This window comes from Roseomonas sp. CAU 1739, assembly GCF_039839775.1.
In the GTDB taxonomy this organism is placed as follows: Bacteria; Pseudomonadota; Alphaproteobacteria; order Acetobacterales; family Acetobacteraceae; genus Neoroseomonas.
The window spans coordinates 113,121-169,383 of sequence record NZ_JBDOQQ010000002.1; the positions used below are offsets into that span (position 1 = coordinate 113,121).

Sequence of the window (56,263 nt, forward strand, 5' to 3'; positions counted from 1 at the left end):
ATCGAGGTCGAGTTGTCCCTCGGCGATCATCTCTGCCACCGCGAGCATGTCGGCCGGGCGCCACTCGGCGGCGACGCGCAGCCGCGCCTCCCGCATGAAGGCCGGCGGGAACGAGAAGGACAGACGGTCGGCATAGAAGCCCGCGAGCACGATCTCGCCGCCCGGCGCGAGGCGCGCGATCAACCCGTCGAGCCCGGTGGCGTCGCCACTCGCGTCGTATATCGCGCGGTAGTCGCGGCGCTCGTCATCTTCCGGTCGCAGCACGGCATAGCCGGCGCCCCCGCACTGCCGCGCAGCCTGCGTCTCCCAGACCACGGGCGGCGCGGCGCCGCTCAACAGCGTCAGCCGCGCCAGCAGCCGCCCGAGCACGCCATGCCCGACGATAAGATCCGGCGGCATAGCGCCCCGGGCCGAGATGGCGTGCCAGGCCGTCGCCGCCAGCGCTATCAGCGTTCCACGTTCACCCAGCGAAGGCTCGATCCGGGTGGTGCGGGCGCCGGGCACGACAAGCCGCTTCGCGGCACCGCCGAAAAGTCCTCGCACCTCCACGCCATCCAGCGTGCCGAAGCAGCGCGCGCCGGGCACGAACACGGCTTCGCCGTCGCGCCGACCCGATTCCTTGCCAGCGGCAACGACGCGGCCCACCGCCTCGTAGCCCGGCACCAACGGATACCCCATGCCCGGAAAGGGCGGCATGCGGCCCGACCAGAGCAACCGCTCGGTACCGGTGCTGATGCTGCTCCAATCCACCTCGACGACGACGTCGGCTTCGCCGGGTGGCGTCAGGTCGAGGCGCCGAAGCGCCATCTCCTGCGGTGCCGTCATCACGATAGCGACGGTGTCCATTGCCGGACTCCCACCCTTGCGGTGATTGTCAGTTTAGAAAGACATCAGAGAGTGTCAATACAAATGGACGATCGGGACGGCATGATTGTCAATTCATCCGGTCAGCGATGAGCACGCTCGCGATCAACGGCACCTGCGCGTGCAGGGTTCGTGGGCGCACGAAGCCTGCCTGGCGCAGCAGCGCGGCGACTTCCTCCGGTCGGCGTGGCCGGCCCTGGCCCATCGCCAGCAGGTAGACGCCGAAATATGCGGCCCCCATGCGCTCCGCGCCGCGCGTCGCCGCCATCGGCTCGGCAATGAGGATGCGGCCGCCCGGCGCCAGCGCTGCGTGCACGTGCCGCAGCAGCGCCGCGACGACCGCATCGTCATGGTCGTGCAGCACGCGCACCAGCGTCACCAGGTCGACGCCGCCAGGCAGCGCGTCAGTGCGGAAATCTCCGCCTATGGCCTCAGCACGATGCGCGAGGCCCGCCGCCGCGAAGCGGGCACGCGCAAGATCCGCGACTGCTGGAGTGTCGAACAGGATGAGCGCGGCCTCGGCTGCGTGCGCGGCCATGGCGGCGAGGAACGAACCGTCCCCGCCACCGATATCGAGGATGCGGCGATGGCGATCGAAGCGATACGCGGCCGCGACCTCCTCGGCGACCATGGGCTGGGATGCGCTCATCAACCTGCTGTAGGCCGCGGCGGGCGCAGCCTCGCCGGCCGCACCCGGCGCGCTGCCAGCGTAGCTCCAGAAGTCGTTCAACCCAGCACCGCGGCCGTCACGCAGCAGGGCCACGGGATCGCGCAGGTCGTCGTAGAGCACCGAATGATGCTCGACCATCGCCGCGACCCCAGGATTGTCGAGCAGGGCCGCACCGAGCGGCCCAAGCGCATGGCGCCCATCGGCCGTTGGCGCGATGAGCCGCAGGGCCGCCGCCGCGTCGAGCAACCGCGTGGCGACATCCGGTGCCAGTCCGGTGCGCCGCGCGATCGTCGCGGCCGGCAGCGCGCCGCCGCGCAGCATCTCGAACAGGTCGAGCCTGAGACAGGCGGCGAGGATCTGCGAATAGACGAAGCCGGCGCACAGATCGAACAGCGCGGCGGCCCGTCGGCGCGCGATCGGTCGGGTCAGCGGGAATCGCGCGGCCCAGGTGCGGAAGCGTGCATCCCCCGCCAGCCGCGCCTGCCAGGCAGCGATGCGATCGCGCAGCGCCATGGCGACCGTCACACCGGGCCATGCGGTCCCGGCGCGCGCCGCCATCACGCCGCCTTCTGGGTCAGCTTCGCCGGCAGCAGGCGATGCATCTCCGCCTGAATGAGCGCGCCAAGCCCCGGCGCCCCGGGACCCGGCGGGATCGCCGCGATGGCCGCATCGGCCAGGCCGCGCAGGCGTGCGAGCGCCCCTTCGACACCGCAGGCCAGCGCAGCGTTGGGGCGCCCCAGCGCCGCGTCGCGACCGACCGGCTTGCCCAGTTCCGCGGCATCGCCCACCGCATCGCGCAGATCGTCGGCAACCTGGTACGCCTCACCAAGCCGCTCACCAAGCAGGCGCCAGGGCTCCGGCTCCAGGCCGGCCGCGGCGGCGCCGGCCATGGTCGCGGCGGCGAACAGCGCCCCGGTCTTCTGCCGCTGGTATTCTGAAAGGTCGGCGCGCGGCTCGCACTCCCAGGCCTGGCCGGCCACGATGCCGAAGGGAACGCCGACGCCGTCGCCGATCACCGTCATCACCGCCGCCAGGCGTTCGGGCGCAGTTGCAGCGGCGCGCGCCAGTGCCTGGAAGGCCAGAACTATCAGCGCGTCGCCGGCAAGCAGCGCGAGCGGCGCGCCGAACGCCCGGTGGACGCTGGGCTTGCCACGCCGCGTGTCGGCATCGTCGAAGCAGGGCATGTCGTCATGCACGAGCGAGGCGCAGTGCAGCAATTCGACCGCGGCGGCGGCGGCGGCGGCCAGCGCCGGCCGGTCATCGCCGCAGGCACCCGCAACGGCGAGGACCAGGCGGGGTCGGACCCGTGCACCGCGCGGGAACACCGCATGGCGCATCGCGGCCGCGAGACGCGGCGGCGCGCCGGCCGCTTCCGCCAGCAGGACGGAATCGGCAAGGGCACTTTCGATCCGGGACACCGTATCCATGGCCGACCTCCTGAGCGCGTGTGGGCGGACACCACACTGTCTATTGGAACTGTCAGTCAAAACTGTCAGTCTTGGTTGACGTTCATGTCAATCACTTTCAACGGACGCAGGCGGACGATGCACGGCGAGCGGGTGGCCATCATCGGCGGCGGCATGGGCGGCCTGGTGGCTGCGCTGCTGCTCGCCGCGCGCGGCCTCGACGTCACCGTGCTCGAACGCGCGGCAACGGTCGGCGGCAAGATGCGCGAGACCGTGATCGCGGGCAGGGCGATCGATGCGGGCCCCACCGTCTTCACCATGCGCTGGGTACTCGATGAGATCCTCGCCCAGGCCGGTGCATTGCTGGAGGACCATCTGACGCTGGTGCCCGCAGGCATCCTGGCGCGGCATGCCTGGGGAGAGACCGCCAGGCTGGACCTGCATGCCGATATCGACGCTTCGGCCGATGCGATCGGCGCCTTCGCCGGTGCCGACGCAGCGCGTGGCTATCGCGCCTTCTGCGAGCGTGCGCGGCGCGCCTATGCGGTGCTGGAACCGGCCTTCATCCGCGCCGCGCGGCCGACGCCGCTGTCCGTCGCCTTCGCCGGCGGGCTTGGCGCCTTCCGCAACGTCTCGCCCTTCACCACGCTCTGGCGGGCCTTGGGGGACCACTTCAAGGACCCGCGCCTGCGCCAACTATTCGGGCGCTACGCCACCTATTGCGGCTGTTCGCCCTTCCACGCGCCGGCCACGCTGATGCTGATCGCGCATGTCGAGCAATCCGGCGTGTGGTTCGTCGAGGGCGGCATCCAACGCATCGCGCGCATGCTGCGGCTGCTGGCGGAAGCGCGCGGCGCCACCATCCGCACCGGCACGCCGGTGGCCGAGATTCTGGCCAGCGGCGGCCGCGCCACCGGCGTGCGCCTTGCAGATGGGGAGGTCATCGCCAGCGACGCCGTCATCGCGAATGCCGATGTCGCGGCGCTGGCGGCCGGCTGCTTCGGCGCGGCGGCGCAGCGTGCCGTGCCGCTGGCCGGTGCGGCCCAACGGTCGCTGTCCGCGGTGACCTGGGCCATGCTGGCGGAGGTCGAGGGCTTTCCGCTCGAACGCCACAACGTGTTCTTCGGCGACGATTCCGCCTCCGAGTTCGCGGACCTGTTCGACCGCGCCCGGCTTCCGGACTCCCCCACCGTCTATGTCTGCGCGCAGGACCGTGGTGCGGACGGGGACCCGGCCGGACAGCCGGAACGCCTGCTCTGCCTCGTCAATGCACCGCCGCGTGGCGACCGCTTCAAACCCGATGCGACGGAGGTCGCCCGATGCGAAACGAAGGCCTTCGCTCGTCTGGCACGGGCCGGTTTGCGCCTGAAGACCTCGCCGGACCACATGGTGGTGACGACGCCATCGGGCTTCGAGCAATTGTTTCCCGCGACGGGCGGGGCGCTGTACGGCCGGACGGTCCATGGCTGGCAGGCGAGTTTCCAACGCCCGGGGGCGCGGACGCGCCTGCCGGGCCTGTACCTGGCGGGGGGCAGCGTGCATCCGGGGGCGGGCGTGCCGATGGCGGCGATGTCCGGACGGATGGCGGCCGAGCGCCTGATGGCGGACCTCGCTTCAACGCGCCGGTTCCATCGCGTGGCTATGCCTGGTGGTACGCCGATGGGCTGAGCGACGATGGCCAGCATGGGCTGACCGTCATCGCCTTCATCGGCAGCGTGTTCTCGCCCTGGTACGCCTGGGCGCGCCGGCGCGGGCCAGCCGATCCACTACAGCATTGCGCGTTCAATATCTCGCTGTACGGCGGGCGCCAGCGACGCTGGACGATGACGGAGCGCGGCGCTGGTGCCGTTCGACGCGACGCGCAGACGCTGTCGATCGGTCCCAGCGCGGCCGAATGGAACGGCACGTCGCTGACGCTGCACCTGGCCGAACGTGGTGCGCCTCTGCCGTATCGCGTGCGCGGGGTCGTCCGGATCCATCCCCTGGCGCTCGGCGATCGCGGCTTCATCCTTGATTCGGCGGGGCGCCATCGCTGGCGGCCGATCGCGCCACGGGCCCGCATCGAGGTGGCGCTTGATTCACCGACGCTGCGGTGGTCCGGCACCGGATACCTCGACACCAACGATGGCGACGCACCACTCGAAAGCGATTTCGTCGACTGGGACTGGTGCCGCGCAGCGGCGGGCGATGCGACGGCGATCCTCTACAACGCGCGCCGCCGCGATGGCACGCAGCAATCCCTGGCGTTGCGCGCCGACCGCCACGGGCGGCTGGAGGACATCGCCGTGCCGCCGCCGGCGCGCCTCCCGCGCACGCTGTGGCGGCTCGAGAGGCCGACGCGCGCCGATGCCGGCACCACGCCGCGCGTGACGGAAACACTGCTGGATGCGCCGTTCTATGCACGGTCGGTCGTCGCGACAGGGTTGCTCGGGCAGAAGGTGGTTGCCGTGCATGAGAGCCTGGACCTCGATCGCTTCGCCGCCCTGCCGATCCAGTTGATGCTGCCATTCCGCGCACCGCGCTCATTCCGCTGAAGGGTCTCGCTTGTCCTTCCGCGCTTCGCGCCGCAGCATGATCAGTTCGCGGATACCCCAGCCCAGAGCAAGTCCGAAGGCCAGCACCAGGTCGAGCATGCCGAAGACGGAATCGGGCATGATGCCTCCGGTCCCTGCCTCATGCGCGGTCGGCGGCCGTCGCGCGGCGACGTTCGCGTTGGTCGAGCCGCGCGAACAGCTCCGCCGCCCAGACGATGCGATCACCGAAAGCCCACCACGGGACCACCGGATGCGGGCGCTGAACCGCTGCCGCCGCATCCACCAGGAACCGATTGGCCGCCAGCGGTGCGGCCGGCTGTGCCGGGCTGGCGGCACGCCAGGCCAGCAGCGGCGCGTGGGCCAGCAACGCGACCTTCCGCGCTCCACCGACCACCGCACGCGCCGAGACCGAATCATGACCTTGACGTTCCAGCACACGGCCGATCTCAGCATAGATCAGCCGGGCCGCCGCAATGCCCGGGCGGCAATCGACCGGCAGCAGCGCGATGCCGGCCTCGGCGCGCCGGTAATATGCATCCGCGGTTCGCAGCAGGCGCGCGACGACCGTCCCGAGCGCGGGCGTGAACCGTGGCGCGGCGAGCCAGGCGTCCGGCGCGATGCCGGCCTCGCGCAGCCAGTCGCGAGGCAAATAGAGGCGACCGGCGCGCGCATCCTCCCCCACATCGCGCGCGATATTGGTGAGTTGCATGGCGACGCCGAGATCGGCCGCACGGGCGACGGCCGCCGGCGATGTCGCACCCATCAGCAGCGCCATCATGGCGCCGACACTGCCGGCCACGCGCGCGGCATAGGCCTCCAACGCATCAAGCGTGGCGTATTCACGCCCCTCGACATCCCAGACCAGCCCTTCGAGCAAGGCAGCCGGCAAGGCACGCGGGATGCCATGACGCGCGACGACCGCCGCGAAGGCGCGGTCGGCCGGCCACGGGCCGGGATGCCCGGCGCAGATGGCATCGAGCCGGCGTTCCAGCGCGCGGACGGCGTTCGTCCCGCCGCCATCCCGGTCGATCAGGTCATCGGCGACGCGGCAGAAGGCATAGAGCGCAGCCGCCGGTCGCGCGATGCGCGCCGGCAGCACCAGCGACGCGACGCGGAAGCTGCGCGACCCGCCGGCGAGCATCGCGCGGCAGGCGACGAGATCGGCAGGCGCGATGTCAGACGAAGGCGTCGGCATGGGGGACCACCTTGTCCAGCACACGGGCGGAGGACAGCACGCCGGGCAGGCCCGCACCCGGATGGGTGCCGGCGCCGACGAGGTAGAGGCCATCCACCTCCTCGCTGCGGTTGTGCGGCCGGAACCAGGCGCTTTGCGTCAGCACCGGCTCCAGGCCAAAGCCGGACCCGCGCCAGGCGAGCAAGTCGTCGCGGAAGTCCAGCGGGGTGAGGATCCTGGAGGTGACGATCTCCGTCTCCAGCCCCGGCAGCAGCGTCTCCGAAAGGCGACGCTGGATGGCCTGTCGATAGGGCTCCGCCTCGCGGCGCCAATCGATGCCGGCCTGGAGGTTCGGCACCGGGGAGAGCACATAGAACGCATCATGCCCCGGCGGCGCGAGGGCCGGGTCGCTGGCCGTCGGCCGATGCAGATAGAGGCTGAAATCCTTGGCCAGGACCTTGCGTCGGAAGATGTCACGCAGCAATTCGCGATAGCGCGGGCCGAGCAGGATCGTGTGGTGGCCAACCTCGGCGTACTGGCGGCGCGTGCCGAAATACCACACGAACAGCCCCATCGAGGAGCTCGCCCGGTCGAGCCGGCGGTCGGTCCAGCGACGCCGCGGCGCGTTCCCCAGGAGATGTCGGTAGGTCCAGGCGGAATCGGCGTTGGAGACGACGATGGCGGCGCGGATCTCCTCGCCGTTCGCGAGCCGGACGCCACAGGCGCGGCCGCCCTCGACCAGGATCGCCGCGACCTCCGCACCTAGACGCAGCGTGCCGCCCTGGCCGCGCAGCAGATCGACCAGCCCGGCAACGAGCCTGCCGGTCCCGCCCATCGCCCAGTGCACGCCCCATTGCCGTTCCAGATGCGGGATCAGCGCGTAGATCGCGCTGGCGCGGAACGGGTCACCGCCGATCAGCAGCGGGTGGAAGCTGAAGGCCGTGCGCAGCCGCTCGTCCCGCACGTGTCGCGCGACGGTCGCATAGACGCTGCGCCAGGCGCCGTAGCGCACCAGCGCTGGTGCCACGCTCGCCATGTCAGCCAGCGACGCGAAGGACGAATCGCCCAGCTCCTCGAAGCCCAGCCGGCACAGCGCCGCCGACAGCGCCATGAATCGCTCATAGCCATCGACATCGCCGGGCGACAGGCGCGCGACCTCGGCCAGCATCGCCGCTGGATCGGCGGAACAGTCGAAGGTGCTGCCGTCGTCGAAGCGCAGGCGGTAGAAGGGCGTCAGCGGACGGAGCGTCACGTCGTCCGCCATGCGGCGACCACACAGCGTCCACAGCTCCTCGAACAACTGCGGCGCGGTCACGATGGTCGGGCCCGCGTCGAAGGTGAAGCCATCCTGGCAGAAGACGCGCGCCCGCCCGCCCGCCTGATCGAGCCGTTCGAGCACCGTGACACGATATCCGCGGGCACCGAGGCGGATGGCCGCGGCCAGGCCTCCGACCCCGCTGCCGATGACGATGGCGTGCGGCTTCGACCCCGTTGCGGACACGGCAGGCAGGCGCGCCAGCATGTTCATGTCCCGGATTCCGCTTCATGCGTTGCGGCACGCCGCAGACGCCGCGTGCCGAGATAGACCATCAGCGCGATGATCGGCACCGACGCCGCGACCATCACTTCATAGGGCACCGGCACGCCGGCCACGCCCACGCCCCGCAGCACATAGGCCAGCATCCCGACCAGGTAGTAGGTGATGGCGGCGACCGACAATCCCTCGACCGTCTGCTGCAACCGCAGCTGCATCCGCGCGCTGCGGTCCACCGAACCGAGCAGCGCCTGGTTCTGCTGCTGCCGCGTGAGGTCCACCTGGGTCGAGAGCAGTCGCGTCGCCCGCGCGATACGGGCCGCAAGCTGTTCCTGCCGGATCGCCACGGCGCGGCAGGTGCTCATCGCCGGCGCCAGCCGCCGCTCGGTGAATTCCCGGAAGGTCTGGAGACCTTCGATCCGGTCCTCGCGCAGATCCTCGATGCGTGTGCGGACCAGGGTGTGATAGGCGGCGGCGGCATCGAAGCGGTAGCGGTCACGCGCCTCGCGATTCTCGGTTTCCGCCGCGAGGCGCGTCAGCTTCGCCAGCAGTTCCGGTTCGTCGGCGCTGTCGCCTTGCACCATGGCGGCGGTGATCTCGGCGAGGTCACGTTCATTTGCGGCCAGCACCGGCACCAGGGCGCGCGCGATCGGCAATGCGAGGAGCGCCAGGATGCGGTAGCTGTCCACTTCGAGCAGCTGCTGCACGATGCGGCCTGCCTGCCACGGCGTCATGGCGCGATCGAGAATGAGGGTACGGCCGAAGCCATCCGCATGGATGCGGAAATCGGTAAGGGCGAGGCCGCGCTCGGCGAACAGTCTCGCGCCGATCAACTGGTTGCCGTCGAACAGCCGCGCGGCGATCTCCGCCGGGTCGGCGTCGACTGCCGACATCGGCAGAAGCGCCGCATGCGTGGCGGCGATCATCTCCCCGGGCAGCGAGGCGACCCAGTCGGCGGGCAGCGCGGCCAGCGCCGGCGACGCGAATCCGTCGGCGCCCGCCCCCGGGACGATCGCCGTGTAGCGGCTGAATTCGGTGTGGCGTTCCCATTTCAGCCGAAAGGCCCCGAAGTCGGCGCTGAAATGCCGGGCTTCGCGCAGCGGCTCCGGGATGCCGTGGCGGCGTGCCAGGTCGCACAGCGCTTCCCAGGCCGCGTCGCGCGGCGTGGATTCCTTCTGCAGCATGGCGAGTTGGGAGATCCGCACGGGCGGCACCAACGCTTCCGGCGGGCGTGCATGAACCTCGTCATTGAGTTCGCTCCGCAGGCCGTGCTGCGGCGGCAGCGTGGCCGCGCCCTGCTGCGCGCCGGTCATGGCGATATTGGCCGATGCGGATCGTCGGCCTGCAGCGCGGCTTCGCGCAGGATCACCTCGGCGACGACGGCCGGGCGCTCCTCATGCGCCAGGTGACCCAGGCCCGGAAGGGCGACGAGGCGCGTCGACGGAAGCAGATACTGCACGCGCCGCGCCTGGCTCGGCGGGATGGCCCGGTCGTTCGTGCCGGTCAGCAGGACCAGCGGTGCCGCCAGGCCAGGCAGGTCGCGCAGCAGCGGCTGAAGGTCCCAGTTGGCCATCATGCGGAGCGCCGCGCCGATATGCGACGCATGGCGAAACAGCCGCGCATAGAGTTCGACGCCACGCGCATCGACGGTCGAACCAGTATCGCGCAACAGGCGTTCCGCCACCGATTGGCGCGACGCCTGCCAGGCGAACAGGCGCGGCACGAAAGGCAGGCCAACCAGCAGCCGCGCGGTATGGGTGAAGAAGGCGGCATGCGCCTCGCCCAGCGGCATCAGGGCGGCATTCAGTCCGATCACGACGCGCGGTGCGATCGCGCCATCCAGTGCCATGCGCAACAGGATTGCCGCGCCCGCGGAATGCCCCACGACCGCGACGGGCTTGATGTCCAGCGCCTTGGTCAGGTCGGCGACGGCGCGCGCCATGCCTGACACCGACAGGCGGTGCGGGGCGGGCGTGGCGGTGAAACCATGGCCAGGCAGATCCGGCGCAACCACCGTGGCGTGCTCCGCCAGCAGGGGCATGAGGTCACGCCAGGAATGCGTCGCCGCGGCGGTGCCATGCAGCAGCAGCAGCACAGGCCCGTGGCCCATGACCTGGACGTGCCAGCGCAGGCCACCGGCCGTGACGAAGCGGCTCGCCTGCCGGTTGGGCCAGTCGCGGCCGTCGCGCGCCCAATCCGGGGCGTCGTGCCGCCGCGGGCCTTCCCGCGTATCGCTGGAACCCAAGGCCATCGCGGTGGCAGGGCGCGTCATCTCAGGCGGCCCGCGCAACGGCGCCGACCACGGATGAAAGCCGGGCGGCATCCGCCTGCGGCAACGGCACGTGCCGACCCCCCATCGCCTCGGCGAGCCGGCGGGCGAAAGGCTGCGGTCGCGGCGCGGTGTCAACCAGCAATGCCGGCAGTCCCATCGCGCGAAGAAGCGGCGCCGCGGCAAGGGCATCCGCCTCGCCGGCCGCACGCCCGGTCTGCCCGTCGCGCGCCACATTCGCCCGGCCATCGGTCATCAGGATCAGCAGTGGCAGGCGGCCCTGGCGCCGCTCGGCTTCCGCCAGCACGCGCGCGGCGTCCAGGGCCGCGGCCAATGGCGTGGCCCCTCCGCCCGGCAAGGCCGCGAGGCAGCGCCGCGCCCTCGCCAGCGCCTGCGTCGGCGGCAACAACACCGTGGCGGCGTCGCGCCGGAAGGCGATCAGCGCGACCCGGTCGCGGCGCGCATAGCATTCGCCGAGCAGCATCTCCACCGCGCCCTTGGCTTCCGCCATCCGGTGCAGCGCGGTCGAGCCGGAAGCATCCACTGCGAAGATGGCGGTCGTGCCGCTGCGCTCCTCATGGCGCCGCAGGCGGATATCCTCGGCCCGGATCAGCACGGGCCGGTCGCGCCGTGTGTCATGCTGCCGACGGATCGCCTGCCAGGGGGCAGCGGCGCGCAATGTCTCGATCAGCGCGAGCCTGGCACCGTCGTGCAGGCGCCCGGCCTTCGCACCGAGCGCACGACCACGCGCGCCGTCACGGCGCGCGGCACCGGCCCTTCCCGCGGCACCCGCACGGGTCGCGGCCTGCTGGGCCGCGGCGAGCCTGGCCAGCAGTGCCGGCGGCATCGCGGCGCGGGCGGCTTCGATGACCATGTCGGTCAGGTCGTCGGCGCGTGTATCGGTGGTCGCGGGCTGGTTTTCCGATTGCTCGCCCTCGGCTTGATCGGTGTCCGGCGGGGCTTCCTCCGGCTCCGCCGGCGGCAGGCAGGTGGCGCGGGGCGCCAGCACCAGCCGCGCAGCCAGGGCGGCATCATCCTCCATCGTCGCGCCGCGCCCCGCGAGAGCCGCGGCAGCGCGCATGGTCCGCAACGCCAGCAGCGCCGCGCGCGGCGAAGTGACGCCAAGTGCCAGGCCGGTGGCGCACAGGGCGCGGAGCAGCTCGGGCTGCACGGTCACGTTCGGCAATGCCGCACGGGCCCGCGCAATCGCCCCGGGCGACGGTGGCGCCATCACCACGCCGCGCGGCAGCGCATCCAGGCCAATCGCGAAAGCCAGTCGGTCGAGCAGCGGCGCCGGCGGCAACTCATCCGCATCGATGCCTTCGTCCAGCGCGACGATGCTGATATGTGCCGGCCAGCGTCGCGCCAGGCCATCGCGCTCGACCACGACTTCCCGCGAATCGAGCACCGCCGCGATGCGCGCCGCCATCGCACCGGCGAGGCGTTCGGCCATCGGCAGCACCACGACGCCGCCATCGGCTTCGGCGAGAATGCCGCGCTCGGCCAGCGGCCGCCCGGCGGCCAGCGTCGCGCCGAGATCAAGGCCGCCCAGCACGCGGCTGTCAGGCGTATCGGCCGGCATCCGGCGCCACGGGGACGCCGCGGGCATCGCTTCCCGCAGCAGGCCAAGCCATCGGTCGCGCAATGGCCCGGGCGCGGCCCGCAGCGCCACGCCGCCCAATCCAACGGGATCAACCGCGAGCAATGCGAGCACGGCGTTTGCGTCTTCAGCCAGCAGCAAGGCCGCGCATGTCACATCGCGCTCCTCGCCGGCTGCCGTCATGGGCCAAGCACTTCGCCGATGGCACGCTCGACGCGTGCCGCGCTGCCCGATTCATCGAGCGGATTGCGCCGCAATCGGTGGCACAGGGCCGGGATGGCGACCGCCCTGAGTTCGGCGCCCGACACCTCCTCGCCGCCTTCAAGGGCCGTGAGCGCCCGCGCCGCTCGGATCAGCGTCAACTCGCCCCGCAGCCCATCCGTGCCGAGCGCCATGCACAGGCGGGCAGCGATCTCGAGCGCGCGATCCGGTGTGCGGATGCGCGGCAGGCGCCTGCGCGCCGCCACGATCCGCGCACGCAGGCGCCCCTGTGGCTTGCGCCACTGCGTCGCAAAGGCCGAGGGCTCGCGTTCGAAACTGTCGCGCCGGCGCACCACCTCGATCCGGGTGGCAAGATCCATCGGCGTGCGCACCTCCACCGACAGGCCGAACCTGTCGAGAAGCTGGGGCCGCAGTTCGCCTTCCTCCGGGTTGCCGCTGCCGATCAGCACGAAGCGCGCCGGGTGGCGCAGGCTGATCCCCTCCCGCTCGACCACATTCTCGCCCGACGCCGCGACGTCGAGCAGCAGATCGACCAGGTGATCCTCGAGCAGGTTCACCTCGTCGATGTAGAGGAAGCCGCGATGGGCACGGGCCAGCAGGCCGGGCTCGAAAGCCCGGACACCATCGACCAGCGCCCGCTCGATATCGAGGGCGCCGGCGACACGATCCTCGGTCGCGCCGAGCGGCAGGTCGACCACCGGGATGGGCACCGTCGTCACCGTGCGGACATGGCGCTTCCGGCAATCCTCGCAGAGGCTGCCGGGCGAGGCCGGGTCGCAGCCGAAGCGGCAGCCGGCGACGACGCGCATCGGCGGCAGCAGTGCGGCGAGTGCCCGCACGGCCGTGGACTTGCCCGTTCCGCGGTCGCCCTGCACCAGCACGCCGCCGATGCCCGGATCGACGGCGACGAGCAGCAGCGCACGCTGCATCTCCTCCTGGCCGACCAGCGCTGCGAATGGGAAAAGCGGGCGCGACACCGGCGGCGCGGCGGCACGCCTGCGTGGCGGGGTCTCGGGATGCGTGGCTTCCGCCGCGACATCGGCCGCCGCCTCGGTCCTGTGGCTGGCGGTCCCGTCCATCGTCAGGCCGCTCGGCGCAGGCTGAAGCGTGCCCAGACCGCTTCCAGCGCCGCCACCAGATGGTCCATGTCGGCGTCGCTGTGCACCGGCGACGGCGTGATGCGCAGCCTTTCGGTGCCGCGCGGCACGGTCGGATAGTTGATCGGTTGCACATAGACGCCGTGCTCGTCGAGCAGGCGATCGCTGATCTCCTTGCAGATGACGGGATCGCCGACCATCACCGGGACGATATGGCTGACGTTGTCGAGGTGCGGCACGCCGACGGCGTCGAGCCGCCGCCGCAGTGTCGCGGCCCGTTCGTGCAACCGCTCGCGCTCGAAATTGCTGGATTTGAGGTGGCGGATGCTCGCCCGCACCCCGGCCGCGATCGCCGGCGGCAGCGCGGTCGAGAAGATGAAGCCGGAGGCGTGGGAGCGCACGAAATCGACCATCGCCGCAGAACCGGCGATGTAGCCGCCGATCACGCCAAAGGCCTTGGCCAGCGTACCCTCGATGACCGTCAGGCGATGCGCCACGCCGTCACGTTCGGTGATGCCCCCGCCGCGCGGGCCATAGAGACCGACGGCGTGCACCTCGTCGCAATAGGTCATGGCGCCGAATTCGGCGGCGGCATCGCAGATCGCGCCGATCGGCGCGATGTCGCCATCCATCGAGTAGACGCTCTCGAATGCCACCAGTTTCGGCGCGGCGGGGTCGAGTTCCGCCAGCACGCGCCGCAGGTCGGCGACATCATTGTGCGCGAAGACGCGTCGCGCCGCGCGGCTGTGGCGCATGCCCTCGATCATCGAAGCATGGTTCATCTCATCCGAGACGATGACGCAACCCGGCATGTGGGATGCCAGGGTGGACAGCGATGCCCAGTTGGACATGTATCCCGAATTGAACAGCAGCGCCGCCTCGGTGCCATGCAGGTCGGCGAGATCCGCTTCCAACAGGACATGCTCATGGTTGGTGCCGGAGATGTTGCGCGTGCCGCCGGCACCGGCGCCGTAGCGGTCCAGCGCCGCGTGCATCGCAGCCAGCACATCCGGGTGCTGCCCCATGCCGAGGTAGTCATTGGAGCACCAGACGGTGACCTCGCGCTCACGGCCGTTCACGTGGCGGATGGCACGCGGATACTGGCCGGCCTGACGCTCGATATCGGCGAAGACACGATAGCGGCCTTCCCGATGGAGGCCTTGGATCTGATTCCGGAAAAAGGCCTCGTAGTTCATGTCCGGCTCCCATGGGGCGGCGGGGCTTCGGTCTTGGTCACCGCGCCGCACCTGTCGCGATGATCACCGTTGGGAATTCGGATGGCCGGCCAGGTGGCCGCGATCGGCGGCGTGGCCGCACCGCCCCGGCGCGCCGCCGGCAACAGCCAGCGCCACATCGCCTCGGGCGGGAAAGGCAGGATCATGAAGGCGTGTTCCAGCACGCCGAAGGCCGCGAGGCTGGCAAGCAGCGTGAAGCCGGCGGCTGTGCCGGCATCGGCACCCGGTGCCGCCGCAACCGCCACCAGCGCCGTGCACAACGCCACCCCGGCGACGACGGATACCGGGAACAGCGCATTCATCGGCCGCCGTGCGAAATAACTCTCGATGTAGCGGAGATGATCGGGCAGCAGCGCCTCGCCGAGATTGCGCACCCCGAGGAAGATGTTGAGCTTCGCGCTCAGCCGCATCGCGGCGAGCATCAGGAAGGTCCACAGGCCGATCCGGTTCGGTCCATCGCCCGCCAGCATGATGACGACCGCGATGCCGGCGAGGATGGCGAGCTCGTGCCACAGGATCGCCGCGACGGCGGCACGGAAGCGCGGCCAGCCACGCGCGCCCGGCGGGCATGGCGCCTTGCTGGGGCCGGTCAGCAGGCCGGTCAGGAAAGTGACCTCGATCCAGGCCCAGACCAGGATGGCGCAGGTGAAGGCGACATAGGCCCCGGGTGGGTCGAGGCTGGTCGCGCTGGCCGACAGGCCCGCCAGGCCGACAGCCAGCAGTACCGTCGCGCCAAGCAGGGTCCAGCGGAAGGTCTCCCGCCGCAGGCCGTCGAGCACGAGAATCACCCCGGTGCCGCCCCACCACAGGAACATTGCGAACAGTGCGGGCAGCAGGTGCTCGACCATGCGGGACTACCAGCTCGGCGCCAGGCGTATCTCGGCCGGCAACGCCTTGCGGCGGCCAGGGAGCATGTACAGATGCGCGAACTGCACCGCCGCGCGCGCAGCCAGGCCGGCCCGCCGCAGCTTGCCGCCGATGCCGGTGGCGGCCTTGGCGGCGAGCATCCGTTCGCTGGTCACGCGCAGGCGCTCCATGCGGGTATGGAAGGCGGGGTTTTCCACATCGAGCGTCACCGGGAAGACCTGCTCGCAGATCGCCGAGGTGATGCGGAAGACCTCGTAGTCGTAGTCCGTCGGCGTCATCCCCAGCGCTTCGTGGAAGGCGGGGCGCTGGTGGTCGCGCACATACATCGTGGCGAAGACGGCCAGCTGGAAGAACTTCACCCAGAGCTTGTTGGTCCCTTCCAGCAGCGCCGGGTTGGCGCGCATCAGCAGGGCGAAGGCCTCGCCGTGGCGGAACTCGTCGTTGCACCACTCCTCGAACCAATTGAAGATCGGGTGGAAGCGCCGCTCCGGATGCCGCTCGAACTGCCGAAAGATGGTGATGTAGCGGGCATAGCCGATCTTCTCCGACAAGTAGGTCGCGTAGAAGATGAACTTCGGGCGGAAGTAGTGGTACTTCTTCGCGCGCGTCAGGAAGCCGAGATCGACGCCGATGCCGACATCCTTCAGGCTGTCGTTGATGAAGCCGGCATGGCGGGCCTCGTCGCGGCTCATGAAGCCGAACAGGTCCTTCATGTCCTGGTTCGTCACCCGCTTGCGGATTTCCGCATAGAGCACGCACCCGGAAAATTCCGCGGTCACGGAACTGACCAGGAAATCCATCAGCTCCTTCTGCAGCGGTGCGGGCAGCGCCTTGATGTCAAAGGCGTCGAAGGCGTCGGTGCGGACGAAATGGCCCTTGTTCGGGTCCGCGCGAAACTCGGCGATCAGCGCGTCCCATTGGGCCCGCACGGGGCTGACGTCGATCGCGTCCATCGCCTTGAAGTCCGTGGTGTAGAAGCGCGGGCTGAGGGCCGTCTCGGTCAGCGCGCTGCGCGTCGCCTCATTGACCTTCGTGCGGGGCGCAGGGGTCACGGCGTTCATGCTGCCTCCTTGGGCTCGAAGCCGCAGTGATAGAGTTCGGTGAGTTCGAACAAGGCGCGGAACTCGGTCCAGACACGCTCGATGCCGCTCGCGCGGATGACGGTGGCGCGGCAGGTCATGATGCGGCTTTCGCCAAAGGGCACCATCGTCGGCGCGCCATGGACGATCACGCGGTCGCCGGGCCGCAGTTCGATGTCCTCGGGAATCGCGTGGGCATGCAGGCTGTCGAAGCTCTGCTCGATGTCGACGCTGCAGGTGATCTCGATGCGTCGCTGGCTGCCGAAGGGCAACCAGGATGTCAGGCCCTCTGCGCTCATCGGGTCGCCCTTTCCTCGGTCAGCAGTCGTATGAAGGCTTCCGCCTGGGTGTGGCCGAAGGCCTTGATGTCGATCCGGCGGCCGGTCGCGGGGTCGTCGAGGGTCAGCCGACCATCGTCCCAGGCGACCAGGCGGAACGGGATCTCCGGGCCATGCGCCTCGCGCAGCCTCTCGCGCGCCATGCCGCGCAGGGCGGCGCGGATGAAACCGTTGGTGCCCGGGTCCAGCACCGCGAACGCGGTTTCATCCGTGGCATCGCGCACCGTCACCGCGCCGTCGGCTCGATCCTCGAAGACCAGTTGGCGTTGCCGCAGGGCGCTTGCGGCCTCGGGCGTGCGCGCACCACCGATCAGGGCAATGCCGATCGTCACGGCCAGCAGCGCCGCGACACCGAACAGCGGTGCCGAGGGAAAGCCGCGGTCGCGCGCCTGGCTGGCCATGAGCTTGCTCCCTCAGGCCGCCGCCGCCGCTTCCGGGCGCGCGGCATGGTCGTCATCGATCCGTGCGCCGTGCAGCGCGCGCACCGGCATGGACGCGGAGGCGGCAAGCGCCTGCGCCAGTGCCCGTGCGGCCGCTTCCGCATCGGTGAGCGCCCGCAACACCGGCTCCGGGCTCGACACGCGCAGCATCCGCAGATGTGGCCAGAGCGCGAAGTAGGACGCGCGGTGCCCCGGCAACAGGCGCAACAGGATGTCGCCGGTGCCATCGCGATGCTGGCGCAGATCCGCCGAACGGATGGCCGCGTAGGGAATGTTGACGGTCATCGGCAGGGCCACGCCGACACGCATCACGATGCGGCGATTGGTGATGGTGTAGAGCGTCGTGCGCGCCGCCAGGCTGCCGAGGCCGAGCAGCAGCACGATCGGCACCGCCCCGAGAGCGACCAGCCGCAGGGCGCCCAGCGCGGCATCCTGCGGATCTGCGCCCCAACCGGCGGCGAGGTACCACAGCGCGAGCAGCGCGAAATAGGCTGCCAGCGCCCGCAGGTGGAAGGCGTGCAGGGCCAGCGGCCGCCACCGCGGCGCACCCTGCCAAAGGATCGTCTCGCCCGCCGGCAGCCGTTCCGGCAGGCCCGGGACCGGCTCGCTCTCATGCTCCCTCATAGCACGGGCCCCAGCCGGCCCGGCGTGGCGTAGAGATGGCCCGAGGCGAAGTAGGCCGCGATACGGTCCTCCTCCCGCAGCGTGATCTGCGTTGGCTCGCGGGTAGCCGGTGCGGCGGCAAGCTGCGCCGCGGTCACCGAGGCGAGGTTCACGCGCCGGCGGCGATGGTCGATGCGCACCAGCGGCATCGGCACCAGCACATGGCGCGGCCCCGTGGCGGAGGCCACTTCCACCTCAAGGTAGCGCAGCGCCATGTCGGACCGGTCGATCCAGCCATCCACCACCGTGCCGCCGGCGTTGTGGTCGAAGCCATAGACCGTCATGCCGCGCGGATCTGGATCCTCGCGCTCGATGGAATACTCCGGCGCGGTGCGCAGCGGCACGATCTTCGGCACGGGCGCGTCGAACATCATGTCCGGCACGTCATGCCGCATCGCATAGGCGGCGGGCCCGACGCCATCCTGCATCGGATCGCCGGTCGGCTGCAGCGGCGCGCCCGGGAAGCCGGCAACGGGCCGCGCCGCCAGCGACGGTTCCTCCTCGCGCCGCGGCACCTGCACGGTGCTGCCATCGGCAAGGCGGAAGGCCTTGGGCGGCGGCATGGCCGGGAAGCCCTGGACCATCACCCGGGCCCCGCGGTCCGAAACCAACGGGTAGCCTTCCCGCTTGTCCTCCCGCCGCAGATAGAAGATGAGCCCGGCGAAGAAGATCCAGAACGCGTAAAGCGCGATCAGGGCCAGGTCGATTGAGCCGACGACGTTGCGCATGGCGTGCTCCGCTATGTCACGGTGCGGTCCGCGATTCGGCGACGCCGAACCGCGATGGAAGCCTCGCCTGGTCCACCCGTGCCCACTGCACGAGAGGCCCAAGCGCGACCAGGGTGGCGAACAGCATCACGATCTCGATCCCATAGACCGTGCAGTAGGACGTGGCCGGCGTGATCAGCGCCGCGCCGAGGCCGCCGGCATCGGCCAGAGCCGCGATGCCGTCGCGCAGGAATCCGCCCATGGCGATGGCGACGCCGGCCGCGGTTGCCTGCGCGGCGCCCCAGGCGCCAAGCGCAAGCCCGACCTGCCCTTGCGGCGCGGCCGTCATGAAGGCGGTCAGCGTCGCATGGGCGAAGCACCCGGCCCCGAGGCCGACCGCGAGCGTTCCGACACCGAACACCACGGCGCTTTCCATCGGCGCCGCGAAGATCACGAGCGCGAATGCCAAGGCGCCCAAAAGAGTGCCGGTTCCGGCGACGCGATAGGCATCCACGTCGCGCCCGATCGCGCGCGCGCCACCGATGAAGCCGATGATGCCGCCGAGCGCGAACAACGCCGTCAGGGTCGTCGTCGCCGCCACGCCAAGTCCGAGCACCTGGCCACCATACGGTTCGAGCAACACGTCCTGCATCGAGAACCCCGCCGTACCGAGCGCCACCGCCACCAGCCGCCGGCGCCACGGCCCGGTGCCACGCAGCTGCCGCCAGCTCTCCATGAATCCCGGTCCATCGCCGCGCCCGCGCGTGCGGGACGGATCCCGCGCCTCCTGCTTCCACAGCGCGACGATGTTGAGCAACATGGTCGCCACGGCCGAGCCCTGGATCACCTGGATCAGGCGGAGCTGGCTGAATTCCATCAGCAGCGCACCGAACAGCAGCCCGGCAACCAGCATGCCAAGCAGCAGCATCACCGACAGCAGGGCGACGACGCGCGGCAGGCTGCGCGGCGGCGCGAGGTCTGCCGCCAGCGCCAGGCCCACCGTCTGCACCATGTGCATCCCCGCACCCACCAGCAGGAAGGCCAGGGCGGCCGCGACATGCGCCGCCCAGACCGGCCCGTTGCTGTCGCCCGACAGCAGGATCAGCGCGAAGGGCATGATGGCCAGGCCGCCGAACTGCATCAGCGAACCGAACCAGATATAAGGCACGCGCCGCCAGCCCAGCACCGAGCGATGCGTGTCCGACCTGAAGCCGATCAAGGCGCGGAATGGTGCGAACAGCAGCGGCAGCGACACCATCGCGGCCACCAGCCCGGCCGAGACGCCAAGCTCCACGATCAGCACGCGGTTCAAGGTGCCGATCAGCAGCGCCGCCGCCAGGCCCACCGACACCTGGAACAGCGACAGGCGCATCAGGCGTCCGACCGGCAGCTCCGGCGTGGCCGCATCGGCGAAGGGCAGGAATTGCGGCCCAAGCCGCGTCCAGGCCCGCGCGAGGATGGCGCCGCCGAGGGTCATGTCCGCAACACCTCCATCGCCTGGGAGACGTAGAATCCCCGTGCGATGCGGCGCCCGCGGCCCACCATGGTGCGCCCGCCGCCGGCCAACATCGTCGACAGCCGGTCATGGCGCACCGGCTCGATCGCCGGGGCGCGGTCGCCGCGCGGGAAGAACCGGCCGGCGGCATGCATCATCGACAGCAGCGCGGTGCGCGGCGCGAAGGTGAACAGCACGGATCCGCGCGCCCGCGCCGCGAGCTGCTCCACCGCCGTCACCATGTCGGCCGCGCGGTAGTGGATCAGGCTGTCCATCGCCACGACGTGATCGAAGCGGCCGAGCCCGGGATCGAGCATGTCGCCGATCGAGAAATGGACTTCCCCGGCGCCCTGCCGGCCCTCGGCGCGTTCGCGTGCCAGGCCGATCAGCGTGGGAGAGATGTCGACTGCCGTCACGCAGGCGCCACGCCGCGCCGCTTCGACCGCAAGCGCGCCGGTGCCGCAGCCGGCATCGAGAAGCCGCATCCCCCGCATGTCCTGCGGCAGCCACGACAGCAGCGTCGCGCGCATCTCATCGCGGCCGGCGCGCACCGTCGCGCGGATGCCGCTGACCGGCGCGTCGGAGGTCAGGCGCTTCCAGGCATCGGCCGCGGTGCGGTCGAAATAGGTCTCGAGCTCGCCCCGGCGGGCACGGTAGCTGGCGGAGGTCATCAGTCGAACCCCAGCAGGTCGAAGATCTCGCGATCCTTGAGAGGCGCCGCCTCCAGCGTCTCGGTCCCTTCCCACAGCGATGTCGCCAGCCGCAGGTATTCCCGCTGTGCCAGCAGCACTTCGGGCGATTCCTCCATCTCGAAAAGCGTGGCCTTCTTCAGCCGCGACCGGCGGATGGCGTCGAGGTCGGGGAAATGCGCCAGCGTCTTCATCCCCGTGGCGCGGTTGAATCGGTCGATCTGGTCGGTGCCGGCGCTGCGGTTCACGATCACGCCGCCAAGCCGCACGGGATAATTCTTCTCCTTCGTCTTGATGGCCGCGACGATGCGATTCATCGCGAAGATAGAGTCGAAATCATTGGCCGCCACGATCAGCCCGCGATCGGCGTGCAACAACGGGGAGGCGAAGCCGCCGCACACCACGTCGCCCAGCACATCGAAGATGACGATGTCGGTTTCATCGAGGAGGTGATGCTCCTTCAGCAGCTTCACCGTCTGGCCGACCACATAGCCGCCGCAGCCCGTGCCAGCGGGCGGGCCACCGGCCTCGACACAGAGCACCCCGCCATAGCCTTCGAATACGAAATCCTCGCGCCGCAACTCATCCGAATGGAAATCGACCGCCTCCAGCGCATCGATCACCGTTGGGGCGAGCCGCTTGGTCAGGGTGAAGGTCGAATCGTGCTTCGGATCGCAGCCGATCTGCAGCACACGCTTGCCGATCCGGCTGAAGGCGACGGAAAGGTTGGAGGAGGTGGTGCTCTTGCCGATCCCGCCCTTGCCATACACGGCGAAGACGCGCGCCGTATCGATCCGCGAGGCCGGATCGAGATGCACCTGCAGGCTGCCTTCGCCATCGCCCTCGGTCATGCCCGGGCGGGGCCGCATCACGACAGTCATGTGGCCGCTCCTTCGGTGATGCCTTCCAGGCGGTCTTCAAGTTCGTCGCAGGCCCGGCGAAGCGCATCCATCATGCTCGGATCCGGCTGCCAGTAGCGGCGCTCATGCGCCTCGATCAGGCGGTTCGCGATGCGGGCGGAGGCGGTGGGATTCAGCTCCGCCAGCCGCCGGCGCATCGTCTCGTCGAACATGTAGGTCTGCGCCAGGTGCTGGTAGACCCAAGGGGCCACCGCGCCGGTGGTGGCGGACCAGCCCAGGGTGTTGGTCACCTGCGCCTCGATGGTCCGCACGCCTTCATGCCCATGGGCCAGCAGCGGTTCGATCCATTTGGGATTGAGCGCCCGCGTCCGCGTCTCGAGCGCGACCTGCTCGGCGATGCTGCGCACCTTCCCCTCGCCCCGGGTCTGGTCGCCGACATAGGTGCGGGCCGCCTGCCCGCGTACCGACTGCACGGCGCGGCTGATGCCGCCGAGCGTGTCGAAATAGTGATCGACGGTGGTGATGCCGAGCTCGATGGAATCGAGATTCTGGTAGGTGGCATCGACCGTGCCGAGCATGTGTTTCAGCACGGAATCATTCCGGTGAGGCCGCCCGGACAGCCCATAGGCGAAGCCCTTCCGGCGTTGCCAGGCGTCGCCAAGTTCAGCCTCGTCGGTCCAGCTGCCGTTCTCGAGGATGTGGTTGACGTTGGCGCCATAGGCACCTTCGGTGTTGCCGAAGACCCGCAGGCTCGCTTCTTCCAGCGTGCCTCCATGCGCCGCCTGGAAGGCGAGCGCGTGGCGACGCACGAAGTTCCTGGTAACAGGTTCATCGGCGGAAGCCGCGAGGAAGGCCGCCTCCGCGAGCAGTTTCGTCTGCAGCGGCAGCAGGTCGCGGAAGATGCCCGACAGCGTGACCATGACATCGACCCGTGCCCGCCCAAGCCGTTCAAGCGGCACGAGTTGCGCGCCGGCCAGGCGCCCGTAGCTGTCATGCCGCGGCTCCGCGCCCATCAGCCACAGGGCCTGGGCGATCGGACCGCCCTCGGTCTTGAGGTTGTCGGTGCCCCACAGGACCACCGCGACCGTCTCGGGCAGGGCACCGTCGTCCTGAAGATGCCGAGCCAGGAGGCGTTCGGCCTGCCGCGCACCGTCCTCGACCGCGAAGGCGGACGGGATGCGGAAGGGATCGAAGCCGTGCAGGTTGCGCCCGGTTGGCAGCACATCCGTGTTGCGCAGCAGGTCGCCACCCGGCGCCGGACGGATATAGCCGCCGTCCAGTGCATGCAGGATGGCCGGCAATTCGTGATCCTTGGCCAGAAGCCTGTCCAACTCCGCGCGCCGCACTGGATCGACGATACCGGCCGCGTCGAGCGTTTCCGCCCGCTGCGCCGCGTTCGGCGGCTCCCCGACCACATGCAGCCCATGCGGGATCAACGCGTATTCAAGTTCGAGCAGCTTGTCCGACAGGACCAGGATTTCGGCGGGCGCGGTGTCGCCCCAGACCGGCTCGGCCTGGGCGAGGTCCACCTGGCTGGCCTGCGCCTGGATCAGCCCCGACAGAACCGCCCGTGTCCCGACATCGGCGTCCTGCGGCAGGCCACGCCAGCGGTCGATCGAGGATTTCAGGTCCAGCAGCCCGCGATACAGTCCGGCATGCGCGACGGGCGGCGTCAGGTAGGAGATCAACGTCGCCGCCGCGCGCCGCTTGGCAAGCGAGCCTTCCGACGGATTGTTCGAGGCATAGAGGTTGATGTTCGGCAGGTCCGCGATCAACCGGTCCGGCCAGCACTGGCCCGACACGCCCGTCTGCTTGCCTGGCATGAATTCAAGCGCGCCATGCATGCCGAAATGCAGCACCGCATGCGCGCCGAAATCCTCCCGCAACCAACGGTAGAAGGCGGAGAAGGCGTGGGTCGGGGCGAAGTCCTTCTCGAACAGCAGGCGCATCGGGTCGCCTTCCCAGCCGAAGGTCGGCTGTATGCCGATGAAGACATTGCCGAGTTGCAGGCCGTATACGAGCACCGACGATCCGTCTGTCTGCACGCGCCCCGGTGCTGGTCCCCAGGTGGCCTCGATCTGCGCCAGATGCTTCTCGCGCCGTACATGGTCGTCGGCCGGGATCAGGGCGGCGACGTTGCAGGGTGCACCGTAGCGGGCGGCGTTTCCTTCGAGCACGACCGAGCGCAGCGCGTCCACGCTCTCCGGCACGTCGATCCTGTAGCCGCCATCGCGCATCGCCAGCAGCGTGCGGTGCAGTGATTCGAAGACCGAAAGATACGCCGCCGTGCCGGTGGCACCGGCATTGGGCGGGAAGTTGAACAGCACGATGGCGACACGTTTGCCGGCGCGCTCGGTCCGGCGCAGCGCCACGATCTTCGCGACGCGCGCGGCGAGCATCTCGACCCGCTCGCGATGGGGGACCATGCCGCCGGTGTGGGCAGCGTCGTCGCCGCCGCCTGAACCGCCCACGCCGCCGCGGCCACCGAAGGTAATGGGCGCGATGGCGCCGTCGAGCTCGGGGATCGCCACCATCATGGTGGCCTCGACCGGCGTCAGTCCGCGCGCATCGCCTTCCCACTGGCTCAGGGTTTGGAATTCCAGCGGATGCGCGGCGAGATAGGGCACGTCGATCCGCGCCAGCATCTCCTCCGCCGCATGCGCGTCGTTGTAGGCAGGCCCGCCGACCAGCGAGAAGCCGGTCAGCGACACCACCGCATCGACCGTGCTGCGGCCGTCGCGCAGGAAGAACTGCTCAATCGCTGGGCGTTGATCGAGGCCGCTGGCGAAGGCCGGAACCACCGTCATGCCGCTGGCTTCCAGCGCCGCGATCACGCCGTCGTAATGGGCCGTGTTGCCGGCCAGCAGGTAGGACCGCATCACCAGCAGCCCGACGGTGCCGGCGCAGCCCTCGCGCGGCAATGACGTCACACGGTCAACAAGCCGACCCTTGGCGCGCGGATGATACAGCCCGACATCGGGATACTGGACCGGTGCGGCCACCTTCATCGAACCTGCCAAGGCCACCCGCGGCCCCGAGGCGTAGCGGTTCACCAGAAGACGCATCAGGTTCGCGAGGTTCTCCCCGGTGCCCGCCAGCCAATATTGCAGCGCGAGGAAATAGGCCCGCACATCCTGCGCAGTGCCCGGGATGAAGCGCAGCAGCCGCGGCAGTTCACGCAGCATCTTCATCTGGTCGCGGCCCGAGGCATGCGCGCCGGGCTTGCGATGGCCGCGCAGGCGCTTCAGCAGCCCCGTGATACCGCGCGCCTCGGCAGACATGTCGAAGCGCCCGAGCCTGGTCAGGCGAACCACTTCCCCGGCGGACAGGCAGCACAGCATGGCGTCGCAGGTGTCGCGCCGGGCGGTCAGCGCCGGCAGCACGGCCCGGATATGATCGTCAAGGAACAGCATGGTGGTGATGACGACATCGGCACGGGCGATGTCGGCGCAGCATTCGGCCAGCGCATCGGCATCCGACGCCCAGCGATCCGCCGCGTGCATCACCACGGACAGTCCGGGCATGTCGCCGCGCAGCGCATCCTCGGCCTGCTGGACCACGCCGGCGAGGTGGCTGTCCATCGTCACCAGGACGATGCGCAGGGGAATGCGCTCAGCGTGAGAAGTGCGCTTTGGCATCGTACAGCGTCTCGACGGTGATGGTGGTGAGGCCGGCGTCGGCGGCGTAGCTCTCCGTGTTGCGGCGCGCCTTGCCACGCACGAAGAACGGGATCTTGCGCAATTCCTTCTCGGCATCGGGTGCCCAGCGCAGCGCTTCGACCTTGGCGAGCACGACCGGGGCAGGGGCCGCGGCCGTGGCGCCAAGATGCGAAGCGCCGGCATCGTCGTGGAACTCGAAATCGTCGCGGAACATGTGCAGCAGATGTTCCTCGAGCCCCATCATCAGGGGATGGACCCAGGTATCGAACAGGACGTTCGCACCCTCGAATCCCATCTGAGGCGAATGGCGCGCCGGGAAATCCTGCACATGCACCGGCGCCGAGATCACCGCGCAGGGAATGCCGAGCTTCTTGGCGATATGCCGTTCCATCTGCGTGCCAAGCACTAGTTCCGGCTGCGCGGCGGCAATGGCGGCCTCGACGGCAAGGTAGTCGTCGCTGATCAGCGCCTCCAGGCCGTAGCCAATGGCCGCGTCCCGCACGTCGCGTGCCTGCTCGCGGCTGTAGGTGCCGATGCCCACCACTTCAAAGGCCAGCTCCTGCGCCGCGACACGCGCCGCGGCGATGGCATGGGTCGCATCGCCGAAGATGAAGACGCGCTTGCCGGTGAGATAGTTCGAATCCACGGAGCGCGAGTACCAGGGGAGGCGGGACGTCTCCTCCGCCAGCATCGCCGTGGTGTCGATCCCGGCCAGCGCGCCGACTTCCGCGATGAAGTCGCGCGTGGCGCCGACGCCGATCGGCACGGCGCGGGTGCGCTTCTGGCCGAAGCTGCGTTCCAGCCAGGCGGCCGTCTGGTCGGCAACCTCGGGATAGAGCACGACGTTGAAATCCGCCGCGCCAAGCCGCGCGAGATCGGCCGGCGTGGCGCCGAGCGGCGCGACGACGTTCACCGCGACACCGATGCGCTCAAGCAGACGGCGGATCTCGACCAGGTCATCGCGGTGGCGAAAGCCGAGCGCTGTCGGGCCGAGGATGTTGCAGCGGGGGCCGTCGGCAGCGGCACGCGGCACACTCGCCTGCGGTCCGGCGAAGGCACGCACCAGGCGATACAGCGTCTCTGCCGCGCCCCAGTTCTCCTTGCGCTGGTAGGATGGCAGTTCGATCGGCACCACCGGCACCGGCAGCCCGAGCGTACGCGCCAGCCCGCCGGGATCGTCCTGGATCAATTCGGCGGTGCAGGACGCACCGACAAGCATCGCCTGCGGCCGAAAGCGATCGAAGGCATCGCGCACCGCAGCCTTCAGCAGCTCCGCCGTGTCGCCGCCGAGGTCCCGGGCCTGGAAGGTGGTGTAGGTGACCGGCGGGCGCTTGGCACGCCGTTCGATCATGGTGAAAAGCAGATCGGCGTAGGTGTCGCCTTGTGGCGCGTGCAGGACGTAGTGCAGTTCCTCCATCGCGGTGGCGACACGCATCGCCCCCACATGTGGCGGCCCTTCATAGGTCCAGACTGCGAGCTGCATGGCGCTACACCGCGAGCCGCGCGCGCCGCGCAAGCGGCCGGACGAACAGTTCGGCAAGGTCGCCCGCCTGCTCGTATCCCTGGATAGGCGAGAAGACGAGCTCGATCGACCACTTGGTCGCAAGCCCCTCGGCTTCGAGCGGATTGGCCAGGCCCAGGCCGCACACCGTCAGGTCGGGGCGCGATGCGCGGAAGCGGTCGAGCTGGTTGTCGACATGCTGGCCCTCGCTGATCAGCACGCCGGCCGGCAGCAGCGCCAACTCCTGCGCCATGTGCTCGCGGTGCAGGTAGGGCGTGCCGATCTCGACCGGCACCATGCCGAGTTCACGCGATAGAAAGCGCGCGAGCGGTATCTCCAGCTGCGAGTCGGGGAAGAACCCCACCCGCAGGCCGGACAACCGCTCGCGCCGGTGAGACACGGCGCGTCGGGCGCGCTGCTCACCGAAGGCGGTGGCCTCATGGAAGGCGTGGGGAGTAACGCCCCATTCTTCGGCCACTGCGCGAAGCCAGAGTGTGGTGCCCTCGGCGCCGAGCGGAAACGGCGCCGCGATGCGATGCGCGCCGCGGTCGCTCAGCGCCCGGGCGGTATCGGCGAGGAAAGGCTGGGCCAGGATATATCGGGTGCCCGCACCGACCGGCGGCAATTCCGCGGCGCGGCGGGGCGGCAGGAAGTGGACCGGGCCAACGCCCATGGTGTCGAACAGGCGTCGGAACTGGTCCTCGACCACCTCGGCCAGCGCACCGACGACCAGCAGCGAGTGCGTGGCCGCCCCCGCCGCCGACATCTCCGGCACCAGCGCGGCAAGGCAGGCATCCTCGCCCTGCGTGAAGGTCGTCTCGATCCCGCTGCCGGAGTAATGCAGCACGCGCACTTCGGGCAGGAAGCGCCGGGACAGACGCTGCGCCGCCTGGCCAAGATCGAGCTTGATCACCTCCGACGGGCAGGAGCCCACCAGGAACAGCAGCTTGATGTCGGGCCGCCGGGCGAGCAGCGCGTTGACGATCCGCTCCAGCCCCTCATTGGCGTCGGCAAGTCCGGCGAGGTCGCGTTCCTCGATGATGGCGGTGGCGAAGCGCGGCTCGGCGAAGATCATCACGCCGGCGGCCGATTGCAGCAAATGCGCGCAGGTGCGGCTGCCGACCACAAGGAAGAAGGCATCCTGGATCTTGCGATGCAGCCAGATGATGCCAGTCAGGCCGCAGAACACCTCACGCTGGCCGCGTTCACGCAGGATGGTTGGCTCGCCGCAGCCCGCGGCGCCGTCCGACGCGGGTCTTGCAGCGGCCAGGGTCACGATGCGAGCCCGCCGGATGCGAAGTGGCGTGGTTCGTCGCGCCGGGCCGCGCGCAGCTTCATCAGGAATTGCGTCGCGTTGATGACGTAGGCGCCGTAGGCCGCCAGCGCCAGCAACATCTGCATCCGCGCATCGCCGATGCCCGCCAGCACCGCGACCACATAGGCTGTGTGCAGCGCGATCACGAGCATGCTGAACACGTCCTCCCAGAAGAAGGCGTGCGCGAAAAGATAGCGGCCGAAGACCTCCTTCTCCCAGATCGCACCGGTCACCATGATCGCGTACAGCGCCAGCGTCTTGATGCAGACCGACACGGTCGCCACCGCAAAGCCGTCGCCGGTCGCGAGGAACCGCAGCACCAGACCGAGGCTCGCGAGGAAGACGCCGAATTGCGCGATGGCCAGGACGCCCTGGACGCGGGTCCATGGCGAGTGGTCGCGGCGTACGCGTTGTTCCGGCGTGTAGAGCGGGGAAGGCGGCTCGCGCCAAGCGTTCGGCCGGACGACGGCTCGGCCGGTCGTGCTGCCCCAGGGGCTGCAATCCAGCGCGTTGATCAGAGGATCGAGGAGCCGTGTTGTAAGCATCTCTTGACAACGCTCCGTCAAACGCGGTCCGCTTCGCTTAACAGGACGGACAGGGGCTGAAACCAGCCGCTGCCAGGGGGAAATGATGATCGAGAAGCCTCAGGCCTCCATTTTCGGTCATTGCGCCCTCCCCAGGCGAAGCGTGTTCCAGGACGCTAGAGCGGCGCCGGATTGAGTGTCAAGCAATATGGACGTTCGAAAAACTTGACACTTGTTGGACGCCAGTCTGAAGTCAGCGGCGGGAGAGTGGGATGGTCGACAAAGCGATGTCCGCTTCGCAGTCCATGGTTCAGCCGGATGACAGGCCCGATGCGGGTGCCGGTTGGCGCCCGGATGACGGCGGGCCGTCGCTCCGCTCATCAAGGGCCGATATCGCCGACGATGATTGCTGCGCCGAGACCGCTCCCGCACGACGCATCATTCTTCTCGCGAAGACCATCGAGCGCGACGTCATTCCACGCCTGGTGCTGGCGCACCGGGCTGCGCCGGCCGCGCCATACATCGATCGATCGCCGAGCCCGCTGCCGACATCCGAGGATATCGCGACGCTCACGGCGCTCGCCATCCGTTCGGAACTGAAGGATGTCGAGGCCTTCGTCGATGGCATACAGGCCGCCGGCATCCCGCTCGACCGCATCTACCTTGATCTGCTGGCCCCGGTGGCCCGTCGGCTGGGTGAGATGTGGGAAGCCGACGAATGCGATTTCGCGACGGTGACCATGGGCCTCGCCGCGCTGCAGCAGGTGGTGTTGAACAGTGGCCGGCGCTTCACGCAGGCGCCGCAGCGCCCGCGCGAGGGGCGACGCGCCGTGCTCGCACCGACGCCTGGCGAAACGCACACCTTCGGCCTGGTGATCGTTGCGGAGTTCTTCCGCCGCGCGGGCTGGGAAGTCTGGAGCGGGAACGGCGCTTCCCTGCCGGAGATCGTTGCCAAGGTCCGTGGTGAGCCTTTCGCGATCGCGGCCTTCAGCCTGGCCAGCGAGGACCACCTCGCAGCCCTGGCCAATCTGATTCACCGGGTACGGCGCGCGTCGCTCAACCGGGGTATCGGGATTCTCGTGGGGGGGGCCATCTTCGCCGAGCGCCCCGGCCTCGTCTCGGATATCGGCGCAGATGCGACGGCGGCGGATGGCGAGGAAGCAACACTGCAGGCCGAGACACTCCTGGCCATCAGCGACTTTCGGGTGTGAATCAAGCTGCCGCGATCCCGTCGCGCGTGCAGAATTGACCTTGGGGAGGGTCGGATTGTCTAAGGCATCCTCAGGAATGAAGGACGGGTCGCAGCGTGAAGTCGTTCAAGACTCCGAAGGCCGCTCTGGGCCATCTCGACGCGGAGGCGGTGGCGAGCCTCGTCGCTGCCGCCGCGGATGTTTCGCTCGTGCTTGACGCGGCAGGGATCATCCGGGACGTGGCCTTCAGCAGCGACGACCTGCTGGCCGAATTCGGCCAGAGCGAAAGCTGGATCGGCCGGCCCTGGATCGACACGGTTGCCCGGGACAGCCGGCCGAAAGTGCAGGAGATGCTGCGCGCGCCACAGGATCCGGCCCGGCCGCGCTGGCGCCACATCAACCAGCTTGGCGCCGGCGGGGCCTCGGTCCCCATCCTTTGTGCCTGCGGCACGCTGGACAGGCCCGGCGGCATCGTCGTCTTCGGGCGGGATCTGCGGCCGGTCTCTCAGCTTCAGCAGCGTCTCGTCGAGGTTCAGCAATCCGTCGAGCGCGGCTATTCCCAGCTGCGCCAGGCGGAAACCCGCTACCGCCTGCTGTTCCAGACCTCCGAGGATGCGGTGCTGATCGTCGAGGGCGACAGCGGCAAGGTGCTGGAAGCGAACCCGGCGGCGCAGCGGCTGTTCGGCGCCGCCGCGCGCCGCCTGATGGGCCGTCCGGCCGCCGATTCATTCGCCATCGACAGCCGCGAGGACGTGCAGGCCATGCTGGCCTCGCTGCGCGGCCTGGGGCGGGCCGAGGAGATCGAGGTCCGGCTCGCCGAAGGCGAAGCGCCGATCCGCGCCACCGGCACCACGCTGCGCCACGACAACGGCCTGCTGTTCCTGCTCCGCCTGACGCCGGCATCTCTGAACGGCCATCCCGCGGCCATGCCGGATGGCCGGCGCAACCTGCTGCGTTTCGCCGAGAACGCGCCCGACGCCCTTGTCGTCACCGACGCGGACGGCGCCATCCTGACCGCCAACGCCGCCTTCCTCGAGATGGCCCAGCTGACGTCGGAGGACCAGCTCCGTGGCGAGACGCTGGACCGTTGGCTTGGCCGGCAGGGGCTCGAGGCGGATGTGCTGCTCAGCAACCTGCGCAACCGCGGTTCAGTCAGGCTTTATGCGACGACCCTGCGTGGCCGACTGGGCACCGCGCTGGATGTCGAGATCTCCGCCGTCTCGGTCATGGAAGGCAGCAAGCGCCGCTACGGCTTCGCCATCCGCGATGTCAGCGCGCGGCTCCGGCCCGCCCCGAATGGCGCCGCCGTGCCCGGGCGGTCGGTACAGGAACTGACCGAGCTGATCGGCCGCGTCCCACTGAAGGACCTGGTGCGCGAGGCGGCCGACGCCATCGAGCGCCTGTGCATCGAGGCCGCGCTGGAGATCACCGGCGACAACCGCGCCTCGGCCGCCGAGATGCTCGGCCTCAGTCGCCAGAGCCTGTACGTGAAACTTCACCGCTTCGGCCTCGGCGACCTCGATGCCGACCCGAAGGACCCAGGGTAGAAACCGCATGGCGCGCCCGACACAGTCTCCGGCCGCGCCTGCTTCCGCATCGTCGTCCTGGCCGGCGGCCCTGGCCGTGCTGGAACTGCTGAAGCCGATTACCTGGTTTCCACCCATGTGGGCCTTCGCCTGCGGCGTCGTCGCCTCGGGCGCGGCATTGGCGCAGGCCTGGCCCATGGCCGTGCTGGGCATCGTGCTCGCGGGGCCCATCGTCTGCGGCATGAGCCAGGCGGTGAATGACTGGTTCGACCGCCATGTCGATGCGGTGAACGAGCCGCAACGCCCGATCCCCTCGGGCCGCCTGCCGGGCCGCACCGGCCTGTGGGTCGCGATCGGCTGGACCGGATTGTCGGTCGGGGTCGGGTCGCTGCTGGGCCCGTGGGGCTTTGCCGGGACGCTGCTGGGCGTCGCCCTGGCCTGGGCCTACAGCGCACCACCCCTGCGGCTGAAGCGTGACGGCTGGACCGGCAGTGCGGCCTGCGCGCTGTCCTATGAGACGCTGCCCTGGATCACCGCGGCGGCGGTGCTGTCGGGCGGTGCGCCGGATGCGCGGCTGGTGCTCGTCGCCCTGCTGTATGGGGTTGGCGCGCACGGCATCATGACGCTCAACGACTTCAAGTCGATCGAGGGTGACCGTCGCTTCGGCATCATGTCCCTGCCGGTTCGCCTGGGCGCGGATCGCGCCGCGCGGCTGGCCTGCGCGGTGATGGCGCTGCCGCAACTGGGCGTGGCCGCGCTGCTGCTGGCCTGGGGCGCGCCTTGGCACGGTGCGGCGATCGCAGTTTCCCTGCTGGTGCAGCTGGTGTGCATGCGGCGGCTGCTGCGCGACCCACGCGGGCTCGCCCCCTGGTACAATGGCACCGGCGTCAGCCTGTATGTGTTGGGCATGATGGTCAGCGCAACCGCGCTGCGGGGCCTGCCATGATGCAGGGTGCGGCTTTTGGCTGGTTCGGCATTGTCAGGCTCGGGCTGGTGCAGACCGCGCTCGGCGCGGTGGTGGTGCTCACGACCAGCGTGTTGAACCGCCTGATGGTGGTGGAATTCGCCCTTCCGGCAATACTGTCGGGACTGCTGGTGGGTCTCTACTATGCGATGCAGATGCTGCGTCCGCGGATGGGGCACGGGTCCGATGTCGGTGGGCGGCGCACGCCCTGGATCATCGGCGGCATGGCGACCCTGTGCCTCGGCGCCGTCCTGGCGGCCATTGCCACCGGGATGATGGATGGGCCGCTGCTGCCGGCGCTTGCACTGGCGATCCCCGCATTCCTGCTGGTGGGTGCAGGTGTCAGTGCGGCTGGCACGGCGCTGCTGGTGTTGCTCGCGGCGCGGGTCGCGCCGGCACGCAAGGCCGCCGCGGCCTCCATCGTGTGGATCATGATGATCGCAGGCTTCGTGGTGACCACGGCAGTCGCTGGTCGCACGCTTGATCCCTATTCGGCGGAGCGTCTTCTGGCGGTGACGGCTTGCGTCGCCGTGCTGGCCTTCTTGCTCGCCCTGGTCGCCGTGGTCGGGCTTGAAGGACACGCGCGTCCCACCATCGATCCGCGCCGGCAGCCGGACGGTGCCTTTCGTGCCGCCTTCGCCGAGGTCTGGGCCGAGCCGGAAGCGCGCCACTTCACCCTGTTCGTCTTCGTCGCGATGCTAGCCTACAGCGCGCAGGACCTGGTGCTGGAACCCTTCGCCGGCAGCGTCTTCGGCATGACGCTCGGCCAGACCACGCAGCTCGCTTCCATCCAGCATGGCGGTGTGCTGGCGGGGATGGTGCTCCTTGCCGCGATCGGGCGCTTCACCCAGGGGCGGCTTTCGGCGTTGCGGTCCTGGATCCAACTGGGCTGCGCCGCGGCCGCGTCGGTGCTGCTGCTGCTGAGCGTCGTGGGCATGGTCGCGACCGCGGTATCCCTGCAACTGCTGTACGCGGCGCTTGGCCTGGCCAACGGAATTTTCGCCGCGGCCGCGATCGCCGCGATGATGCAGCTTGCCGCGCGCGGCACGCCCGGGCGCGACGGCGTGCGCATGGGCATGTTCGGGGCCGCCCAGGCCGTGGCATTCGGGCTTGGCGGGCTGGCCGGAACCATCCTGCTCGATGTCGGCAGGCTGATCTCCGGCGGCGTGCTGGGCGGCTACGCCACTGTTTTCCTGGTCGATGCCGGCCTGTTCCTGGCCGCCGCCATCATGGCCCAACGCATCGGCCTGGTTGGCGAGCAAGGCGTCCATCGTCTGCCCGCCGCAGGGCCCACCCCGCGCGTTGGATGAGGGAACCGCAGCATGGACCACGCCATCGAGGCGTTCGACGTGGTGGTGGTGGGCGGCGGCCCGGCCGGCGCCACCGCCGCCGATGATCTGGTGCGGCAGGGACGAACCGTTCTGCTGCTCGACAAGGCCGGGCGCATCAAGCCCTGTGGCGGCGCCATCCCGCCGCGCCTGATCCGGGATTTCGATATTCCAGCCGATCTCATCGTCGCGCGCATCACCTCGGCCCGCATGGTCGCGCCATCCGACCGGGCGGTGGACATGCCCATCGACAAGGGCGGCTTCGTCGCGATGGTCGATCGCGACATCTTCGACGAATGGCTGCGTGCGCGCGCCGCTTCCCATGGTGCGGACCGCCGCACCGGCGCCTTCGAAGGGATCGAGCGCGACGCCGATGGCACCGCCATCGTCGTCTATCGGCCGAAGGCTGCGCCGGAAGACGCTCCGCCCGTTCGCATCCGCGCCCGCTGCGTGATTGGCGCCGATGGCGCGCGCAGCGCCGTGGGCCGGCAGGCGGTCAAGGGAGCCGCGCGCGTGCGCTGCGTCTTCGCCTACCACGAGATCCTACGCGCCCCGCAAGGCGAAGCGCCACGCTATGACGGGCAGCGATGCGACGTGTACTACCAGGGCACGCTCTCGCCGGATTTCTATGCCTGGATCTTCCCCCATGGCGACACGGTCAGCGTGGGCACCGGCAGCGCCCGGAAGGGCTTCTCGCTGCGCGGGTCCGTCGCCGCCCTGCGCGGCGCGACCGGCCTCGACCAGGTGGAGACCATCCGCCGCGAAGGCGCGCCCATCCCGCTCAAGCCGCTGCGCCGGTGGGACAATGGGCGCGACGTGATCCTCGCCGGCGATGCCGCGGGCGTCGTCGCTCCGGCCTCGGGCGAGGGTATCTACTACGCCATGCTGTGCGGCCGGCTGGTGGCCGAGGCCGCGGACGCCTTCTGCCGGACCGGTGATGCGCGCGTGCTGCGCCAGGCGCGTCGACGCTTCATGCGCCTGCATGGCCGCGCCTTCTGGATCCTCGGGATCATGCAGTACTTCTGGTACGCCTCGGATCGCCGGCGGGAACGCTTCGTGTCGATCTGCCAGGACGCCGATGTCCAGCGCCTGACCTGGCAATCCTACATGAACAAGGAGCTCGAGCGGCGCGATCCGCTCGCGCATCTGCGCATCTTCTTCAAGGACCTCGCGCATCTCTTTGGCCTCGCCAGGGCCTGAGGCGGCGCGCCCATGCATGCGGGAGCAACCGGATGATCGCCTTTCCTGCCGGTATCGGACACGATGCGGACGTCGCCGCACGCACCCTGCGCGCTCCGGTGGATGGTGCGATGGTCCGGCCCCACCACCCGAGCCTGCCGCTGCGCATCGGCACGCGCGGGTCACCGCTCGCGCTGTGGCAGACACGCGACTTCCTTGGGCTGATCACGCGCTTCTGCCCCCTGCTGCGCAATGCGAAGGCCTTCGAGGAACACACCATCCTGACCTCCGGCGACCGCATCCAGGACCGGCCGCTGGCCGACATCGGCGGCAAGGGACTTTTCGCCAAGGAGATTCACGAGGCCCTGCTCGATCGACGGATCGACTTCGCCGTGCACTCGCTTAAAGACCTCGAAACCGCCTTGCCGTCGGGCATCGCGCTCGCATGCACGCTGAAGCGGGAGGATCCCCGCGATGCGCTGATCCTGGGCCCCGGGATCGAGACGCCCTGCGATCCGGCGCACCCCTTCGACTGCCTGCCGCATGGATCGGTCGTGGCCACGTCATCGGTGCGGCGCCAGTCGCAGCTGCTGCATGCCCGGCCCGACCTGCGGACGACGATCATCAGGGGCAATGTTCAGACGCGGCTCGCGAAGATCCAGGATGGCGTGGCCGCGGCGACGCTGCTCGCCTTCGCCGGCCTCAAGCGGCTCGGGCTCGCGCATGAAGCCGATATCGTGCTGGATGAATCCGCCATGCTGCCGGCCGCCTGCCAGGGCATTGTCGGCATCACGGTCCGCGAGGATGACCTGGCGCTGCGCGAGCTTCTCGCCGCCATCGAGGACCCGGAAGCACGCGCGGTCTCGCGGGCGGAGCGGGCGCTGCTCGCCGCGCTGGATGGGTCCTGCCGTACGCCGATCGGTGGCCGCGCCATCGCGCTGCCCGATGGCGGGCTGGCCGTGACCGGGCTGCTGGCGCGCGTGGATGGCAGCTTCCTGCTGCGCCGGCGCATCGAGGGACGCCAGGTCGATGCGGCCGCGCTGGGGCAGGCGCTCGGCGACAGCCTGCGGCGCGATGCGCCGGCCGACATTCTCTGCTGAGTCCGGTCAGGGTCGCATCAAGGCGCCGACAACCCCGCGGCGACGCCGCACCGTACACCGCCCGGCTGCAACCAGGCGGCGGCATGTTTCCCGGCCACCCGCCTGCCGGTCATCCGGTATCATACCAGCGGCCGAATTCTTCGACCGTTGGTATCGGACGCCGGGTGCAAACCTCCGATTCACCTGGCTTTCGCCGGACTACCGGCAGGCCGCCTTCGCGGCCTCGGCACGTGTCAATGACTCGTGCCGTTGGTATCACAGCGGGGGCGTGGCTCCGGCGTGACGCCGCGCAGGCCGTGGGTTCGCATCGGGTGTTCGGCTGTCGGGCAAAGCGGAAGCCGGCAGCCGCGATCGGCCGCCGCCGGTTTTAGAGCAAGGCCGCAGGGAGCCGAAAGCGCACATCCTCGACGATCCCCGGTTGTTCCTCGACCGTCAGATCGGCCCAGCGCGACAGCGCGGCCACCACCCCCTGAACGAGCGATTCGGGCGCCGAGGCGCCGGCCGTGACACCGACCGTCGCGGCACGCTCGAACCATTCGGGGCGCAGCGCCGTGGCGTCGGCGACCAGATGGGTGGGCACGCCGCAGTCGAGACCGATCTCGCGCAACCTGTTCGAATTCGAGCTGTTGGCCGCGCCCACCACGATCAGCACATCGACCTCGGCGGCTAGCGCGCGCAGCGCCGCCTGGCGGTTCTGCGTCGCGTAGCAGATGTCGCGCGTCTCGGGCCCGACCACGTCGGCGAAGCGCGCGCGGATCGCCGCGATCGTCGCGCGCGTGTCGTCCACCGACAGCGTCGTCTGCGTCACGAAGGCAACCGGCGTGTCGCGCGGCAGATCGAGCCGCGCCACGTCGAGCACGTCGCTCACGACAAGCACGCGGCCGGTGATCTGACCCAGCGAGCCGATCACCTCCGGATGCCCGGCATGGCCGATCAGCAGGACCACGCGCCCTTCGGCAGCATAGCGCCGCCCTTCAAGATGCACGCGCGACACCAGCGGGCAGGTGGCGTCGATCACCGGCAGGCCGCGCCGGGCGGCCTCCTGCTCGACGCTGCGCGGGACGCCATGGGCACTGAAGATGGTGACGGTGCCATCGGGCACCGCATCCAGCTCCTCGACAAAGACCGCGCCACGGCGCGCCAGCGATTCCACGACATGGCGATTGTGCACGATCTCATGTCGGACATGCACGCCGGGACCATGCCGATCCAGGGCCATGTCGACGATGGCGATGGCACGCTGCACGCCGGCGCAGAAGCCACGAGGCTGCGCAAGCAAGACGCGCAGGCGAGTCCTGGCCTCGCCAGCCAGAGGCCGCCACATCACCAGTCCCGCATCGGCGCCTGTCATGTCAACCGAACACTACAGCGACAACGCGAATGGCCGGCCGGCAGACAGTCGGGCCGGGCCGGTGACATCGCGGCGCTGGACCTCGTCAGCGAGAACCCGACGAAGCATGGTGATCTGGTTGTCGGGCAGGCTGGCCAGCCACAGGCGCGTGAAACTGGCATCGTGGACCGGATCGAGCACGCGCCGCGGTAGACCGATCGCGTCCGCATGCGCCCGGATCTCGGTCGCGCAGCGCGGGCTGTCCGCGGCGACAGACCTCAGTTTGCGCTCATCCGTCGCGATGCTCGCGACGAAGGCGTCGAGTTCGGCATGGGCGCGGTCGAGCGATTCCGCGTGTCGCGACGCGGTGGCCTCCTCGAGCGCAGCCTTCAGGGATTCATAGGCGGTGCGATAGCCGCTCCTGCTCATGCCGGCCGTCCTCCTGCTGTACAGCCCGGTGGGCACCCTGCGTCCGGGGCATGTCCCTTCGCGTGGTATCGAGCCGCAAACAACCCTGAATGTCAATTAAAGATGACACTCAAAACGCGATGGAGTTGACATTCAGCAATTGCTGCCAAGACTCCTACAGGTCGGGGGAAACAGGGGCAGCGGCGTGGCGGTTCGTCGCGCTGATGCGGCAATGGAGATCCGCGAGATGAGCCAGCAGCGCAGCGCCGAGCGAGATCACGATCCAGGTCCAAGGGGCGCCCGTCAGTGCAGCACGCAGGGCAAGCGCAAGCATCATCCCCGGCAGGACCAGCATGGTGATCGCCTTGCCGGTGAGTCCGCGCCCCGTGCGCCACCGATACAGGCCCAGCACGGCTGTCTCGAGAACCAGGCACAGGATCACCAAGTCGGCGACACGTCCGGACTGGATGAGATCGGCCAAGACCATCGTTCCCTTGTTCAACGTTCCTCCATACCCACGCGGAGACATCATCTCATGCGAAATTTTGTCCTGGCCGCCGTCTTCGGCCTGGCCCCCAGCCTTGTCACCATGGCCCATGCACAGGATGCGGGCGATGCGGAGGCCGGCCGGCGGGTATTCAACCAATGCCGTGCCTGCCACACCATCGAACAGGGCGCGCGCAACGGCGTCGGGCCGAACCTGTTCGGTATCGTCGGTCGGCGCGCGGCGTCGATCGAATCCTTCCGGTATTCGGAGAACATGCGCGAGCTCGGCACGGCCGGGCATGTCTGGACGGTCGAGAACCTTCGCCCCTACGTCACCAATCCGAAGGACATCGTGCCGCGCGGCATCATGTCGTTCCCGGGTCTGCGCGATCAGACCCAGGTGACCAACCTGCTGGCCTTCCTCCAGACACAGCGGGCACAGTAAGGTTACGACCAAAGCAGATCCCGATCAGGTGGAATCACCTGATCGGGCGAAGATACTCGAAAGAGCGGAAGGCTAGAGCCGCTGCCGTGAGCCAAGGTGAACGGGAGCGGCTCTGAAGCGTGATCGGTTCACATTCGTTCACCCATCACGCTCTGACCTATTGTTTGATCGCGTGATTCAGACCTCCGGTGCATGCGCACCTGGGGCCATCACGCTCCGGGCGCGGTGCTGACGGTACATCCGCAACCACCCTGCCGCGCTGGTGGCAGGAGAATGGAATGGACATGCTTGGACTGCTTGGGTTCTTCGCCGCGGCTTTCGTCGTGGCGAGTTCCGGTGCGTTGTTCCGGCCGGGCCCTTGGTATGCCGCGCTTCGCAAGCCGGCCTGGTGCCCGCCGAACTGGCTGTTCGCCCCAGCCTGGTCGGTGCTCTATGTCCTGATCGCGATTGCCGGATGGCTGGTCTGGCGCGATGTGGGCTTCGCCGCCGCCGCGCCCGCCTTCATCGTCTACGCCCTGCAACTCGTACTGAATGCCGGCTGGTCAGGAATCTTCTTCGGCATGAGGCGCATGGACCTCGCCTTGTATGAGCTGATGCTGCTCTGGCTGTCCATTGCCGCGACCATCGTCGCATTCTCGGCCCATCACCTTGGTGCCGCGCTGCTCATGACACCCTATCTCGCCTGGGTGACGTTCGCCGGCGTGCTGAACTACACGATGATGCGGCTGAATCCGCGCGAATCACACACCTGACGTCGCCGGTCCCGGCGCTCGCCCGACGCCGCGCATCATCGACCCGATGACGTCGAACCCGTCAGCCACCGGCCATCATCCCGCCGGTGTGGACATTCCCGGGCCGACGCGGCTGGAACAGCGGCGCCGGAGCGCCCGGCGCGCACCTACACGTCCAGATTCGCCACCTTCAGCGCATTGCCGACAATGAAGTCGCGCCGCGGCTCGACCAGGTCACCCATCAGCGTCGAGAAGACCTGCTCGGCATCCTCGACATCCTGCACCCGCACCTTCAACAGCGTGCGCGCCGCAGGGTCGAGCGTGGTCTTCCACAGCTGGTCCGGATTCATCTCGCCCAAGCCCTTGAAGCGCTGGATGGCGAGGCCCTTGCGACCCTCCGCGATCAGCCGCTCGAAGGCCTGCATCGGACCATGCGCCTTGTGTTCGTTCGCGCCCAGCAGCAGCGCCGCGGGCCCGGCGGCGAAGTCGCGCGCCAAGCGGTCGCGACGTTCGTCCAGCCAGCGCGCCTCCGCGCTGCGTAGCGCCGTGGCGTCCAGCGTGTGGCGTTCGGCCACGCCGCGCACGGTGCGCGCCAGCGTCAGCCCTGCCTCGCCGCTGGTGGCAACCCAGCCCCGTTCATTCGCCGGCGCCAGTTCGTTGAGCCGAACGGCCAGCGCCTGGGCCGCGGCGGTGGCGCGTTCGGCATCCATGGTCAGCGCACCGGTCACGGCGGCCTGTTCCACAATGTCGGCGGGCACCACGCCGGACAGGCGGCGGATGCGCGATGTCGCCTGACGGTGGAATTCCTGTTCGGCGCGCAGGTCCTGCGCCGTCAGCAGCCGCCCGTCGAAGAAGCGCAGGGATGCGCCGGACAGCGCCTTCTCGATCAGGAAGTCCTCGAGCGCGCGGTCGTCCTTGAGGTAGCGCTCCTCATTGCCGCGCTTGGCCCGATACAGCGGCGGCTGCGCGATATACAGGTGCCCGCGCGTGATCAGTTCCGGCATCTGCCGGAAGAAGAAGGTCAGCAGCAGCGTGCGGATATGCGACCCGTCCACATCGGCGTCGGTCATGATGACGATGCGGTGGTATCGCAGCTTGCCGGGGTCGAAGCCGCCTTCGCTGATCTCGCCTCGGCCGATGCCGGTGCCCAGGGCCGTGATCAGCGTGCCGATCTCGGCACTGCCGAGCATCTTGTCGAAGCGCGCGCGCTCGACATTCAGGATCTTGCCTTTCAGCGGCAGGATCGCCTGGAAGGCGCGGTCGCGCCCCTGCTTGGCGGACCCGCCGGCGGAATCACCCTCGACGAGGAACAATTCGCACTTGGTCGGGTCGCGCTCCTGGCAGTCGGCGAGCTTGCCGGGCAGCGAGGAGACGTCCAGCACGCCCTTGCGACGCGTGAGCTCGCGCGCCTTGCGCGCCGCCTCGCGTGCGGCCGCCGCGTCCAGGATCTTGCCGGCGACTTCCTTGGCTTCCTTCGGATGCGTCTCGAACCAATGGGTCAGCGCGTCGGCAACGGCCATCTGCACGATCGGCTGCACTTCCGAGGAGACGAGCTTCTCCTTGGTCTGGCTGCTGAACTTGGGATCCGGCACCTTGACCGACAGCACGGCGGTCAGGCCCTCGCGCATATCCTCGCCGGCCAGGGTCAGCTTGTCCTTCTTCGTGGACAACCCGTCCGCCACCTTGCCCATCACGCGCGTCAGCGCCTGGCGGAAACCGGCCAGATGCGTGCCGCCATCGCGCTGCGGGATGTTGTTGGTGAAGCACAGCATCGTCTCGTGGTAGCTGTCGTTCCAGCGCACCGCGATCTCGACGCGGATGCCGTCCTGTTCCTTCGACATCACGCTGATCGGCTGGGCGAAGACGGGTGTCTTGCCTTTGTCGAGCCATTCGACGAAGGCGACCAGGCCGCCATCGAATTTGAAGACGGTCTCCTGCACCTCGGCGTGGCGTTCGTCGCGCAGCGTGATGCCCAGGCCGGAGTTCAGGAACGCCAGTTCGCGCAGCCGGCGTTCCAGCACCGCGAAGTCGAATTCGGTCTTGGTGAAGGTCAGGGCCGACGGCTTGAAGGTGACTTCGGTGCCGGTGTGTCGATCGGACGGGCCGATCACCTCGCATGGCACGACGGTGTCGCCGTGCTCGAAGCGCAGCCGGTGCTCCTTGCCTTCGCGCCAGATGCGCACTTCCATCCACTCGGACAGCGCGTTCACCACCGCCGCGCCCACGCCATGAAGGCCGCCCGAAACCTTGTAGGAATTCTGGTTGAACTTGCCGCCGGCATGCAGGCGCGTCAGCACGACCTCGGCCGCGGAGATGCCTTCCTCGGCATGGATATCGGTCGGGATGCCGCGACCGTCATCGCGCACGGTGACAGAACCGTCGCCATTCAGTGTGACGTGGCAGGATGTGGCGAAGCCGGCCTGTGCTTCATCGACGGCGTTGTCGATGATCTCGAAGGCCATGTGGTGCAGGCCGGAACCATCATCGGTGTCGCCGATATACATCCCCGGCCGCTTGCGCACGGCTTCGAGGCCCCGAAGGACGGTAATCGAGGCACTGTCGTAGGCGTCTTGATCGGGACGCGCGGGCTCGCTCATGCGGCGCGCTAGCTCCTGCTCTGAAGGGGGTCGTAACCGTACTGTCCATATAGGGTTTTTTCCCCCTCAGCGCGACCCGGTTTCGGCCTCGGGCACGAGTATTCCGGGGGTGGCGCGGAAGCGGTCGGCGATACCCTGGAGCGGGCGGAAAACCTCGGAATCCGTGCCGGTGAGGAAGGATTGCGCCGGCAGGGTCACCAGCGCGGCGAACAGCGCCTCCCGCCGGGCTTGATCCAGATGCGCAGCGACCTCGTCGAGCAGCAGCAGCGGGGCGAAGCCGCGCGCCTCGGCGATCAGCGCGGCGTGCGCCAGGACGGTCGAGATCAGCAGCGCCTTCTGCTCGCCGGTCGAGCACATTTCGGCAGGCTGATCCTTGGGCAGATGGATCAGGGCCATGTCCGCGCGATGCGCGCCACGGGCCGCGCCGCCGGCTGCCGCGTCGCGCCGGCGGCCCTCGGCCAGGGCGGCACGCAGGGCGTCTTCCACGGCCAGGGCGGGCTGCTCGGCCAGGGCGGCGCCGATCGGGCAGACCAGGTCCATCCGCGCCGCCGGGAAGGCCCCCGTGGCCGTGCCCGCGGCCATCACGGCATTGAGCCGTGCGACCAGGCCGCGCCGAGCCGCGGTCGCGGCAACCGCGTGGCGTGCCATGGCGTCCTCCAGCCCCGCCAGCCACGCCGGATCGGCGCGCCCGCCGGCCAGCAGGCGGTTGCGCTGGGACATGGCGTTGTCATGCGCCGCGACCTCCCGCGCATGGGTCGGTTCCAGCGCCCAGACCAGGCGGTCAAGGAAGCGGCGACGGCCGGAAGCGCTTTCCTGGAACAGCCGGTCCATCTGCGGCGTCAGCCAAACGATGGCGATGCGGTCGGCAAGGTCGGCCTGGGCGCGCACGGGTTGGCCATCCAGGCGGAAGACACGACGTTCCGAGGTGCCATCGGGGTCCGCGCCGGTGCCGATGTCGTAGGTGCCATGCGGTGTCTGGAACCGCCCGGCGGCCGCCCAGGAACGGGCCTGACCATCGGTGCGGCGCCCATATTCGCTCATGCGGGCACCCCGCAGGCCACGCCCGGGGCCGAGCAGGGAGATCGCCTCGAGCAGGTTGGTCTTGCCGGCGCCATTCTCGCCGGCGATGGCGATGATGGGCGCGTTGAACGGCGCCTCCAGCACCTGCCACGAGCGGAAGTCTTGCAGCAGGAGCCGCGTGAGCAACAGACTGGGCGGGCCGGAGGGACGCACGGGCGAGGGGATACCAGCCACGCCGGATCCCTGGAATGGCTTTGCTGCGGGATGGGCGATGACGGCGCTACAAGTGGCGGGCGTGGTGATTACCGCCTTCATGGCTTGGTGGAACGCGACGCTGATCCGCAGCGCGCGCCGTCAGCGGCGCTGGCTGCGGGCCGAGGCGCGCATTCTTCAGGAGACGCGATGGACGCGACGCTGCCGGTTTCGCTTCACGGCGGCGAATGGCGATGAGGTGACGGCGTCCTGCGGGATCGATCCAGATGGCGTGCGACCCGTCCCGGGTGAAACCCTGGCCGTCATCTACGACCCGGACTGCCCGGCACGATGCGAGGCCGCCATGACCCAGGGCACCATTGCCGGCCTTCGCCTCATGGGCTTCGCCGCCATGGCCGGCGGTATTGCCCTGCTAGTCTGGGGATGATCCCGTCACACCCGCATCGGCATCAGCACGAACAACGCCTCAGGCTTCGCCTCGTCACGCACGATGGTCGGCGCGGCGCCGTCGGCGAACAGGAATTCCATCTTCTCGCCGATCTGCGCGGTGATGTCGGACAGATACCGCGCCTGGAAGCCGATCTCGAGCGGGCTGCTCTCGTAGCTGACGATATCGCTGTCCAGTTCCTCCTGCGCCTGGCCCTGGTCGGGGCTGGCGGCGGACAGCAGCAGGTTGTTGCGCGAGATGGACAGCTTCACCGGCCGCGAGCGTTCCGACGAAATCGCCGCGACGCGCGCCACCGCTTCCTCGAAATCCTTCTTCGGCACCGTCAGCTTCTTGTCGTTGCCACGCGGGATCACGCGCTCGTATTCCGGGAAGGTGCCGTCGATCAGCTTCGAGGTCAGCGAGACGGTGCCAAGGCCGAAGCGGATCTTGGTGTCCGACAGGCGGATCTCGATCTCGTCCTGCGTCTCGTCGGCCAGCTTGCGGACCTCGTTCACCGTCTTGCGCGGCACGATCACGCCAGGCATGCCCTTGGCACCATCAGGCAACGGTTCCTCGACGCGCGCCAGGCGGTGGCCATCGGTCGCCACCGCGCGCAACACCGGCGTGCCCTCGGATTCCGCGGCATGCAGGTAGATGCCGTTGAGGTAGTAGCGGGTTTCCTCGGTGCTGATGGCGAAGCGCGTGCGGTCGATCAGGTCGCGCAGCACGCCCGCCTTGATCGAGAACTTCGTCGGCAACTTGCCTTCCGTCATCGACGGAAAATCGTCCACCGGCAGAACCGACAGCGCGGTGTTGAACTTGCCTGCCCGCAGCGTCAGCGGCCCGTCGCCGCCGCCATGGTCAAGCTCGACCCGCGCGCCCTCTGGCAGCTTGCGGACGATCTCATAGAGCGTCGCGGCCGGGGCGGTCGTGCGGCCGCCACGCGGCACCGTCACGCCTGCCACCTCCTCGACCACAGCGATTTCCATATCGGTGGCCGTCAGCGTCAAAGTGCCCTCGGTCTTGGCATCCAGCAGCACATTGGCGAGGATCGGAATGGTGTTGCGGCGCTCGACCACGCTCTGCACATGCGCCAGAGCCTTGAGCAGCACCGCCCTGTCCACCGTAAACTTCATCGCAGCCCGACGCCCCGATCCTTGGGGCGGCCACCGCTGGGCCCGGCAAGGGCCGGGTGCAGGGCCGCCAATGTCCCCCTGTCCCGGCGGCCCCCGGCCAGGGCCGAATCGGCCCACAAGGCCGGATACCGAGGGGCCGGCACCATATCAGCGCGATTCGGGCGGGGAAAGGCGGGAAAGCGGAGTGGGCGCGGGATACGAAGGCATTGAAGCCAACGGGGGCGGATTGAAAGGGTGCGCGCGGCAGTTCCGGGGGGACTGGAGACGGGCTTTGCCCCTCTCCAGACCTCACCCCACCAAAGGCCAGTGGGCCTTTGGAAACCGTCACCTGATGGCGAACTGAACAGGCGCTGCGAGGATACGATGGCCGCTTGGGGGCACGATCCCCGCATTCATTCCCAACACCGCGGTCCAGGGGGCCGTTGCCCCCTGGCGGGGAGAGGCTTGGAGAGGGGCAGCGCCCCTCTCCAAATCACCCGCCCGCCCTCAGGTCTCAAGCATCCTGCGCAGCAGCTCGACATCCTCGGCGAAGGCGCTGTCCGCCTGCATCAGTTCCGAGATGCGCGACACCGCGTGCATCACAGTCGTATGGTCGCGGTTGCCGAAGCGCCGCCCGATCTCGGGCAGCGAGCGCGAGGTCAGCTGCTTCGCCAGGTACATCGCCACTTGGCGCGGCCGCGCGACGTTGCGCGCGCGGCGCGCGCTGCTCATGTCGGTCAGTCGGATGTTGTAGTGCTCGGCGACCTTGCGCTGGATTTCCTCGATCGTGACGCGACGGTCATGGGCGCGCAGCAGGTCGTGCAGCACGTCCTGCGCGGATTCCAGCGTGACGGCGCGGCCGAACAGGTTGGCATGCGCGATCAGCCGGTTCAGCGCGCCTTCCAGCTCCCGGACGTTCGAGGTGATCTTGTGGGCGAGGAATTCGTGCACGTTCTTCGGCACCGTCACGGCCGCCGCGGTGGCCTTGGCCTGCAGGATCGACAGGCGCAGTTCATAGGTGGTGGCATGGATGTCGGCGACCATGCCGCAGCCCAGCCGCGTGCGCAGCCGATCCTCAAGCCCGTTGAGGTCGGATGGCGACTTGTCCGCGCTGATGATGATCTGCTTGCCGGCATCGATCAGCGCGTTGAAGGTGTGGAAGAACTCCTCCTGCGTGTTGTCCTTGCCGATCAGGAACTGCAGGTCGTCGACCATCAGCACGTCGACGGAACGAAGGCTCTCCTTGAATTCCATCGTGGACTGGCTGCGCAGCGCCGAGATGAAGCGGTACATGAACTTCTCGGCGCTCATGTAGGCGACGTTGCGCGCGGGCTCGCCGCCGCGGATGGCCCAGGCCACCGCATGCATCAGGTGCGTCTTGCCCAGCCCGACCCCGCCATACAGGAACAGCGGATTGAAGCCCGGGCTGGCCGGACGCTCGGCAACGCGGCGCGCGCAGGCATGGGCGAATTCGTTCGGCTTGCCGACGACGAAGGTGTCGAAGGTGAAGCGCGGATCGAGTGGTGCCGACCATTCGCCGCGCGGGTCGGCGCCATTGGCGCGCGGCTGTCGCGGCGCCAAGGCCTCGGCGAGACCTGGCCTTGCGGCGGCGGTGCCGGCGGTGTCGTCCTCGGGCGTAGGTTCCGCGCCACGCGGCTGCGGCCCGACGCGGACATCGACACGACGTACCGCCGGAACCTCATGCTGCCACAGGGCGCGCAAGCGATCGCCGTAGTGGCTGCGCACCCAATCGCGCAGGAAGCGCGTCGGCAGATGAACGATGACCTCGTCGCCCTCGATGCCGACCAGCGTCATCTGGCGCAGCCAGGTGCGGTACTCGACCTCGCCGACTTCCTCACGCAGGCGGCCGCGGATGCGGGCCCAGGATTCCTGAAGGGATGCTGCAGAGCGCGCGGTATCCGACCCGAGCTGCTTCTCCATGGCCATCCCCCAACTGCTCCTTCACGCGGCCTGCAACATAGGCCTGCCCCCGCTTCGCGGATGGCGTGTTGAAAGAGAACTCGACCCCCAAGGACAGAACACTACCGCGTCACATGCTTGTCGCAAGCGACAAAGTCGTGCCCTGCTCGGCATCATGCCAAATGGGCGCGAATGCACAGCGCGCGCAAAGATGCGCGCCGTACATTGGCCAACAGCAGCGATCGAAACGAAATAACGACACCGCCCGAAGGCGGCGCGGTTCAGCCCTGGGCGGCGCCCAGGGACTTCACGCGCGCGGACAGGCGCGAGATCTTCCGCGAAACGGTGTTCGCGTGCAGCGTGCCCTTGGTGACGGCGCGCTGCATTTCCGGCTGCGCGGCGCGGAACGCTTCCTGCGCCGCGGTCTTGTCACCGGTGGCGATCGCCTCCTCCAGCTTGCGCACATAGGTACGCACGCGGGACTTCCGCGCCTTGTTGCGCGCCGTGCGCTTCTCGGTCTGGCGGATGCGCTTGCGCGCGGAGTCAGTGTTCGCCATGGGGCTTCCGGTTCACATTATGCAGAGAGGTTCGAAGGGCCGCGGCCGGCAAGCCGTCGCGGCGAAGGCCGGGTTTCTAATGCCGCGCAGCGCGCGGCGTCAAGCACAGCCTTGCGCGACGTCAATGAATGGCGCGGCTAGCGGTTGCGAAAGGCCGGCTTGCGCTTCTCGACGAAGGCCGACATGCCCTCCTTCTGGTCCTCGGTGGCGAACAGGCTGAGGAACAGCCGGCGCTCGGTCCGCACGCCCTCCCGCAACCCGCCCTCGAAGGCGGCGTTGACCGCTTCCTTGGCCATCGCGACGGACGGGCCGGACAGCGCGCCGATCTTCTCGCCGATCTTCACTGCCTCGGCCAGCAGATCGGCGGCGGGAACCACGCGGCAGACCAGGTTCGATCGTTCCGCCTCTGCGGCGTCCATCATGCGCCCGGTCAGGATCATCTCCATGGACTTGGACTTGCCCACGGCGCGGGTCAGGCGCTGCGACCCCCCGGCGCCGGGAATGATCCCCAGGTTGATCTCCGGCTGGCCGAACTTCGCCGTATCGGCGGCGATGATCAGGTCGCACATCATCGCGAGCTCGCAACCACCACCCAGCGCGAAGCCCGCCACCGCGGCGATCACCGGCTTCTGGATCTCGAGCACCGTCTCCCAGCGTTCGCCGATGAAGTCGTTGAAATAGACCGCCGGATAGGTGCGGTCCTTCATCTCCTTGATGTCGGCGCCGGCGGCGAAGGCGCGCTCGCTGCCGGTCACGACGATCGCGGCGATGGCGGGGTCCTTGTCGTAGCCGCGCAGCGCGCCGCCCAGCTCGGTCATCAGCTGGTCGCACAATGCGTTGAGCGCCTGGGGCCGGTTCAGCCGGATGATGGCGACGGTCCCCTGCGTCTCGGTCAGGATCATGTCATAGGCCATGCGCCGCGTTCCTCGCCCGTTGTGATGCATCGCCTGTAGCCCAGCCGGGCGGTCCCCTCAACGCTGGCGCCGGGCGCAGAAGAAGGTCGACCGCCCGGACTGCACGATGCGGCCGATGCCCGGGCAGCCCGGGCCGCAATGCGGGCAGGCCTCGCCCTCCCGCCCATAGACAGCAAAGCGGTCCTGGAAGCGCCCGAGTTCGCCATCGGCACGGACATAGTCCCGCAGGGACGACCCGCCCGCGCCGATCGATTCCGCAAGTACCGCCTTGATGGCAGGCACCAGCCGCGCCGCCCGCGCGCCCGCGACGCTGGCGGCGAGCCGGCGGGGCGAGATGCCGGCGCGGTACAGCGCCTCGCAGACATAGATGTTGCCCAAGCCGGCGACCACGCCCTGGTCCAGCAGCGCCGCCTTGATCGGCGTGTGCCTGCCCACCAGGGCCGCGGAAAGCACCGCATCGGTGAAGGCGTCGTCCAGCGGTTCCGGCCCCAGCCCCCGCAGCAGGCGATGCGCATCCTCCTGGTCCGTGGCCACCAGGTCCACGGACCCGAAGCGGCGCGGATCGACGAAGCCGACGCGCCAGCCATGATCCGTTGCGAGAACAAGATGTTCATGCGCCTCCGGCGGCTCATTGTGGCCGCGCGCATCCGAGGCCACGCCCTGCGGCCCCAGCCGCGCCACCGCCGGCGCACCCACCTGGCGCGCCACCATGCGACCCGACATGCCGAGATGGATCAGCAGGCTCTCCCCGCCTTCCAGCCGGACCAGCATGTATTTGGCTCGCCTGCGGAATGACAGCACGCGGCGACCTTCCACCCGGCGCACCAGGTTGTCGGGGAAGGGGAAGCGCAGATCGGGGCGGCGCTGCTCCACTTCGGTGATGCGATGGCCTTCCAACACGGCGGCCAGGCCGCGCATCACCGTCTCGACCTCCGGCAGTTCAGGCATGGTCACTCCCTTTTCGCGCCCGGCACGCTATGGTGGGCGCACGATGAGCGACAGCCCCCAAGACAGCGCCGATTTCGGCTTCCGGTCCGTCCCCCGCGCCGAGAAGGCATCCATGGTGCGGGAGGTCTTCGAAAGCGTGGCGCCGCGCTACGATGTCATGAACGACCTGATGTCGCTCGGCATCCATCGGGTGTGGAAGCGCATCTTCGTCAACGCCATCGGCTGTTCGGCGCGCGAGACGCTGCTCGACCTCGCCGGCGGGACCGGAGATATCGCCTTCCTGGCAAAGGAACGCGGCGCCGGGCGGGTGATCCTGACGGATGTGAACCCCGCGATGCTCGAAGTCGCGAAGAAGCGCGCGCTGGACCGGGGTCTCGCCGCCGGGCTCGACTTCCTGGTGGTGGACGCCGAACGCATCCCGCTGCCCGACCGCAGCGTGGAGAAGGTGTCGATCGCCTTCGGCCTGCGCAACTGCACCGACAAGGACGCCGTTCTGCGCGAGGCGCGACGCGTGCTGCGCCCGGGCGGGCGGTTCCATTGCCTGGAATTTTCGAAGCTGGAAGTCGCGGCACTGGTGCCGCTGTATGATGCCTGGTCCTTCAAGGCACTGCCGGCGATCGGCGAGAAGGTCGCCAAGGACCGCGGATCCTACGAATACCTTGCCGAGAGCATCCGCATGTTCCCCAACCAGGAGACGCTGGCGGGGATGATGCGGAGTGCCGGCATGGAGCGGGTGGAGGTGCGCAACCTGTCCGGCGGGATCGTGGCGATCCATACGGGGTGGCGGCTGTAGCGCCCCTCGCCCGCCCCGGCGCAGCAGGTTAGGCTCTCGCCCATGCTCTCCGGCCGCCGCATCCTGCTGATCGTCTCGGGCTCCGTCGCCGCCTACAAGGCGCTGGAATTGACGCGCCTTCTCCGTAGGGACGGGGCCCAGGTCATGGCCATCCTGACCGCCGGCGGGGCCCGCTTCGTCACCAAGGAGGCGCTGGCCGCCATCACCGGCGAGCGTGTGCATGACGACCTCTGGGCCGCCGAGGCCGAGATCGGCCATATCCGCCTCGCCCGCTGGCCCGACCTGGTGGCCGTGGTGCCGGCTTCGGCCGACCTGACGGCGAAGATGGCACATGGGCTGACCGACGACCTCGCCACCTGCGTCCTGCTGGCCACGCGGGCGCCAGTGATGGTTGCCCCGGCGATGAACCCGGCCATGTGGGCGAATCCGGCGACGACGGCGAACATGGCGGCGCTGCGCGCACGCGGCGTGATGGTCGCCGGCCCCGATGACGGGCCAATGGCCGAACCGGAGAGCGGGGCTGGCCGGCTGGTGGAACCGGCCGGTCTGCTGGCGGCGATACGCGCCGCACTCGCCGCCGGGCCACTCGCCGGGCGGCACCTGCTGGTGACCAGCGGCCCGACGCACGAACCGATCGACCCGGTGCGCTACATCGCCAACCGCTCCTCCGGGAAGCAGGGGCACGCCATTGCCGCGGCACTCGCCGCGCTCGGCGCGCGCGTCACGCTGGTCAGCGGGCCGGTGGCCCAGCCCGACCCGCCGGGCGTCGCCGTGGTGCGCGTCGAAAGCGCGCGGGAGATGCTCGCCGCCTGCGAGGCCGCGCTGCCCGCCGATGGCGCCATCTGTGCCGCCGCCGTGGCCGATTGGCGCACGGCGCGCGAGGCCGGGCAGAAGATGAAGAAGGTGCCGGGCGCGGTGCCGCCGCCGCTCGAACTCGCGCTGAACCCGGACATCCTCGCGACGCTTGCCGCCGCCGGACCGCGCCGCCCGCGCCTTGTCGTCGGCTTCGCGGCGGAAACGGAACAGGTGGTGGCCAACGCCGTGACGAAGCGGGCGAAGAAGGGCTGCGACTGGATCGTGGCCAATGATGTATCGGGCGACGTCATGGGCGGGGCGGAGAATGCGGTGCACCTGGTGACTGAAGGCGGCGTCGAGGATTGGCCGCGCATGGCGAAGGAGCAGGTCGCGCGCCGCCTCGCCGCGCGCATCGCGGAGGCGCTGGCATGAACGCGCCCGTCATCGACGTGGTCCGCCTGCCGCATGCCGAGGGACTGCCCCTGCCGGCCTACGCAACGGACGGCGCGGCGGGGATGGATCTGCTCGCCGCCGTCATGTCCTCCGTCGTGATTCCGCCGGGCGGGCGGATGCTGGTGCCGACCGGGCTGCGCATCGCCATCCCTCCCGGCTATGAACTGCAGGTGCGGCCGCGTTCGGGCCTCGCGCTCAAGAACGGCATCGTTCTGCCGAACAGCCCGGGGACGATCGACGAGGATTATCGCGGCGAGCTCGGCGTCATCGTGATGAATGCCGGTGATGCGCCCTTCACGGTGGAACGCGGCATGCGCATCGCGCAGGCGGTCATTGCGCCCGTCATTCGTGCATCCTGGCGGGAGGTTGCCGAACTGCCCGACACGGCGCGCGGCACCGGCGGCTTCGGGTCCACCGGGACATAGGACACGCCCCGGACGAAGGGCGGAATGAGGAGGATGCTTCATGGCCATCGACGCCCAGGGACTGACCATCACCGCCGCCTCCGACGCGGCCGCCCGCGCCCATGACCATGTGGTCGAAGGCTACCTGAAATACCGTGCCGATGCCGGCCAGCGGCTGAAGGCGGCGATGGCGCTCGACCCCGACATGCCGATGGGCCTGGTGCTGGGGGGCGTGTTCTTCATGCTCGCCTACAACACGGCGCTGGTGCCGCGGGCGCAGGCCGCCGCCGCCGCTGCCATGCGCCTTGCAGGCAACGACCGGGAACGTGCCCATGCCGCCGCCTTGGCGAAATGGGCCGAGGGGGATGTCGATGGAGCGCTCGCCGCCTGGGAGGCGATCATGGCGGTGCATCCGCACGATATCCTCGCCTTCCGGCTGCACCATTTCTGCGCCTTCTGGCTTGGCCGCGCGGGCCAGATGCTGCGCGCGGTGGACGCTGTCGCTCCGCGCTGGTCGGCGTCCATGCCCGGCTATGGCTCCATCCTCGCCTGCCGGTGCTTCGCCAATGAGGAAGCCGGCAACTACCAGGTCGCCGAGGAAGCCGGCCGCGCCGCGGTGGCGCTCGACCCCGGCGATCTCTGGGCGACGCATGGCGTCGCGCATATCCTGGAGATGCAGGGCAGGCGCGGCGAGGGCATCGCCTGGCTCAAGACGCTGGAACGGCATTGGGAAGGCGGGTCCAACCTGCTGCACCACCTGTGGTGGCACCGCGCCATGTACCACCTGGAACGCGGTGAGCATGACGAGGTGCTCGGCCTGTATGACCGCGGCTTCCGCGACCATGCCAGCCCGCTGGTCCAGGCCATGCCGGATCTGTACATCGACGTGCAGAATGCCGCGTCCATGCTGTTCCGCCTGCAGCGCCACGGCGTCGATGTCGGCGACCGATGGGTGGAACTGGCCGACAAGGCCGAGGCGCGGATCGGCGACTGCCTGTCCACCTTCACCCTGCCGCATTGGATGATGGCGCTGACGGCGACCGGCCGGACCCAGGCGGCATCACGCATGCTGGATGCGATGCGCGATGCAGCAACGCGGCCCGGCACGGTCGCACCGATCCTGCGCGATGCGGCGATCCCGGTCTGCGAGGCCGTTCTGGCCCACGCCCAGGGTGACCATGCCCGCGCGGTGGCGGTGATGCGCCCGGCGATCGGCGTGATGCACCGCATGGGCGGCAGTCACGCGCAGCAGGATGTGCTGGAACAACTTTTCCTTGATGCCGCGATGAAGGCGGGATCGCAGGAGGATGCGCGGCTGCTGCTGGAACGGGTGGCCGGGCGGCATCCGGTGCCGCCCGAACGCCGGGCCGGCTATGCCGAGGCGGCGCGGGCAATCCGTCACTGACGGTTGCCCCCGGCGCCGCCGGGGTCTATGCGCCCGGCCCATGACCGACCTCCTCCCCATCCGCCGCGCCCTGATCTCCGTCTCCGACAAGACGGGGCTGATCGAGTTCGGCCGTTTCCTCGCCGCCCAGGGGGTCGAGATCCTGTCCACCGGCGGAACGGCCAAGGCGCTGCGCGACGCCGGCGTGCCGGTGAAGGACGTGTCGGACCACACCGGCTTCCCCGAGATCCTGGATGGCCGCGTCAAGACGCTGGTGCCGCAGGTGCATGGCGGCATCCTCGGCCGGCGCGACCTGGCCGAGCATCTCGCGCAGATGGAACAGCACGCCATCGCGCCGATCGATTTGGTGGCGGTGAACCTCTACCCCTTCGAGGCGACGGTCGCGAAGGGTGCCGACTTCGACGACTGCATCGAGAACATCGACATCGGCGGCCCGGCGATGATCCGCTCCGCGGCCAAGAACCATGCCGGCGTCGCGGTGCTGACCGAACCGCAGCACTTCGCCGAGGTGCAGGCCGAGATCGAAGCGCAGGGCGGCACCACGCTCGCGACGCGCCGGCGCCTCGCGGCGGCGGCCTATGCCCGCACCGCGGCCTATGACGCGGCGATCTCCGGCTGGTTCGCGAAGCAGGAAGGCCAGGACTTCCCGCCGCGGCTGTCCCTGCCGGGCGTGCTGCGCCAGGGGCTGCGCTATGGCGAGAACCCGCACCAGAAGGCGGCCTTCTACGTCGACGGCACCAACCGGCCGGGCATCGCCACCGCCACCCAGGTGCAGGGCAAGGAACTGTCCTACAACAACCTGAACGACACCGATGCCGCGTATGAATGCGTCGCGGAATTCGACAGGCCCGCCATCGTCATCGTCAAGCACGCCAATCCCTGCGGCGTGTCGGTCGCGGGCAGCCTGGCGGATGCCTGGGACAAGGCGCTGCTGTGCGACCCGGTCTCGGCCTTCGGCGGCATCATCGCGGCGAACCGCACGCTGGACGCCGCGGCCGCCGAGAAGATCACCGCCATCTTCACCGAGGTGGTGATCGCCCCCGATGCGGACGACGCCGCCAAGGCAATCTTCGCGCGCAAGAAGAACCTGCGCCTGTTGCTGACCGGCGGGTTGCCGGATGCCACCGCGCCGGGGCTCGCCTTCAAATCCGTCTCGGGCGGCTTCCTCGCGCAGTCGCGCGATGCCGGGCGCGTCACCGAGGACATGCTGAAGGTGGTGACGCAGCGCGCACCCTCTCGCGCCGAGATGGCCGACCTCATCTTCGCTTTCCGCGTCTGTAAGCATGTGAAGTCGAACGCCATCATCTATGCCAAGGGCCTCGCGACCGTCGGCATCGGCGCGGGGCAGATGAACCGCGTGGAAAGCAGCCGCATCGCCGCCTGGAAGTCCGAGGCCGCGGCCAAGGCGGCCGGGATCGAGCGGCCGCTGGCCGAAGGGTCCGTGGTCGCCTCGGACGCCTTCTTCCCCTTCGCCGATGGGCTGGAGACGGCGGCGGCGGCGGGTGCGACGGCGGTGATCCAGCCCGGCGGGTCGATGCGTGATGCCGAGGTGATCGCGGCCGCCGACAAGGCCGGGCTTGCCATGGTGTTCACCGGCATGCGGCACTTCCGGCACTAATTGGAGGGGCTCTGCCCCTCCAAGCCACCCCACCAAAGGCCTAACGGCCTCTGGACACCTTTACCGCGCCACCCTCGACAGCGGGGCGCCAAGTGATGGTTTCCAAAGGCCCTTAGGCCTTTGGTGGGGGAGTTCGAGGGGGCGACGCCCCCTCGATCCACGCCTATCGGGGATGGCAGACACCATGGACGAACTGATCGAAGGCTACCGCCGCTTCCGTGCCGAGACCTGGCCGCGCGAACGTGCGCGCTTCGAGGAACTGGCCGCGCAGGGTCAGCGCCCGCACACCATGGTCATCGCCTGTTCCGACAGCCGCGTCGATCCGCAGATGATCTTCTCCGCCGGGCCGGGGGAGCTGTTCGTGCTGCGCAACGTGGCGAATCTGGTGCCGCCCTACATGCCGGACCAGCTGTTCCACGGCACCAGCGCGGCGGTGGAATTCGCCGTGCGCGTGCTGAAGGTGGACCGCATCGTGGTGATGGGCCATGCGCTGTGCGGCGGCATCAGCGCCCTGCTGAACGGCGCCCCGCCCGAGGTGCAGGACTTCGTCGCCGGCTGGATCGGCATCGCCGAGCGCGCCCGCACCGTCGCCCTGCGCTGCGACGTGCCGGACCAGCGCCAGGAAGTCGCCGAGCATGAGGCGGTGCGCATCTCGCTCGACAACCTGATGACCTTCCCCTGGGTGGCGGAGGCGGTGGCGGCCGGTCGCCTGACCCTGCACGGCGCGCATTTCGGTGTCGCCACCGGGCGGCTGGTGCTGGTGCCGGCGCAGGGCGAACCCCGCGCGCCCTGACACCGGCCAGCCTCGCGACTGGCTCGCTGCCAGGGTCTTGGTTTCGCGCGCAGCCGCCACGCCAACCCTGCGCGCCATGAACACATCCTCGCGCCACGGTCGCGGGAATGCGAGACTCCGCCGGTCGAGTCGGGGGAGAGGGGATGGCGGCCGAAAGCCTTGCGATAATGGGCGGGCTGGCGGTCGTCGCTGTGCTGCTCGTCGCACTTCTGCTGCGCCGGCCGGCAACCGACCCGGTGCTGGCGCAACGCCTGACCGACCTGCAATCGGTCCTCGACCGCCAGGGTGAGCGCATCGCCGCCCTTCCCGCGGAATTCGAGCGCGGCCTGGCGCGGGAAGCCGCGGCGATCGGCGATCGGGTGGGTGCCGGCGCGCTCGACCAGACCAGGGCGTTGGGGGAGGGGATCGGGCGCATCGCCGACCGGCTCTCGGCGCAGGAGAAGGCGGTGCTGGATCGCCTCGCCGCCGATGCCGCGCTGCTGACGGAACGCCTGGCGCAGGATGCGCTGGCCATGGCGGACCAGCGCGCCGCCGTGGTGAAGGCGCTGACCGAGCACAAGGACGACACCGCCCTGCTGCGCCGCGACGTGACGCAGGGCATCGCCGATATCCGCATCGCCTTCGCGGAAGGGCTTGCGAAGTTGCAGGAAGCGCAGGCGGCGGAGAATGCCCGCGGCCGCGACCTGCTCGACACCAAGCTGAAGGAACTGCGCGAAGGCAACGAGGCGCGCCTCGCCGAGATCCAGAAGACGGTGAACGAACAGCTTCAGTCGGCCGTCGAGAAGCAGATGACCGAGAGCTTCGCCCGCGTATCCGACCAGTTCGCCCAGGTGCTGAAGGCGATGACCGATGTGCAGGCGGT

52 protein-coding genes (2 of these 52 only partly in view) are annotated in these 56,263 nt (G+C 69.4%); 18 read left to right on the forward strand and 34 right to left on the reverse strand.

Going from position 1 to position 56,263, the window contains the following annotated elements; genetic code table 11:
• From bchC to AAFN86_RS04135, 3 genes are all read right to left on the reverse strand, one after another.
• Positions 1 to 846, reverse strand: partial view of a chlorophyll synthesis pathway protein BchC gene (bchC, locus tag AAFN86_RS04125; protein ID WP_347541955.1) — the 5' portion only. 111 nt of this gene lie to the left of the window's left edge; 846 of the gene's 957 nt are visible here — the first part of the coding sequence; its start codon is at positions 844 to 846; its stop codon lies beyond the left edge, outside the window.
• Positions 847 to 934: 88 nt separating this feature from the next.
• A complete protein-coding gene (locus AAFN86_RS04130) occupies positions 935 to 2,092 on the reverse strand; it encodes a methyltransferase (RefSeq protein WP_347541956.1) in 1,158 nt (385 codons plus the stop codon).
• Entirely contained in the window at positions 2,092 to 2,961 is an 870-nt protein-coding gene (locus AAFN86_RS04135) for a polyprenyl synthetase family protein (protein ID WP_347541957.1), read from the reverse strand. Before AAFN86_RS04135 ends, AAFN86_RS04130 begins: the two co-directional genes overlap by 1 nt.
• A gap of 84 nt (positions 2,962 to 3,045) precedes the next feature.
• On the opposite strand from AAFN86_RS04135, the gene crtD reads away from it, so the two are divergent.
• Together crtD and AAFN86_RS04145 are read left to right on the forward strand one after the other, a co-directional pair.
• Positions 3,046 to 4,608: a 1-hydroxycarotenoid 3,4-desaturase CrtD gene (gene crtD / locus AAFN86_RS04140; protein ID WP_347541958.1), complete on the forward strand. Its 1,563-nt coding sequence runs from the start codon at positions 3,046 to 3,048 to the stop codon at positions 4,606 to 4,608.
• Positions 4,609 to 4,763: 155 nt separating this feature from the next.
• Entirely contained in the window at positions 4,764 to 5,474 is a 711-nt protein-coding gene (locus AAFN86_RS04145) for a carotenoid 1,2-hydratase (RefSeq protein WP_347541959.1), read from the forward strand.
• Here AAFN86_RS04145 and AAFN86_RS04150 read toward each other — a convergent pair.
• The 21 genes from AAFN86_RS04150 to bchF are packed head-to-tail and all read right to left on the reverse strand — an operon-like array spanning position 5,463 to position 28,763.
• Positions 5,463 to 5,594, reverse strand: coding sequence for a hypothetical protein (locus AAFN86_RS04150; RefSeq protein WP_347541960.1), 132 nt, complete (start codon positions 5,592 to 5,594; stop codon positions 5,463 to 5,465). The two genes, AAFN86_RS04145 and AAFN86_RS04150, sit on opposite strands and share 12 nt — an antisense overlap.
• Before the next feature lie 19 nt (positions 5,595 to 5,613).
• The gene (locus AAFN86_RS04155; protein WP_347541961.1) at positions 5,614 to 6,669 is read right to left on the reverse strand and encodes a phytoene/squalene synthase family protein; all 1,056 of its coding nucleotides are present in this window, start codon (positions 6,667 to 6,669) and stop codon (positions 5,614 to 5,616) included.
• Positions 6,650 to 8,176, reverse strand: a complete 1,527-nt coding sequence (locus AAFN86_RS04160) for a phytoene desaturase (protein ID WP_347541962.1) — start codon at positions 8,174 to 8,176, stop codon at positions 6,650 to 6,652. Before AAFN86_RS04160 ends, AAFN86_RS04155 begins: the two co-directional genes overlap by 20 nt.
• On the reverse strand, positions 8,173 to 9,495 hold the full coding sequence (locus tag AAFN86_RS04165; RefSeq protein ID WP_347541963.1) for a DUF3422 domain-containing protein: 1,323 nt from the start codon (positions 9,493 to 9,495) through the stop codon (positions 8,173 to 8,175). The genes AAFN86_RS04160 and AAFN86_RS04165 overlap by 4 nt, the downstream gene beginning before the upstream one ends.
• Entirely contained in the window at positions 9,492 to 10,454 is a 963-nt protein-coding gene (gene bchO / locus AAFN86_RS04170) for an alpha/beta fold hydrolase BchO (protein WP_347541964.1), read from the reverse strand. The genes AAFN86_RS04165 and bchO overlap by 4 nt, the downstream gene beginning before the upstream one ends.
• Position 10,455: 1 nt before the next feature.
• A complete protein-coding gene (locus AAFN86_RS04175) occupies positions 10,456 to 12,234 on the reverse strand; it encodes a magnesium chelatase subunit D (RefSeq protein ID WP_347541965.1) in 1,779 nt (592 codons plus the stop codon).
• Entirely contained in the window at positions 12,231 to 13,358 is a 1,128-nt protein-coding gene (bchI, locus tag AAFN86_RS04180; protein WP_408906585.1) for a magnesium chelatase ATPase subunit I, read from the reverse strand. Before bchI ends, AAFN86_RS04175 begins: the two co-directional genes overlap by 4 nt.
• Positions 13,355 to 14,566, reverse strand: a complete 1,212-nt coding sequence (gene hemA, locus AAFN86_RS04185; RefSeq protein ID WP_347541967.1) for a 5-aminolevulinate synthase — start codon at positions 14,564 to 14,566, stop codon at positions 13,355 to 13,357. The genes bchI and hemA overlap by 4 nt, the downstream gene beginning before the upstream one ends.
• Complete coding sequence (gene puhE / locus AAFN86_RS04190) at positions 14,563 to 15,453, reverse strand: putative photosynthetic complex assembly protein PuhE (RefSeq protein ID WP_347541968.1); 891 nt, start codon at positions 15,451 to 15,453, stop codon at positions 14,563 to 14,565. The genes hemA and puhE overlap by 4 nt, the downstream gene beginning before the upstream one ends.
• A 6-nt stretch (positions 15,454 to 15,459) precedes the next feature.
• Positions 15,460 to 16,533 carry a magnesium-protoporphyrin IX monomethyl ester (oxidative) cyclase gene (gene acsF / locus AAFN86_RS04195; protein WP_347541969.1) on the reverse strand — a complete coding sequence of 358 codons (1,074 nt, stop codon included), beginning with the start codon at positions 16,531 to 16,533 and terminating at the stop codon, positions 15,460 to 15,462.
• A complete protein-coding gene (locus tag AAFN86_RS04200; RefSeq protein ID WP_347541970.1) occupies positions 16,530 to 16,850 on the reverse strand; it encodes a hypothetical protein in 321 nt (106 codons plus the stop codon). The genes acsF and AAFN86_RS04200 overlap by 4 nt, the downstream gene beginning before the upstream one ends.
• Positions 16,847 to 17,290, reverse strand: coding sequence for a photosynthetic complex assembly protein PuhC (puhC, locus tag AAFN86_RS04205; protein ID WP_347541971.1), 444 nt, complete (start codon positions 17,288 to 17,290; stop codon positions 16,847 to 16,849). Before puhC ends, AAFN86_RS04200 begins: the two co-directional genes overlap by 4 nt.
• Before the next feature lie 12 nt (positions 17,291 to 17,302).
• Positions 17,303 to 17,953, reverse strand: a complete 651-nt coding sequence (gene puhB, locus AAFN86_RS04210) for a photosynthetic complex putative assembly protein PuhB (protein WP_347541972.1) — start codon at positions 17,951 to 17,953, stop codon at positions 17,303 to 17,305.
• Positions 17,950 to 18,720, reverse strand: a complete 771-nt coding sequence (gene puhA / locus AAFN86_RS04215) for a photosynthetic reaction center subunit H (RefSeq protein WP_347541973.1) — start codon at positions 18,718 to 18,720, stop codon at positions 17,950 to 17,952. The genes puhB and puhA overlap by 4 nt, the downstream gene beginning before the upstream one ends.
• Before the next feature lie 16 nt (positions 18,721 to 18,736).
• Positions 18,737 to 20,176 (reverse strand): MFS transporter, encoded by a 1,440-nt coding sequence (locus AAFN86_RS04220; RefSeq protein WP_347541974.1) that lies wholly within the window; start codon positions 20,174 to 20,176, stop codon positions 18,737 to 18,739.
• Positions 20,173 to 20,865 (reverse strand): magnesium protoporphyrin IX methyltransferase, encoded by a 693-nt coding sequence (gene bchM / locus AAFN86_RS04225; RefSeq protein WP_347541975.1) that lies wholly within the window; start codon positions 20,863 to 20,865, stop codon positions 20,173 to 20,175. The genes AAFN86_RS04220 and bchM overlap by 4 nt, the downstream gene beginning before the upstream one ends.
• Positions 20,865 to 21,752, reverse strand: coding sequence for a ferredoxin:protochlorophyllide reductase (ATP-dependent) iron-sulfur ATP-binding protein (gene bchL, locus AAFN86_RS04230; RefSeq protein ID WP_347542384.1), 888 nt, complete (start codon positions 21,750 to 21,752; stop codon positions 20,865 to 20,867). The genes bchM and bchL overlap by 1 nt, the downstream gene beginning before the upstream one ends.
• Before the next feature lie 8 nt (positions 21,753 to 21,760).
• Positions 21,761 to 25,381, reverse strand: coding sequence for a magnesium chelatase subunit H (locus AAFN86_RS04235; RefSeq protein WP_347541976.1), 3,621 nt, complete (start codon positions 25,379 to 25,381; stop codon positions 21,761 to 21,763).
• Positions 25,356 to 26,885, reverse strand: coding sequence for a ferredoxin:protochlorophyllide reductase (ATP-dependent) subunit B (bchB, locus tag AAFN86_RS04240; protein ID WP_347541977.1), 1,530 nt, complete (start codon positions 26,883 to 26,885; stop codon positions 25,356 to 25,358). Before bchB ends, AAFN86_RS04235 begins: the two co-directional genes overlap by 26 nt.
• A 4-nt stretch (positions 26,886 to 26,889) precedes the next feature.
• On the reverse strand, positions 26,890 to 28,173 hold the full coding sequence (locus AAFN86_RS04245; RefSeq protein WP_347542385.1) for a ferredoxin:protochlorophyllide reductase (ATP-dependent) subunit N: 1,284 nt from the start codon (positions 28,171 to 28,173) through the stop codon (positions 26,890 to 26,892).
• Positions 28,174 to 28,175: 2 nt separating this feature from the next.
• Positions 28,176 to 28,763 carry a 2-vinyl bacteriochlorophyllide hydratase gene (gene bchF / locus AAFN86_RS04250; protein WP_347541978.1) on the reverse strand — a complete coding sequence of 196 codons (588 nt, stop codon included), beginning with the start codon at positions 28,761 to 28,763 and terminating at the stop codon, positions 28,176 to 28,178.
• Positions 28,764 to 29,014: 251 nt separating this feature from the next.
• Here bchF and AAFN86_RS04255 point away from each other — a divergent pair, with 251 nt between their 5' ends.
• The 6 genes from AAFN86_RS04255 (at position 29,015) to hemC (ending at position 36,029) form a co-directional block, all read left to right on the forward strand.
• Positions 29,015 to 29,953 carry a cobalamin B12-binding domain-containing protein gene (locus AAFN86_RS04255; RefSeq protein ID WP_347541979.1) on the forward strand — a complete coding sequence of 313 codons (939 nt, stop codon included), beginning with the start codon at positions 29,015 to 29,017 and terminating at the stop codon, positions 29,951 to 29,953.
• 95 nt (positions 29,954 to 30,048) lie between these two features.
• Positions 30,049 to 31,479, forward strand: coding sequence for a transcriptional regulator PpsR (gene ppsR / locus AAFN86_RS04260; RefSeq protein WP_347541980.1), 1,431 nt, complete (start codon positions 30,049 to 30,051; stop codon positions 31,477 to 31,479).
• A gap of 7 nt (positions 31,480 to 31,486) precedes the next feature.
• Complete coding sequence (chlG, locus tag AAFN86_RS04265; protein WP_347541981.1) at positions 31,487 to 32,404, forward strand: chlorophyll synthase ChlG; 918 nt, start codon at positions 31,487 to 31,489, stop codon at positions 32,402 to 32,404.
• On the forward strand, positions 32,401 to 33,732 hold the full coding sequence (locus AAFN86_RS04270; protein WP_347541982.1) for a BCD family MFS transporter: 1,332 nt from the start codon (positions 32,401 to 32,403) through the stop codon (positions 33,730 to 33,732). The genes chlG and AAFN86_RS04270 overlap by 4 nt, the downstream gene beginning before the upstream one ends.
• Before the next feature lie 12 nt (positions 33,733 to 33,744).
• A complete protein-coding gene (locus AAFN86_RS04275) occupies positions 33,745 to 34,950 on the forward strand; it encodes a geranylgeranyl diphosphate reductase (RefSeq protein ID WP_347541983.1) in 1,206 nt (401 codons plus the stop codon).
• 110 nt (positions 34,951 to 35,060) lie between these two features.
• Positions 35,061 to 36,029 carry a hydroxymethylbilane synthase gene (hemC, locus tag AAFN86_RS04280; RefSeq protein WP_347542386.1) on the forward strand — a complete coding sequence of 323 codons (969 nt, stop codon included), beginning with the start codon at positions 35,061 to 35,063 and terminating at the stop codon, positions 36,027 to 36,029.
• Between the two features lie 367 nt (positions 36,030 to 36,396).
• On the opposite strand, the gene ispH is transcribed toward hemC, so the two are convergent.
• From ispH to AAFN86_RS04295, 3 genes are all read right to left on the reverse strand, one after another.
• A complete protein-coding gene (gene ispH / locus AAFN86_RS04285; protein ID WP_347542387.1) occupies positions 36,397 to 37,353 on the reverse strand; it encodes a 4-hydroxy-3-methylbut-2-enyl diphosphate reductase in 957 nt (318 codons plus the stop codon).
• A gap of 39 nt (positions 37,354 to 37,392) precedes the next feature.
• A complete protein-coding gene (locus tag AAFN86_RS04290) occupies positions 37,393 to 37,824 on the reverse strand; it encodes a hypothetical protein (RefSeq protein WP_347541984.1) in 432 nt (143 codons plus the stop codon).
• A 118-nt stretch (positions 37,825 to 37,942) separates the two neighbouring features.
• Positions 37,943 to 38,248, reverse strand: coding sequence for a hypothetical protein (locus AAFN86_RS04295; protein WP_347541985.1), 306 nt, complete (start codon positions 38,246 to 38,248; stop codon positions 37,943 to 37,945).
• Between the two features lie 54 nt (positions 38,249 to 38,302).
• On the opposite strand from AAFN86_RS04295, the gene AAFN86_RS04300 reads away from it, so the two are divergent.
• Both AAFN86_RS04300 and AAFN86_RS04305 read left to right on the forward strand, forming a co-directional pair.
• Positions 38,303 to 38,698, forward strand: a complete 396-nt coding sequence (locus AAFN86_RS04300) for a cytochrome c family protein (RefSeq protein ID WP_347541986.1) — start codon at positions 38,303 to 38,305, stop codon at positions 38,696 to 38,698.
• A gap of 278 nt (positions 38,699 to 38,976) precedes the next feature.
• Complete coding sequence (locus AAFN86_RS04305; protein WP_347541987.1) at positions 38,977 to 39,450, forward strand: TspO/MBR family protein; 474 nt, start codon at positions 38,977 to 38,979, stop codon at positions 39,448 to 39,450.
• Positions 39,451 to 39,596: 146 nt separating this feature from the next.
• Here the strand turns inward: AAFN86_RS04305 and gyrB are convergent, their stop codons facing one another.
• Positions 39,597 to 42,026, reverse strand: coding sequence for a DNA topoisomerase (ATP-hydrolyzing) subunit B (gyrB, locus tag AAFN86_RS04310; RefSeq protein WP_347541988.1), 2,430 nt, complete (start codon positions 42,024 to 42,026; stop codon positions 39,597 to 39,599).
• Between the two features lie 66 nt (positions 42,027 to 42,092).
• A complete protein-coding gene (gene recF, locus AAFN86_RS04315; RefSeq protein WP_347541989.1) occupies positions 42,093 to 43,232 on the reverse strand; it encodes a DNA replication/repair protein RecF in 1,140 nt (379 codons plus the stop codon).
• On the opposite strand from recF, the gene AAFN86_RS04320 reads away from it, so the two are divergent.
• Positions 43,225 to 43,686 carry a DUF3592 domain-containing protein gene (locus AAFN86_RS04320; protein WP_347541991.1) on the forward strand — a complete coding sequence of 154 codons (462 nt, stop codon included), beginning with the start codon at positions 43,225 to 43,227 and terminating at the stop codon, positions 43,684 to 43,686. The genes recF and AAFN86_RS04320 overlap by 8 nt on opposite strands.
• A 5-nt stretch (positions 43,687 to 43,691) precedes the next feature.
• On the opposite strand, the gene dnaN is transcribed toward AAFN86_RS04320, so the two are convergent.
• The 5 genes from dnaN to mutM all read right to left on the reverse strand — a co-directional run bounded on the left by dnaN (position 43,692) and on the right by mutM (position 49,140).
• Positions 43,692 to 44,822, reverse strand: a complete 1,131-nt coding sequence (gene dnaN, locus AAFN86_RS04325) for a DNA polymerase III subunit beta (protein ID WP_347541992.1) — start codon at positions 44,820 to 44,822, stop codon at positions 43,692 to 43,694.
• Between the two features lie 486 nt (positions 44,823 to 45,308).
• Entirely contained in the window at positions 45,309 to 46,742 is a 1,434-nt protein-coding gene (gene dnaA, locus AAFN86_RS04330) for a chromosomal replication initiator protein DnaA (RefSeq protein WP_347542388.1), read from the reverse strand.
• A gap of 260 nt (positions 46,743 to 47,002) precedes the next feature.
• Positions 47,003 to 47,278, reverse strand: coding sequence for a 30S ribosomal protein S20 (gene rpsT / locus AAFN86_RS04335; RefSeq protein ID WP_347541993.1), 276 nt, complete (start codon positions 47,276 to 47,278; stop codon positions 47,003 to 47,005).
• Between the two features lie 137 nt (positions 47,279 to 47,415).
• The gene (locus tag AAFN86_RS04340) at positions 47,416 to 48,192 is read right to left on the reverse strand and encodes an enoyl-CoA hydratase (protein ID WP_347541994.1); all 777 of its coding nucleotides are present in this window, start codon (positions 48,190 to 48,192) and stop codon (positions 47,416 to 47,418) included.
• 57 nt (positions 48,193 to 48,249) lie between these two features.
• Complete coding sequence (gene mutM / locus AAFN86_RS04345) at positions 48,250 to 49,140, reverse strand: bifunctional DNA-formamidopyrimidine glycosylase/DNA-(apurinic or apyrimidinic site) lyase (RefSeq protein ID WP_347541995.1); 891 nt, start codon at positions 49,138 to 49,140, stop codon at positions 48,250 to 48,252.
• 43 nt (positions 49,141 to 49,183) lie between these two features.
• Between mutM and AAFN86_RS04350 the strand changes: the two genes are divergently transcribed.
• The 7 genes from AAFN86_RS04350 to rmuC form a co-directional block, all read left to right on the forward strand.
• A complete protein-coding gene (locus tag AAFN86_RS04350) occupies positions 49,184 to 49,933 on the forward strand; it encodes a class I SAM-dependent methyltransferase (protein ID WP_347541996.1) in 750 nt (249 codons plus the stop codon).
• A 42-nt stretch (positions 49,934 to 49,975) separates the two neighbouring features.
• Positions 49,976 to 51,160, forward strand: a complete 1,185-nt coding sequence (gene coaBC, locus AAFN86_RS04355) for a bifunctional phosphopantothenoylcysteine decarboxylase/phosphopantothenate--cysteine ligase CoaBC (protein WP_347541997.1) — start codon at positions 49,976 to 49,978, stop codon at positions 51,158 to 51,160.
• Positions 51,157 to 51,606, forward strand: coding sequence for a dUTP diphosphatase (gene dut, locus AAFN86_RS04360; protein ID WP_347541999.1), 450 nt, complete (start codon positions 51,157 to 51,159; stop codon positions 51,604 to 51,606). Before coaBC ends, dut begins: the two co-directional genes overlap by 4 nt.
• Before the next feature lie 40 nt (positions 51,607 to 51,646).
• Positions 51,647 to 52,990 carry a tetratricopeptide repeat protein gene (locus AAFN86_RS04365; RefSeq protein WP_347542000.1) on the forward strand — a complete coding sequence of 448 codons (1,344 nt, stop codon included), beginning with the start codon at positions 51,647 to 51,649 and terminating at the stop codon, positions 52,988 to 52,990.
• A 40-nt stretch (positions 52,991 to 53,030) separates the two neighbouring features.
• Positions 53,031 to 54,608, forward strand: coding sequence for a bifunctional phosphoribosylaminoimidazolecarboxamide formyltransferase/IMP cyclohydrolase (purH, locus tag AAFN86_RS04370; RefSeq protein WP_347542001.1), 1,578 nt, complete (start codon positions 53,031 to 53,033; stop codon positions 54,606 to 54,608).
• Between the two features lie 184 nt (positions 54,609 to 54,792).
• Positions 54,793 to 55,401, forward strand: coding sequence for a carbonic anhydrase (locus tag AAFN86_RS04375; protein ID WP_347542002.1), 609 nt, complete (start codon positions 54,793 to 54,795; stop codon positions 55,399 to 55,401).
• A gap of 143 nt (positions 55,402 to 55,544) precedes the next feature.
• Positions 55,545 to 56,263, forward strand: the 5' end (the start) of a protein-coding gene (gene rmuC, locus AAFN86_RS04380) for a DNA recombination protein RmuC (RefSeq protein ID WP_347542003.1). 787 nt of this gene lie beyond the right edge of the window; the window shows 719 of its 1,506 coding nt (coding positions 1–719); the start codon lies at positions 55,545 to 55,547; its stop codon lies off the right edge, out of view.

Coding starts and splice junctions, on each gene's coding strand:
- purH (WP_347542001.1), top strand. CDS start 53,031: ATGACCGACCTCCTCCCCATCCGCCGCGCCCTGATCTCCGTCTCCGAC.
- AAFN86_RS04365 (WP_347542000.1), top strand. CDS start 51,647: ATGGCCATCGACGCCCAGGGACTGACCATCACCGCCGCCTCCGACGCG.
- dnaA (WP_347542388.1), bottom strand. CDS start 46,742: ATGGAGAAGCAGCTCGGGTCGGATACCGCGCGCTCTGCAGCATCCCTT.
- dut (WP_347541999.1), top strand. CDS start 51,157: ATGAACGCGCCCGTCATCGACGTGGTCCGCCTGCCGCATGCCGAGGGA.
- AAFN86_RS04155 (WP_347541961.1), bottom strand. CDS start 6,669: ATGCCGACGCCTTCGTCTGACATCGCGCCTGCCGATCTCGTCGCCTGC.
- AAFN86_RS04300 (WP_347541986.1), top strand. CDS start 38,303: ATGCGAAATTTTGTCCTGGCCGCCGTCTTCGGCCTGGCCCCCAGCCTT.
- AAFN86_RS04145 (WP_347541959.1), top strand. CDS start 4,764: ATGACGGAGCGCGGCGCTGGTGCCGTTCGACGCGACGCGCAGACGCTG.
- puhC (WP_347541971.1), bottom strand. CDS start 17,290: ATGGCCAGCCAGGCGCGCGACCGCGGCTTTCCCTCGGCACCGCTGTTC.
- chlG (WP_347541981.1), top strand. CDS start 31,487: ATGGCGCGCCCGACACAGTCTCCGGCCGCGCCTGCTTCCGCATCGTCG.
- AAFN86_RS04235 (WP_347541976.1), bottom strand. CDS start 25,381: ATGCCAAAGCGCACTTCTCACGCTGAGCGCATTCCCCTGCGCATCGTC.
- bchB (WP_347541977.1), bottom strand. CDS start 26,885: ATGCAGCTCGCAGTCTGGACCTATGAAGGGCCGCCACATGTGGGGGCG.
- AAFN86_RS04375 (WP_347542002.1), top strand. CDS start 54,793: ATGGACGAACTGATCGAAGGCTACCGCCGCTTCCGTGCCGAGACCTGG.
- AAFN86_RS04165 (WP_347541963.1), bottom strand. CDS start 9,495: ATGACCGGCGCGCAGCAGGGCGCGGCCACGCTGCCGCCGCAGCACGGC.
- AAFN86_RS04150 (WP_347541960.1), bottom strand. CDS start 5,594: ATGCCCGATTCCGTCTTCGGCATGCTCGACCTGGTGCTGGCCTTCGGA.
- AAFN86_RS04340 (WP_347541994.1), bottom strand. CDS start 48,192: ATGGCCTATGACATGATCCTGACCGAGACGCAGGGGACCGTCGCCATC.
- AAFN86_RS04220 (WP_347541974.1), bottom strand. CDS start 20,176: ATGACCCTCGGCGGCGCCATCCTCGCGCGGGCCTGGACGCGGCTTGGG.
- AAFN86_RS04305 (WP_347541987.1), top strand. CDS start 38,977: ATGGACATGCTTGGACTGCTTGGGTTCTTCGCCGCGGCTTTCGTCGTG.
- AAFN86_RS04175 (WP_347541965.1), bottom strand. CDS start 12,234: ATGACGGCAGCCGGCGAGGAGCGCGATGTGACATGCGCGGCCTTGCTG.
- puhA (WP_347541973.1), bottom strand. CDS start 18,720: ATGCGCAACGTCGTCGGCTCAATCGACCTGGCCCTGATCGCGCTTTAC.
- crtD (WP_347541958.1), top strand. CDS start 3,046: ATGTCAATCACTTTCAACGGACGCAGGCGGACGATGCACGGCGAGCGG.
- hemC (WP_347542386.1), top strand. CDS start 35,061: ATGGTCCGGCCCCACCACCCGAGCCTGCCGCTGCGCATCGGCACGCGC.
- AAFN86_RS04160 (WP_347541962.1), bottom strand. CDS start 8,176: ATGAACATGCTGGCGCGCCTGCCTGCCGTGTCCGCAACGGGGTCGAAG.
- coaBC (WP_347541997.1), top strand. CDS start 49,976: ATGCTCTCCGGCCGCCGCATCCTGCTGATCGTCTCGGGCTCCGTCGCC.
- bchM (WP_347541975.1), bottom strand. CDS start 20,865: ATGACCTCCGCCAGCTACCGTGCCCGCCGGGGCGAGCTCGAGACCTAT.
- rpsT (WP_347541993.1), bottom strand. CDS start 47,278: ATGGCGAACACTGACTCCGCGCGCAAGCGCATCCGCCAGACCGAGAAG.
- AAFN86_RS04350 (WP_347541996.1), top strand. CDS start 49,184: ATGAGCGACAGCCCCCAAGACAGCGCCGATTTCGGCTTCCGGTCCGTC.
- ispH (WP_347542387.1), bottom strand. CDS start 37,353: ATGTGGCGGCCTCTGGCTGGCGAGGCCAGGACTCGCCTGCGCGTCTTG.
- bchO (WP_347541964.1), bottom strand. CDS start 10,454: ATGACGCGCCCTGCCACCGCGATGGCCTTGGGTTCCAGCGATACGCGG.
- puhB (WP_347541972.1), bottom strand. CDS start 17,953: ATGAGGGAGCATGAGAGCGAGCCGGTCCCGGGCCTGCCGGAACGGCTG.
- AAFN86_RS04255 (WP_347541979.1), top strand. CDS start 29,015: ATGGTCGACAAAGCGATGTCCGCTTCGCAGTCCATGGTTCAGCCGGAT.
- AAFN86_RS04270 (WP_347541982.1), top strand. CDS start 32,401: ATGATGCAGGGTGCGGCTTTTGGCTGGTTCGGCATTGTCAGGCTCGGG.
- gyrB (WP_347541988.1), bottom strand. CDS start 42,026: ATGAGCGAGCCCGCGCGTCCCGATCAAGACGCCTACGACAGTGCCTCG.
- mutM (WP_347541995.1), bottom strand. CDS start 49,140: ATGCCTGAACTGCCGGAGGTCGAGACGGTGATGCGCGGCCTGGCCGCC.
- AAFN86_RS04130 (WP_347541956.1), bottom strand. CDS start 2,092: ATGGCGGCGCGCGCCGGGACCGCATGGCCCGGTGTGACGGTCGCCATG.
- bchL (WP_347542384.1), bottom strand. CDS start 21,752: ATGCGGCCCCGCCCGGGCATGACCGAGGGCGATGGCGAAGGCAGCCTG.
- acsF (WP_347541969.1), bottom strand. CDS start 16,533: ATGAACGCCGTGACCCCTGCGCCCCGCACGAAGGTCAATGAGGCGACG.
- AAFN86_RS04275 (WP_347541983.1), top strand. CDS start 33,745: ATGGACCACGCCATCGAGGCGTTCGACGTGGTGGTGGTGGGCGGCGGC.
- dnaN (WP_347541992.1), bottom strand. CDS start 44,822: ATGAAGTTTACGGTGGACAGGGCGGTGCTGCTCAAGGCTCTGGCGCAT.
- puhE (WP_347541968.1), bottom strand. CDS start 15,453: ATGGTCGAGCACCTGCTGCCCGCACTGTTCGCAATGTTCCTGTGGTGG.
- bchF (WP_347541978.1), bottom strand. CDS start 28,763: ATGCTTACAACACGGCTCCTCGATCCTCTGATCAACGCGCTGGATTGC.
- hemA (WP_347541967.1), bottom strand. CDS start 14,566: ATGAACTACGAGGCCTTTTTCCGGAATCAGATCCAAGGCCTCCATCGG.
- AAFN86_RS04200 (WP_347541970.1), bottom strand. CDS start 16,850: ATGAGCGCAGAGGGCCTGACATCCTGGTTGCCCTTCGGCAGCCAGCGA.
- AAFN86_RS04135 (WP_347541957.1), bottom strand. CDS start 2,961: ATGGATACGGTGTCCCGGATCGAAAGTGCCCTTGCCGATTCCGTCCTG.